This is a genomic window from Noviherbaspirillum phoenicis, assembly GCF_047237965.1.
Taxonomy (GTDB): domain Bacteria; phylum Pseudomonadota; class Gammaproteobacteria; order Burkholderiales; family Burkholderiaceae_D; genus Noviherbaspirillum_A.
In genome coordinates this window covers 690,347-748,017 of sequence record NZ_JBDFLX010000003.1, presented here as the reverse complement: position 1 = coordinate 748,017, position 57,671 = coordinate 690,347, and the positions used below count along the sequence as shown (strand labels likewise).

Annotated in this window: 43 protein-coding genes and 2 pseudogenes (2 of these 45 running past the window's edge); 15 read left to right on the top strand and 30 right to left on the bottom strand. The window is 56.0% G+C overall.

From position 1 onward, the window contains the following. On the top strand, positions 1–67 hold the final stretch of the coding sequence (locus ABC383_RS25550) for a VOC family protein (RefSeq protein WP_413018450.1). The gene continues 386 nt to the left of window position 1, outside the view; the window shows 67 of its 453 coding nt (coding positions 387–453); its start codon lies beyond the left edge, outside the window; the stop codon is at positions 65–67. Between the two features lie 280 nt (positions 68–347). Here ABC383_RS25550 and ABC383_RS25545 read toward each other — a convergent pair whose 3' ends face one another. The 6 genes from ABC383_RS25545 to ABC383_RS25520 form a co-directional block, all read right to left on the bottom strand. Further along, complete coding sequence (locus ABC383_RS25545; RefSeq protein WP_413018448.1) at positions 348–563, bottom strand: hypothetical protein; 216 nt, start codon at positions 561–563, stop codon at positions 348–350. Positions 564–721: 158 nt separating this feature from the next. Next, a complete protein-coding gene (locus ABC383_RS25540) occupies positions 722–1,606 on the bottom strand; it encodes a LysR family transcriptional regulator (RefSeq protein ID WP_413018447.1) in 885 nt (294 codons plus the stop codon). Between the two features lie 6 nt (positions 1,607–1,612). Further along, positions 1,613–2,416, bottom strand: coding sequence for an enoyl-CoA hydratase/isomerase family protein (locus tag ABC383_RS25535; protein WP_413018445.1), 804 nt, complete (start codon positions 2,414–2,416; stop codon positions 1,613–1,615). 15 nt (positions 2,417–2,431) lie between these two features. Further along, positions 2,432–3,595 carry an acyl-CoA dehydrogenase family protein gene (locus ABC383_RS25530; protein WP_413018443.1) on the bottom strand — a complete coding sequence of 388 codons (1,164 nt, stop codon included), beginning with the start codon at positions 3,593–3,595 and terminating at the stop codon, positions 2,432–2,434. A 93-nt stretch (positions 3,596–3,688) separates the two neighbouring features. Then, the gene (locus ABC383_RS25525; protein WP_413018441.1) at positions 3,689–4,909 is read right to left on the bottom strand and encodes a CaiB/BaiF CoA transferase family protein; all 1,221 of its coding nucleotides are present in this window, start codon (positions 4,907–4,909) and stop codon (positions 3,689–3,691) included. A gap of 4 nt (positions 4,910–4,913) precedes the next feature. Next, positions 4,914–5,873, bottom strand: coding sequence for a Bug family tripartite tricarboxylate transporter substrate binding protein (locus tag ABC383_RS25520; protein WP_413018439.1), 960 nt, complete (start codon positions 5,871–5,873; stop codon positions 4,914–4,916). Between the two features lie 263 nt (positions 5,874–6,136). On the opposite strand from ABC383_RS25520, the gene ABC383_RS25515 reads away from it, so the two are divergent. Next, entirely contained in the window at positions 6,137–6,490 is a 354-nt protein-coding gene (locus tag ABC383_RS25515; RefSeq protein ID WP_413018507.1) for a cupin domain-containing protein, read from the top strand. A gap of 489 nt (positions 6,491–6,979) precedes the next feature. Here ABC383_RS25515 and ABC383_RS25510 read toward each other — a convergent pair whose 3' ends face one another. The 15 genes from ABC383_RS25510 to ABC383_RS25440 all read right to left on the bottom strand — a co-directional run bounded on the left by ABC383_RS25510 (position 6,980) and on the right by ABC383_RS25440 (position 26,975). Further along, positions 6,980–8,011 (bottom strand): IS110 family RNA-guided transposase, encoded by a 1,032-nt coding sequence (locus ABC383_RS25510; RefSeq protein WP_413018437.1) that lies wholly within the window; start codon positions 8,009–8,011, stop codon positions 6,980–6,982. A 203-nt stretch (positions 8,012–8,214) separates the two neighbouring features. After that, positions 8,215–8,664, bottom strand: a complete 450-nt coding sequence (locus tag ABC383_RS25505; protein ID WP_413018505.1) for a carboxymuconolactone decarboxylase family protein — start codon at positions 8,662–8,664, stop codon at positions 8,215–8,217. Between the two features lie 209 nt (positions 8,665–8,873). Next, positions 8,874–9,767, bottom strand: a complete 894-nt coding sequence (sigJ, locus tag ABC383_RS25500; RefSeq protein ID WP_413018435.1) for an RNA polymerase sigma factor SigJ — start codon at positions 9,765–9,767, stop codon at positions 8,874–8,876. A gap of 36 nt (positions 9,768–9,803) precedes the next feature. Then, entirely contained in the window at positions 9,804–10,268 is a 465-nt protein-coding gene (locus tag ABC383_RS25495) for a carboxymuconolactone decarboxylase family protein (RefSeq protein WP_413018433.1), read from the bottom strand. Between the two features lie 682 nt (positions 10,269–10,950). Continuing rightward, positions 10,951–11,808 (bottom strand): GGDEF domain-containing protein, encoded by an 858-nt coding sequence (locus ABC383_RS25490; RefSeq protein ID WP_413018503.1) that lies wholly within the window; start codon positions 11,806–11,808, stop codon positions 10,951–10,953. Positions 11,809–12,975: 1,167 nt separating this feature from the next. Beyond that, a complete protein-coding gene (locus ABC383_RS25485; protein ID WP_413018431.1) occupies positions 12,976–13,413 on the bottom strand; it encodes a universal stress protein in 438 nt (145 codons plus the stop codon). Positions 13,414–13,539: 126 nt separating this feature from the next. After that, entirely contained in the window at positions 13,540–13,851 is a 312-nt protein-coding gene (locus ABC383_RS25480; RefSeq protein ID WP_413018429.1) for a hypothetical protein, read from the bottom strand. Positions 13,852–14,344: 493 nt separating this feature from the next. Further along, positions 14,345–16,534: a catalase/peroxidase HPI gene (gene katG / locus ABC383_RS25475; RefSeq protein WP_413018427.1), complete on the bottom strand. Its 2,190-nt coding sequence runs from the start codon at positions 16,532–16,534 to the stop codon at positions 14,345–14,347. 794 nt (positions 16,535–17,328) lie between these two features. After that, positions 17,329–18,168, bottom strand: coding sequence for an EamA family transporter (locus ABC383_RS25470; RefSeq protein ID WP_413018425.1), 840 nt, complete (start codon positions 18,166–18,168; stop codon positions 17,329–17,331). 362 nt (positions 18,169–18,530) lie between these two features. Beyond that, entirely contained in the window at positions 18,531–19,421 is an 891-nt protein-coding gene (locus ABC383_RS25465; protein ID WP_413018424.1) for a class I SAM-dependent methyltransferase, read from the bottom strand. 374 nt (positions 19,422–19,795) lie between these two features. Next, on the bottom strand, positions 19,796–21,031 hold the full coding sequence (locus tag ABC383_RS25460; protein ID WP_413018422.1) for a glutamate carboxypeptidase: 1,236 nt from the start codon (positions 21,029–21,031) through the stop codon (positions 19,796–19,798). Between the two features lie 845 nt (positions 21,032–21,876). Then, the gene (locus ABC383_RS25455) at positions 21,877–23,064 is read right to left on the bottom strand and encodes an acyl-CoA dehydrogenase (protein ID WP_413018420.1); all 1,188 of its coding nucleotides are present in this window, start codon (positions 23,062–23,064) and stop codon (positions 21,877–21,879) included. A 44-nt stretch (positions 23,065–23,108) separates the two neighbouring features. Further along, positions 23,109–24,215 carry a CaiB/BaiF CoA transferase family protein gene (locus ABC383_RS25450; protein WP_413018418.1) on the bottom strand — a complete coding sequence of 369 codons (1,107 nt, stop codon included), beginning with the start codon at positions 24,213–24,215 and terminating at the stop codon, positions 23,109–23,111. Positions 24,216–24,237: 22 nt separating this feature from the next. Further along, a complete protein-coding gene (locus ABC383_RS25445; protein ID WP_413018416.1) occupies positions 24,238–25,215 on the bottom strand; it encodes a Bug family tripartite tricarboxylate transporter substrate binding protein in 978 nt (325 codons plus the stop codon). Between the two features lie 32 nt (positions 25,216–25,247). Beyond that, the gene (locus tag ABC383_RS25440) at positions 25,248–26,975 is read right to left on the bottom strand and encodes an acyl-CoA dehydrogenase family protein (protein WP_413018414.1); all 1,728 of its coding nucleotides are present in this window, start codon (positions 26,973–26,975) and stop codon (positions 25,248–25,250) included. A gap of 101 nt (positions 26,976–27,076) precedes the next feature. Here ABC383_RS25440 and ABC383_RS25435 point away from each other — a divergent pair, with 101 nt between their 5' ends. The 6 genes from ABC383_RS25435 to ABC383_RS25410 all read left to right on the top strand — a co-directional run bounded on the left by ABC383_RS25435 (position 27,077) and on the right by ABC383_RS25410 (position 36,075). Further along, complete coding sequence (locus ABC383_RS25435) at positions 27,077–27,949, top strand: LysR family transcriptional regulator (protein ID WP_413018412.1); 873 nt, start codon at positions 27,077–27,079, stop codon at positions 27,947–27,949. Between the two features lie 858 nt (positions 27,950–28,807). Then, positions 28,808–29,554, top strand: coding sequence for a class II aldolase/adducin family protein (locus ABC383_RS25430; RefSeq protein WP_413018410.1), 747 nt, complete (start codon positions 28,808–28,810; stop codon positions 29,552–29,554). A 1,275-nt stretch (positions 29,555–30,829) separates the two neighbouring features. After that, positions 30,830–31,477, top strand: coding sequence for an aldehyde dehydrogenase iron-sulfur subunit PaoA (paoA, locus tag ABC383_RS25425; RefSeq protein ID WP_413018409.1), 648 nt, complete (start codon positions 30,830–30,832; stop codon positions 31,475–31,477). Then, a complete protein-coding gene (locus tag ABC383_RS25420) occupies positions 31,474–32,427 on the top strand; it encodes an FAD binding domain-containing protein (RefSeq protein WP_413018407.1) in 954 nt (317 codons plus the stop codon). Before paoA ends, ABC383_RS25420 begins: the two co-directional genes overlap by 4 nt. Positions 32,428–32,431: 4 nt before the next feature. Next, positions 32,432–34,636, top strand: coding sequence for an aldehyde oxidoreductase molybdenum-binding subunit PaoC (gene paoC / locus ABC383_RS25415; RefSeq protein WP_413018405.1), 2,205 nt, complete (start codon positions 32,432–32,434; stop codon positions 34,634–34,636). 941 nt (positions 34,637–35,577) lie between these two features. Continuing rightward, entirely contained in the window at positions 35,578–36,075 is a 498-nt protein-coding gene (locus tag ABC383_RS25410; protein ID WP_413018403.1) for a hypothetical protein, read from the top strand. A gap of 494 nt (positions 36,076–36,569) precedes the next feature. Here ABC383_RS25410 and ABC383_RS25405 read toward each other — a convergent pair. From ABC383_RS25405 to ABC383_RS25385, 5 genes and pseudogenes are all read right to left on the bottom strand, one after another. Next, a pseudogene (locus ABC383_RS25405) lies at positions 36,570–37,453 on the bottom strand (IS5 family transposase); the annotation flags it as partial. Positions 37,454–37,763: 310 nt separating this feature from the next. After that, positions 37,764–38,300, bottom strand: coding sequence for a hypothetical protein (locus ABC383_RS25400; RefSeq protein ID WP_413018401.1), 537 nt, complete (start codon positions 38,298–38,300; stop codon positions 37,764–37,766). A 450-nt stretch (positions 38,301–38,750) separates the two neighbouring features. Beyond that, a pseudogene (locus ABC383_RS25395) lies at positions 38,751–39,424 on the bottom strand (IS6 family transposase). Between the two features lie 166 nt (positions 39,425–39,590). Beyond that, the gene (locus tag ABC383_RS25390; protein WP_413018399.1) at positions 39,591–40,901 is read right to left on the bottom strand and encodes an ABC transporter substrate-binding protein; all 1,311 of its coding nucleotides are present in this window, start codon (positions 40,899–40,901) and stop codon (positions 39,591–39,593) included. Positions 40,902–40,949: 48 nt separating this feature from the next. After that, the gene (locus ABC383_RS25385) at positions 40,950–43,106 is read right to left on the bottom strand and encodes an alpha/beta hydrolase fold domain-containing protein (protein WP_413018398.1); all 2,157 of its coding nucleotides are present in this window, start codon (positions 43,104–43,106) and stop codon (positions 40,950–40,952) included. Between the two features lie 117 nt (positions 43,107–43,223). Here ABC383_RS25385 and ABC383_RS25380 point away from each other — a divergent pair, with 117 nt between their 5' ends. Beyond that, positions 43,224–43,943, top strand: coding sequence for a TetR/AcrR family transcriptional regulator (locus tag ABC383_RS25380; RefSeq protein ID WP_413018396.1), 720 nt, complete (start codon positions 43,224–43,226; stop codon positions 43,941–43,943). Between the two features lie 251 nt (positions 43,944–44,194). Here ABC383_RS25380 and ABC383_RS25375 read toward each other — a convergent pair whose 3' ends face one another. After that, a complete protein-coding gene (locus tag ABC383_RS25375; RefSeq protein WP_413018394.1) occupies positions 44,195–44,980 on the bottom strand; it encodes an IclR family transcriptional regulator domain-containing protein in 786 nt (261 codons plus the stop codon). A 161-nt stretch (positions 44,981–45,141) separates the two neighbouring features. Between ABC383_RS25375 and ABC383_RS25370 the strand changes: the two genes are divergently transcribed. Beyond that, a complete protein-coding gene (locus tag ABC383_RS25370; protein ID WP_413018392.1) occupies positions 45,142–46,197 on the top strand; it encodes a Bug family tripartite tricarboxylate transporter substrate binding protein in 1,056 nt (351 codons plus the stop codon). 103 nt (positions 46,198–46,300) lie between these two features. Continuing rightward, positions 46,301–47,974 (top strand): long-chain-fatty-acid--CoA ligase, encoded by a 1,674-nt coding sequence (locus ABC383_RS25365; RefSeq protein ID WP_413018390.1) that lies wholly within the window; start codon positions 46,301–46,303, stop codon positions 47,972–47,974. Positions 47,975–48,292: 318 nt separating this feature from the next. Here the strand turns inward: ABC383_RS25365 and ABC383_RS25360 are convergent, their stop codons facing one another. From ABC383_RS25360 to ABC383_RS25350, 3 genes are all read right to left on the bottom strand, one after another. After that, positions 48,293–49,843, bottom strand: a complete 1,551-nt coding sequence (locus ABC383_RS25360; RefSeq protein WP_413018389.1) for a tripartite tricarboxylate transporter permease — start codon at positions 49,841–49,843, stop codon at positions 48,293–48,295. Positions 49,844–49,852: 9 nt separating this feature from the next. Beyond that, the gene (locus tag ABC383_RS25355) at positions 49,853–50,314 is read right to left on the bottom strand and encodes a tripartite tricarboxylate transporter TctB family protein (RefSeq protein ID WP_413018387.1); all 462 of its coding nucleotides are present in this window, start codon (positions 50,312–50,314) and stop codon (positions 49,853–49,855) included. Between the two features lie 343 nt (positions 50,315–50,657). Next, entirely contained in the window at positions 50,658–51,524 is an 867-nt protein-coding gene (locus ABC383_RS25350; RefSeq protein ID WP_413018385.1) for an IclR family transcriptional regulator, read from the bottom strand. Positions 51,525–52,273: 749 nt separating this feature from the next. Between ABC383_RS25350 and ABC383_RS25345 the strand changes: the two genes are divergently transcribed. The 4 genes from ABC383_RS25345 to ABC383_RS25330 all read left to right on the top strand — a co-directional run. Further along, positions 52,274–53,074, top strand: a complete 801-nt coding sequence (locus tag ABC383_RS25345; RefSeq protein ID WP_413018383.1) for an enoyl-CoA hydratase/isomerase family protein — start codon at positions 52,274–52,276, stop codon at positions 53,072–53,074. Positions 53,075–53,111: 37 nt separating this feature from the next. Continuing rightward, complete coding sequence (locus ABC383_RS25340) at positions 53,112–55,199, top strand: acetate--CoA ligase family protein (RefSeq protein ID WP_413018382.1); 2,088 nt, start codon at positions 53,112–53,114, stop codon at positions 55,197–55,199. 229 nt (positions 55,200–55,428) lie between these two features. Next, entirely contained in the window at positions 55,429–56,712 is a 1,284-nt protein-coding gene (locus ABC383_RS25335; protein ID WP_413018380.1) for a 3-hydroxyacyl-CoA dehydrogenase, read from the top strand. A gap of 1 nt (position 56,713) precedes the next feature. Further along, positions 56,714–57,671 carry the 5' portion of an MmgE/PrpD family protein gene (locus tag ABC383_RS25330; protein ID WP_413018378.1) on the top strand. It continues 371 nt past the right edge of the window, so 958 of the gene's 1,329 nt are visible here — the first part of the coding sequence; it begins with the start codon at positions 56,714–56,716; the stop codon falls past the right edge of the window.

The window sequence follows — 57,671 nt, the reverse complement described above, 5'->3', positions numbered from 1 at the left end:
AACAATCATGGTCTACACCCGAGGACCTGACGGCCACACTATTGAACTTATGCAACATCCGGAGTGAACTGCCTGTCGGTGAATACCTTATCTTGGTTGCCACCTGCCGTCTCAATTCGGAACCCGTAGCAAGACAACGGTGGAGAGTATGCCCCGATCGCGTGCGTCACAGCTGCGCGGCTTAACCAAAATCTGTTCCAAAATTGATTGCCCCGAAATAGCCGACTGCTGCCGATCTGAACGACCAAGTCCGCTGCCTCCAAGCCCTTTTGGTTCGGCGTCAAGGCCCTATAGTGAACGCCCGGAACTCGCGGTACGCGTTGCATAGCTTCGGCTCTGCCTGCCATCTACGGCGCCCACTTCAGCGATACAAACGATGTTGCCTCAATCTTGCGCACACCGGCGGCCACAAGCTTTTCAATGAAACTGATCCTGGTGTTAACATCAATGACCTGCTTCTCGTTTTGCAACCCGTCACGCGGGCTCACTTCAACTTTTTTGACAGCTGCAGCCTTTATCTCAATTGCTCTTAAAAGGAGGGCGCCGGACACGTCGTCAGGCACTGCCACTGTTACTAGGCGATTACTTTGACAAGAGCCGGTACGATAATCACTTTGGTTTAGTCGCCGATAAACTACGCACGAATATTGAATCTAATCGTGAGGGAAACGTCCGGACCAGAAAGGGCGAAATTGCATTGCATTTATAGGGTTCAGCCCTATCATGGCTGTAGGGCGCTAGCGGCCACATCAAGGAAGTTCTGCAGGGCTGGCGTTTTGTTTTCCGGTTGCCACAGCAGGTACGCGCTTGAAAACGCCTCCGTACCTCCTATGGGGACGAAGCTAGTGCCAGCTATTTTAGACCGCGCAATGGATCGCGGCACGAGAGATACTCCTAACCCGTTGGCTACAAGGGCAACGATCGTGAGCCACTGGCGGGCAGCAAACCGGGTTTGGGGTTCAAAACCCGCTTGCCGGCACACACTAATCACATTATCATAATTTGCTGGAGAAATCTCCCGCATAAACATGATAAAGGGATCTCCGGCTAGTTCAAGCAGATTGACCTTAGTCTTTTCTGCTAATGGATGGCTCTCAGGCAGGCAACAAACAAACGCATCCTTTAAGAGGGCGAGTCCCTGCAGACCGTCTGGAACAAAGGGCAAGTTGACGAATGCTGCGTGCAGTTGACGATGTAACAGTGCGTCGACCTGTTCAGCAGAGGCCATCTCTCGTAATGTGACCTCAATTCTTGGGTGCTGCTCGAAGAAACGAGAAACGATCTGGGGTACCTCACGGTAAACCATGGATCCGGTAAAGCCGATATCGATTCGCCCTAATTTGCCTGATGCAATCGACCGTGCTGTCGCATTCGCATGCTCCATCCGGTCCAAAATGGCCCGAGATTCCACGAGGTATGCGCGACCGGCCTCAGTCAAGCTAACACGCTTGTTGTCGCGAACAAATAACTGAGCATTGAGTTCTTGTTCCAAGGCTTGAATCGCAAAGCTCAGTGGCGGTTGGGTGATGGACAGCCGAAGAGCGGCACGACCAAAATGGAGTTCCTCAGCGAGGGCAACGAAATAACGAAGATGCCTCAGTTCCATGTTGGTTCAACTTGCTTTCACGCAATCGCTCAACCAATTTGGCGCACGCTTTTCCAGAAAAGCGCCGACCCCCTCTTTTCCTTCTTGCGAAGCTCGAACGTTGGCAATACGCAATGCGGTTTCATTTATGACGTTCGCAGTAATTGGTTTCCTTTCAACCCAATCAAGCAACCCTTTTGTTGTAGAAATGGCGACTGGTCCAGCGGAGAAAAAGGCGGTAGAGATCTTCTGAATTGCATCATCTATACTGCCACGTTCACTGAGTGCATGGACAAAGCCCAGCCGATATCCTTCGGCCGCGGGCATGCGTTCACCAGAAAGCATATACCGACGGGACTGGTGGGAGCCCAAAGCCCGAATGACATATGGCGAAATGGTCGACGGGATCAGACCAATCTTCACTTCTGACAAACAAAACTCTGCATCCGGCTCAGCAACAATGACGTCGCAGGTACATGCCAGCCCCATCCCGCCCGCGTAGGCTGGTCCGTGCACGCGGGCGATGGTGGGCTTTTTCAGGTGGTAAAATGTGTAGAGCATATCCGCCAGCGCCTGTGCGTCACGAATATTTTCTGCGTCACTGTACCCCGCCATTTTTTTCATCCAACTGAGATCCGCGCCCGCACAAAATGCTGTACCTCGACCGGCCAGCACGACAACGCGCACACGATCGTCCTGTTCACATGCCCTAGCAGCTTGGGCGAGTTCGGAGATGACGATCTCATTCATTGCATTACGAACTTCAGGCCTATTTAACCAGACCGTGCCAATACCGTTCGTAACTTCCAACTCAATCGTCTGGTAGTTCATTTTCTTCCTTATAGACTAATATGACTTTGGCAAGCCAAGCACTTTCTCGGCAATGAAGCAAAGGATGAGTTGAGGACTCACAGGCGCCAAACGGGGAATCCATGATTCTCTTAAATACCGCTCGACGTGATATTCCTTGGCATACCCCATCCCCCCATGTGTGAAAATAGCGTTCTCGCAGACGTGAAAACACGCTTCGGCCGCGAGAAACTTGGCTGAATTGGCTTCGGCTGCGCACGGCTTGCCGGCATCATAAAATGAGGCAGCCTTGAAGACCATTAAATTGGCTGCTTCAAGCTCCATATAAGACTTCGCGAGAGGGTGCTGAATACCCTGATTTTGTCCGATTGGCCGATCAAACACAACACGCTCCTTGGCGTACCGTGCTGCCCGAGCAAGCGCGACTCGACCAAGACCAATAGCTTCAGAGGCGATCAAGATTCGCTCAGGGTTTAGTCCATGCAAAATGTAGCTGAACCCCTTGCCTTCGTCCCCGATACGGTCCTCGACTGGAATGCGCAAACCGTCAATGAAGACCTGATTGGAATCGACCGCCTTGCGACCCATTTTTTCGATGTTCCGCACTTCAACGAAGCGGCGGTCGAGATCCGTGTAGAACAAGGACAAGCCTTCCGTGCCTTTGGCCTCCTCTACCGGCGTCGTGCGCGCGAGAAGAAGCATCTTATTAGCAACCTGTGCAGTCGAAATCCAGACCTTCTGCCCCGTCACTATATAATGGTCACCTTCACGCACGGCACGGGTCTTAAGCTTAAGGGTATTTAATCCACTGTTTGGCTCAGTAACAGCGAAGCAAGCCTTATCGATTCCTTGGATCAATGGCGGCAGCCAGCGTTTTTTTTGTTCGTCATTGCCGAACACAACGACGGGGTGCAAGCCAAATATATTCATATGGATGGCGGATGCTCCAGACAATCCAGCGCCTGTGGCCGAGATCGTCTGCATCATGAGCGCAGCTTCGGTAATGCCTAGCCCAGCCCCACCATATTCTTCCGGCATGGCAATGCCCAGCCATCCTGCGTCACCTAGGGCCTTGTGAAAATCGTGCGGAAAGGTGCCTTCACTGTCCTTGCGATGCCAGTAATCATCATCAAACGGCTCGCAGAGCCGCTCTATGGCGTTCTTAATGTGCTCTTGTTCTTCAGTAAATGTAAAATCCATGACTTACCTTTGCTTTCGTATGCGGATTTTCAAAAGGCGGTCGGGACGCGAAGCGCCAGCAATGTATCCTTGGTTAATCAAACTTGCTCAGAATTAAACTGCGGCACTGCCCGCTGTCACGCGCTCGGCTATCATGCGTTCAATTTCCGCTGGCGCGTATCCAGCTTCAAGCAACACCTCAATGGAGTGCTGGCCGAGACGCGGCGCAGGATCTGCCTCAGGGTCCAGCGGCGTGTTGGACCATGAGGTGGGATTGCCAATCGTGTGGAGTTCGCCTTCCGTCGGATGCTTGGTGTCCCGAATCAGCCCCACTGTCTGCAGATGTATATCATTAAGCAAATCTTGCGGCGAATTCATTGGCATGTTTGGAATATCTGCAGCATCTAGCAACGCTTCCCATTCTGAAACAGTACGTTCGAGCATGATTCGTCCGACTTCGGCATAGACCTCATCGATATTTGCAGCCCGGGCGCCGTGAGAGGAAAATCGTGGATCGAGCATAAAGCGATCAGCTTCGCCGATCGCTTCGAAGAAGTTGCGCCAGTGCTTGTCGTTATAAATCAAAACGCATAAGTAGCCGTCTTTGGTTTTGTAGGGACGCCGGTGTGAGGTTAGTAGTCTTGCATAGCCTGCATCACCAGCAGGTGGATCGAATGAGAGTCCCGCCATGTGGTCGCCCAACACGAACTGCGCCATGACTTCGAACATGGGAACGACGACTGCCTGGCCTTCGCCACTTTTTTCGCGAGCAAAGAGCGCACCGGTCACTGCATACACTGCATGCAGTCCGGTGACGCGGTCAGCCAAGGTGACTGGCGCATAGCATGGGTCTTTTGCGCCGTAGCGTTGCATGAGCCACGGCACACCAGTCGCTCCTTGAATTAGGTCATCATAGGCTGCCTTTGCAGCATAGGGGCCGTCCTGTCCGAAGCCGCAGCAGCTGACATGAATAATTTTCCCATTGCGCGCCTTGACGGAATCGTAGTCCAGATTGAGACGTGCCAAAGCCTGGGGGCGGACGTTTGTGATCAGTACGTCGGCTTGCTCCACCAGGCGCAAAACAACCTCCTGCGCTTCCGGACGTTTCAGATCCAAAACAATACTTCGCTTACCCTGATTGGCGTGGAGGAAGATATGGCCCATGCCCGGGTTTTGCATCGGGCCGACATGGCGCATGTTGTCGCCATCCAGAGTTTCAATCTTAGTTACCTCAGCGCCCATGGAAGCCAAGATCTGGGTTGCATACGGTCCCATGATCACTGAAGTCATGTCGAGGATCTTGATGCCCGCGAGCGGGCCTGAGCGTTGTTTCATGGTCTTATTCCGGTTGAATGCCTGCCTGCTTAATGAGAGTGCGCCAGTGACCTAGCTGTCGTTCCACATATTCCGCGAACTCACGCGTGCTAGCTGACGGTCCGACCTGAAAGCCTTGTTCAGTCAGCTGATCCTGAACATTCTTATCCGCTAATACGGCAAGGATTTCTGTGTTAAGTTGCTCAACGATAGGCTTAGGAAGATTAGCAGGCCCAAAAATGCCGTTCCATGATGTCAGATCGAAGCCAGTAATTGTCTGGGCGACTGGGGGCACGACTGGCAACAGCTTGGATGGGGCTTTCGTTGTGACGGCGAGAGTTTTGACCTTGTCGGCCTTAATCATCGACATGCCGGAGCCAAAATCTACGACATAGAAGTCAATTTGCCCGCCGATCAGGTCCGTCATGGCTTGCGGACTGGATTTATAGGGTACCTGCAGCAAATCGATGCCGGCCAGACGTTTGATGGTCTCAGTGGCAACCAACGATGTGCTATTGGGGGTGCCATACGTTAATTTTCCGGGATTTGCTTTGGCGTAGTCGACGAATTCCTTCATGGTCTTCACAGGAAGTTTGTTATTCACGACAACGGCGAAAGGAAGTTCACCAACCAGGGTGATCGGCGTAAATCCTTTGATCGGGTCATAGCTCAGCTGTTTGAAAAGGCTGGGATTTGCCGAGTGGCCGGTGTTTGTGGTCATGAGAAGCGTATAACCATCCGGCTTCGCATTGGCCACAAAATTGGTCGCAATCTGTGCACTGGCGCCCGGTTTGTTATCGACGATGATAGTCTGATTCAGCCGCTCCCCTAATTTCTTCGCAAGTACTCGTGCAACGGCATCGGTGCCACTACCGGCCGCGAATGGAACAACTAATGAGATGGGACGGGACGGATATGACTGTGCGCTTGCGAGTGCGCTTGTGATACCAAGGACGGCAGCCAGCATGAAGGTAATGGACTTCATATGTATCTCCAATAGTTTTAATTCGACTCTATAGCGCGAGACGATTACCTCATCTTTCACCACTGAACGATACATGTCCAATCGTAAAAACATCTCGTACGATACAAAAAAAAGATCATAAGCTCGTTTATTGGCGCTAGTACAATCCGCGAGTTGACGAGTCAACCCTCTGGACCGCCATCTCAGGTGCCATTGAGGATGCGCAAGTGAGACATAAACCCTAAGAGCGAAGGCCTGTTGTGAGCAAAAGCTATTTCATCCGTATGGAAGACGTGAAGCCCTACCATCCTGCCAATCATCATGGAACGAGCAATTACCGCTTGATCTCAGCTGAGACAGTTGGAGCAAAGCATGTTGAAGTGCTGATTGGGGTGATCGAGAAAAACCACGGCGCACTGCCGCACGCCCATCCTGGCATTGAACAGGTTTGTTATCTGTTGGAAGGCACTGCAGTGGCTGAAGTCGGTGGAGAGCGCAAGGAAATGGTGCCAGGAGACTGCTGCTTCTTCCCTGCCGATATCCCGCATGTATTTACGGCGACAAGTGACACCCCAGTCAAGCTGATGGTTATTTACTCACCGCCTTATGGCGAGGACCCGACCAAAGTTATTCGGTAGCAGCATAGTCAGACCGCCGAAATTTGGAAAAAAGTGCCCAGAATAGGTTTTGCCAAGTATTGGCTAGATCCCATTTGGACTGTCGTTCCTGATGTTTTTGCGGCTGTCCTTAGCCGGGACAGAACGGCGGCTTATAGTATACAAGCGATTAGTTGTAGTCGCTGTTAGAAGGGCAGCTGTTGGCCATTTTTGACCGTTCAAAAAACCTTGTCGAAGGTTTGTATATGGACTCCTCCTCTTTTGCAAACAATCCGTTTTTTGGCGTTAGGTACGACTGCCCACGTATATCCGGTGTCTAACTGCTGCACCTGTAGTGGTGCTCGACCATAATGGGCTATTCGCGCGCCAGTTCCCTGTCGCTTTTTCGGGCTTTTCTGCCACAGACCTTTTCGGGTTCTACCAGCGCCGGTTCGACCTGTCGGCCATCAACGGCTTGTCTTGCAATCGTGGTTGGACACTACTCCTCGTTAAACACTTCGATTCTGCTGCTTAAGCTGTCACCCTGCCAGGCTGGTAGTCCGAACCTTTCATAATCATGGGCCAGGCAATGCGTGTAGTCTTGTTTGCCAGTGCAACCGCCGCGACAACCGTGCGCCGTGTATTGGCAAGGCGCAAGACCCATTGGCTAAGCCGGTCTGTCTTTGACCCGGCAGTTCGGATTATCGACCGTGCGCCGGGAATCAAGAGCATGCGTAGGTAAGCATCGCCCCGCTTGCTGATACCAAGCAGGCGCTCCTTGCCACCGGAACTGTTCTGCCGCGGTGTCAGGGCCAGTGCGGCTGCCATTTGCCTGCCATTGGCGAATTGTGTCGCGCTGCCGACCGTGGCCACCATTGCCGTGGCAATGATTGGGCCGACTTCCCGAAGTTGCTGCAGCCGACTGGCGACTGGATCCGTTTCTGCAATCAGCGCGATTTCGGCATCCGGTTCCTTGAGCCGTTTATCAAACCCTAGAAGATCCTCCCAAAGGCCTGTGAGCAATCGGCGAAACCGGCTGCTCAAGCCATTTGCCTGGTCTTCTAACCAATACGGGATAGCCGCACGCAACTGCATTAATTCTCGCGGAGCGGCTAGTCCATATTCCAAGCATAAGCCTCGAACTTGATTGCCTTTGGCAGGGCGCTGCCTGATCAGTTCAGCCCGGATACGGTGCACAGCCTGAATATCTTGCTGCTCGACCGTCTTAACTGCTATGAAGTGCATGCTAGGCCGACCCATCGCTTCAGAAATGGCTTCAGCATCGTTGGCGTCGTTCTTGTTGCTCTTGACGTAAGGTTTGACGAACTGTGGCGCAACCAGCTTGACGGTATAGCCATGGGCCTGCAACTGGCGCGCCCAGTGTTGGGCGCCACCACAGGCTTCCATGCCGATATCACAGCCCGGTTCAATTCGCTCCAACACCGCCTCTAACCAGTCAATACGGCTCAGCTTCTTGCGCCAGACAGGCTTCTCGGTGCGATCAACACCGTGGACCTCGAAGACATTCTTTGCCAAATCGACCCCAACGCGAATAAGCTTCATGGTGGACCCCTCTTTCACGGCTGGTTGTGTGGAAACTCCAGTGTGGCACCACGGTGCCCTTTCGGGGAGGAGGAGTCCATTCCATTGCTTTCAGTCTCAGTGCTCGTTTTAGTGAGCGGACATTCACGGCGGCGCTTCGAACGGCGATAGTCGACTGTGGATTCAACCCATAGCCTACATTGGTACGACTTTCAAAAGGGCCGTCAACTCCTTGCGCGAGGCTTTAGGCGGAAGCTGACGCCAAGCCGGTTGATCGCGTTCATGGCCGAAATGGTCAAGGTCAACTCGACTAAGTCCTTCTCGCCGAATACAGCCAGAGCAGATGCGTAGGCCTCGTCAGATACATGCGTTTCGCTTACACGTGTGACTTCCTCAGACCACGCTAGAGCAGCACGCTCGTGCTCGGTGAAAAGATACGCAGCTTCGTGCCAGACCGGGACCAGTACAGCCTTGTCGATCGAAACACCCTCTCTAATTAGGTCGCGTGTGTGAATATCGATGCAGTGAGCGCACCCGTTGATCTGTGATACACGCAGGAAGACAAGATGGATAAGAGTACTGGGCAGGTTCGTGTCTTTAACAACATAGTGATGCAAGGCACCGATTACCTTTGCGCCCTCAGGAGAGACGGCGAACCAATTCGCGCGATTCATGATGTTCAACCTTTCAAGATGGAGGTCTTCGACGGCCAAGAAATTGACCTATCTCACCGAAGACGGATGACTTCCGCGCTTTGTGACAGATCCCAATCAGAATTTCATTGAACTTCTTGTTTTGGGCTAAGTGGCAGGCGTAGCGGTCGGGTGGATAGCCAACAGTCAGACCTTCAGCTGTGAAAACGCTCTAACGCATAACGTCGGGGTCATGGTGAAAAGTGCTGAGGTGCACTCGAGAGCTTGTCTGGATTGCGTACGATGAAAACAGCTACTATTCGACCGTCCTCGATGCAGAAGGACTGCGCTGACTCAATTGTGCCATTGACATAGCGTAGCAAGCCCGGTTCACCATTGATCCGGGCCATTCGATACTGCACGCACCCGGGATACAAGTTTTCAATCGACCAGAACACGCCGGCAATACGCCCTGCACCGCGTAGAATGCGATGAAAGGACGGCGTTTTTCCACCGCCGTCGCTGATGAAAGCAACATTCGCCGAAAGCAGCGCCTTCATCGCCTGTCGATCACCGCGGCCCGCAGCCTGCATGAAGGCGCCGAGGAGCTCTCGATGTGCTTCAGGAGTCGCCTGGAAACGTGGCCGCTCGTCACGCAGTTTTTCCTGTGCGCGATGTACAAGCTGCCGGCAACTTGCTTGGCTCTTGCTTAGCAACGCGGCGATGTCAGCATAATCCTGGTCGAAGGCCTGTCGCAGAAGGAAGGCAGCACGCTCTTCGGCGCTCAGCCGTTCGAGCGCCCAGAGCAAAGCAAGTGATACGTCGCTTGCCAACTCCGCTGCTGTCTCCGGCGTATTCTCGTCCACTTCCACCAACGGTTCGGGCAGCCACCATCCCGGATAACTTTGCCTTTCTGCCTTGCGTTCGCGCAGCCGGTCAAGCGCCAGCCGCGTAGTGACCGTCACTAGCCATGCCTCTGCCGATTGTAAGTTTGCATGGTCAGCGCTTTGCCAGCGCAGCCAAGCATCCTGCACTATGTCCTCAGCATCGGCGCGCGATCCCAGCATCCGGTAAGCTGTTGTAAACAGACGCTTGCGCAGTCCGGCAAACACGCCATCGGGACTGATACTGTTTTGTGCTTCCATCTTGATTGGCTTTCTGATGCTTCCTCAATCAAATTTTTAGAATCCCGGAGCCGGTACGTCTGGAATAGGATTGCGGAGGCTCAGATTAAGAGTATTCCACGCCCTGATTGTAGCCACTGCGTAGCCAAGCTCAACAATTTCGGTATCGGAAAATTGCGCTCTCACGAGAGCGAATTCTTCATCACTGGCGTTGGAATGGGGCTGACCGTTGAGAATTTCTACCCAGCGCAGGGCAGCTCGCTCACGCTCAGTGAAAAAAGGCGCCTCGCGCCAAACGGCAACGGCGTTGACATGGCGGGGCTCTACTCCCTGGCGGATCAGGTCGCGCCAGTGCATATCGACGCACAAACCACAGCCGTTAACTTGGGAGACACGCAGGTTAATCAGCTCGACCAGCCGCTCTCCCAGTGAACTTTGTTTTACCGAGGTGGACAGATTGAACAGTGCTTTGAAGTTGGCCGATGCGTGCTTGGCAAGGGAAATGCGGGCAGCGAGTGACATGGAGAGCCTTTCTATTTACGGGGCAGCGCCCAACGCGCCGCCCTTGATCAATAGACGTATGGCCATGTAGTTTTGTGACATATAGAGATAGGCATACCGATAGCGGCGCGTGCAGGGGCATCAAATCAGTTTTCAAGCTCTGGAGAGCAACCGCAATTTCGGGCTTGGACAGCTTGCCTTCACTGCAAGACATGGCGACGCGAAACTAGAGGAGGCAATCCGCCCGAGATCGACAGGCCAATGGAAGCGAACAAGCTGTAATGCTGCGTCAATGCCAAAAGCCGATCTGCGCAAGATTTTATTCTGTGCGCAAAAACTCGCCGGACCAGCAAGCCAATTGGTTCCCGCAACTTACTGGTAGGCTTGCTAGCTCCGGCAAATCTATGGGGCATCCTACCGTCAGGCATGCCCGCAATCTTAGAAACTCGACGTGATTCATGAGCTGCACTTGGCTCCCAATGCTGTTTTTCGCCAATGTAGGCAGTTCATTGACATAGAGAAAATGTCCGCTATCAGTCTTAATTGTGAGTTTTTTGTGAGAAGTTTCTATATTGCCCGGTTCTTGTCAAAGGGCGTCCTTGGCCTTCAGCAGGTTGATAAGTAGAATCTCCTATTCCTGCTTAACTTGTAGATGGCCTGGTCCAGGAGCACTAGCCTGATCGTCCTACTAACGCCAAATGGCTTACTGGCTGAAGGTAGAGGAGCGGTTGTAAACTACAAAGGAAATGCCGTCGCCGCCGCGTTGCTTGACCTCATACATGCATGTATCTGCAAAACTGATGGCCTCTGTAACGCTAGATGGCATGGATACGAATGTAGCGACCCCGATGCTACAGGTAATTTCGCGAAAAGGAATTTGACCGGTACTGAATTGCTTGTTTAGACCGTCCAGGAGCATTCTCGCCGCATGATGGTCTGTGTCGGGCAAAGCCACCGCAAATTCATCTCCCCCTAGTCGGCCAACAAGATCTGTGCGCCGGCGATGTTTAAGAAGGCAGCTTGCAACTGCGTTCAACACTGCATCGCCAGCCTTGTGCCCCGCGCTGTCGTTTATCTGCTTAAACTTGTCGACGTCAAGGTACACTAGCGTGATAGGTGAGCGTTGCCGCCGCGCCAAATTAAAAATCAGTTCTAACTGTTCAAATAACGCGCGCCGGTTCAAAACACCGGTGAGGTGGTCCGTGCGGCCCAGAATTATTTCGTGTTCTAGAACCGCTTTAAGACGAACGAGAAGGCTCGAAACCACGCAGAAAAACACTACATGGGCAATTCCACCCCATATCATGACAGCCGTCGTTTGCCACCCTTGCTGGGCGACCAAGATCGTCAAAGTGCTGCACAAGACAGAAAGTAAAAATGCAGGAAGAAGCCTTCCGTACCAAGCCGTGATCGAGATAGGGGCTAGGTAAAAGATTCCAAGCGAGATTTCTGCGCCGACGAAATAGTCAGATAAGACCGTAAGTACAGTCAAGCCCAAAACCAGTAGAGCTAAGAGTGACGGCGACAGTTGGGATAAGACCCCGTTTAATATCTTCCCCACATTCAATCCTTTAATCCATTGAGACCCTACACTAAGTTATTGTCGAGCAAGGTCCATCTCATTAAAGCACCAGACTTAGATATCCTTGACGTTGCGTAATGTCTAGTCCAGCGTGATGCCTCATGGCAGCAATTCGGTGTGTTTGACTTTACCGGCAGGATCAAAAGCATTTACCGAAGCTCATTGGCGGGACGAAAAAGGTTCTTTGTCGATTTTCAAGGTGATTAACAAATATAGGGCGGCCTTCTGCCACTGTAAAAGAACCTTTAAAGTACCTCCATATGCTGCTTAATTGACGTCGAGAAAGGTCCGTTATCAATCTATATGCAGAGATTCCTGATGGCTGGCGGATGGCAAAAATCGACCCAAATCCGTCGCTTCACCGAAGTTCATAAATGGCTGAAGTACAGGGGAAAGCGGTTACCGCTTGTAATGGAAGATGTCGAAACGCTAGAGGTATCATCATCATCACGACAGGCAGTCACTTTATAGCCTTCTGCACTCTCGCAGTCTGCGTAAAGAATCCTTTCCGGCTCTGTTGCCCCTTTCCGTAACCGCGCCAACAATATGCGTCTCGTCTGCGTATAATTCCACGTAGAAACACGGAGGCAATGCGTAATGAAGAAATATCTTAGAACTTTGAAGCCACCCTCAAAGGGCTTAAGCAGATACTGAGGCCCCGAAAATTCACATCCAGAATCTGGAACATAAACACGAACGCGACTTGCTCGCTGAACACTATTGCGCGGCGATAGCAAAATGCGATGACCTGGAAGCCGGCATGAGAGGCTTGCCAGCGCATAATCGATCACGACAGTTAAATCAGCATCCATGCGCCGCTATATCCTTTTGCAATACATGCTTGGTCAAAAGGCTGATGATCCATCAAGCATCGCCGGTACATCCGACGATCTCCGGGAAGCACAGCTGTAGTTGGAAAAGATTGCACGACGCCATTAAGATCATCGACACCGACGACTGGACTTCGCGCTTCAATAAGCACCATCCGATTAAACCGTCATGCGCCGCTAATCCCGGCATTGTTCCGTCAAGATGACATGTTTTGAACTTCCTAAGGCTGGCAGCTTTATAACCGCCGATGGGTTCGAGTAGAAGCACCCCGCACGATCTTGAATGCAAGGTGCTTCTCATAAAGGGGTTATAGAATTATGGCAAGATTAATAGTGGAACCGCCGACTTCTGGAGCACTTGCTGGGTCGTGCTTTCGCCGAATACGGTATCAATCACGCCCATCTTCCCGCGTGTAGCCATGACAATCAAGTCGCAGTGCATCTTCTGTGCTGTATCCACTATTTGAATGCTAGGGTCTGCCGACAGCAATACAATGGTTTCGCAATTAATACCTGCTTCTTTGATCGCAACTCTTAATTCATTCATTATATGGCTGGCAGCGTCGAGATGCATGGTTTCTGCAGTATCGCCCGATTCGATGGAATCAGAGTCAGAAGCTCTAAAAAGGCGCGGCTCGGCGACCGACAACACCACGACTTTTGCCCGCGTCAACCTTGCCAAGTTCGTTACCGCATCCAGTGGTTTGAGCGACAAGGGTGATCCATCGACGGGCCATAGTATCGAGTTAAACATGGGTTTTTTCCTATTTTCTTCGAACATGAACAAGCCGTGCGGACATGGGGCGCTGCGCGCCTCAATCGCGTAGGCAAGGGACGTGGCAAGATCAGTTCCTGCCATGCATGCGGAGAGTTCGAATGTTCAACCGCAGGGAGGCGGTTTGAGCGTAGGAAGAATAATTGACAGAAAAGGGACGCTGGCCATCCGCTGAGCAGTAACAGAATGAAGCGCCTGTGCAATAGATGAATCAAAAACAATGTAATCAGACAATTCTTCAATCGTAGAAGAAACTTTCAAGCCATCAGTATCGTTATCAACGTCTACAAATTTCATAACAGTAGAAGCCTGCTGATTTTCCAGCTGTAAAGCAACTGCCACTTCCTTCCCGATAGCCACCGTAGCACCTTGGAATGAAAAAATGAGCAGCAAAAAGACGATGAGCAGGTTTTTCATGAATCTAGGATAGCACTGAATGCTTGAAACTGATATTCGGACTTCAGCTCTGTCGCGAGTACTGTTTTGATGAATTTCATTGCTTGCACAGGCTTCATTTTCTTCGTGACGCGCTGCTTAAAGTGCGAATTTCTAAGGATGCTTCAGGCCGGCTTTTGCCATATCTACGGTGCAATCAGCCCGTGGCGCGCAATCCTTAGCGAAGAAAGCAAGCTCAAAAACTTTCCTGCAACGGGTGCCGGTTCCTTATCGATTATTGATACGCTATACCGATGAATCGAGATAACCTGATTTCAATGCATCAAATCGCTGGGCACTCCTTGCAGCCCCTCTCGCGAAGACACGGCAACGCTTTGAAAAGATTCCTGGGCGACTGGGAATACTTGCTCGTAGCAGGCGCTCTCAGTCAGGTTTGTCGCGCCCGTTATAGCAGAGAGAATGAAAAACGGGTTATCCACCTGTGCGGACAACCCCCGTTCATCATGCTGTCGGCTCAAGCGGCCTTGCCATATTCCAGATCAAAACGATCCAGGTTCATTACCTTCGTCCAGGCCTTGACGAAGTCCTGCATAAAGTGTGATTCCCCGTCGGCTGCCGCATATACCTCGCAGAGGGCGCGCAACTGCGCATTGGAGCCGAAGATGAGGTCAGCCAGGGTTGCGGTCCAGCGCCGCTCTCCGGTTGTCCTGTCGGCGCCTTCGAACACGCCTGCGGCGCCTTCGACCTTCTTCCACGCCGTGCGCATGTCAAGCAGGTTTACGAAGAAATCCGGCGTCAGGGTCCCAGGGCGCGTGGTCAGGATGCCATGCTGCACACTGTTGGCGTTGGCCCCCAGCGCCCGCATGCCGCCAACGAGCACGGTCATCTCGGGCGCGGTCAAGGTCAGCAGGCTGGCTTTGTCGATCAAGCCTTTCGCCACATGATCTTCGCCTCCCTTGCGGACGTAGTTGCGAAATCCGTCGATGGCTGGCTCCAATACCTCGAAGGAATTGACGTCAGTCTGTTCCAGCGACGCATCCGTACGCCCGGGAGCGAATGGCACGCTGATCTGGTGTCCGGCTTTCCACGCAGCCGCTTCCACTGCGGCGCACCCCGCCAGAACGATCAGATCGGCCAGTGAAATTTTCTTGCCGACCGAAGCGGAGCCATTAAAAGCTATCTGGATCTCTTCCAGCTTGGTAAGCACTTTCGCCAGTTCTGCCGGCTCGTTCGCTTCCCAGTCTTTCTGGGGTGTTAGCCTGACGCGTGCGCCATTAGCGCCGCCACGCAGGTCGCTGCCGCGAAAGGAAGAAGCGGAAGCCCATGCCGTCTTGACTAATTGCGGCACCGTCAGGCCCGAGTCCAGTACTTTTCTTTTCAGCGCCGCGATGTCCGCCTCGTCTACCAAGGGATGATCGACTGCCGGCACCACATCCTGCCAGAGCAAATCCTCCTGCGGTACCAGGGGGCCGAGGTAGCGGACCTTGGGGCCCATGTCGCGGTGCGTCAGCTTGAACCAGGCGCGGGCGAAAGCATCGGCGAACTCCTGCGGGTTGGCCATGAAGTGACGCGATATCTTCTCGTAAGCCGGATCGATCTTGAGCGCCATATCGGCCGTGCTCATCATGGGCTGATGCAGCTTGCCAGGGATGTGCGCGTCGGGCACATTGCGACCCGTATCCCCCTTGGGCTTCCACTGGTGGGCGCCCGCCGGGCTCTTGGTCAACTCCCATTCATGGCCGAACAGCGTCTCGAAATAGCTCATGTCCCACTGGGTCGGGGTCGGCGTCCAGGCGCCTTCCAACCCGCTTGTAATGGCGTGTGCGCCGACGCCGGTGTCATAAGCGTTCTTCCAGCCGAAACCCAGCTCTTCGATGTTCGCACCTTCCGGTTCATGGCTGACATGATGGGCCGGACCGGCGCCATGGCACTTGCCGAAGGTATGTCCGCCGGCGATTAATGCCACCGTCTCGTAATCGTCCATGGCCATGCGACCGAAGGTGTCGCGGATGTCATGTGCGGACCTGGCCGGATCAGGATTGCCGTTCGGGCCTTCCGGATTCACGTAAATCAAGCCCATCTGCACTGCGGCCAATGGCTTGGCCAGTTCGCGTTCGCCGCTGTACCGCTCGTCCCCCAACCAGGTCGATTCCGGACCCCAATCGACGGGTGTCGGTTCCCACACGTCTTCGCGACCGCCACCAAAGCCAAAGGTCCTGAAGCCCATGGATTCTAGCGCGACGTTGCCGGCCAGAATCATCAGATCGGCCCAGGACACCTGTTTGCCGTACTTCTGCTTGATTGGCCACAGCAGGCGGCGAGCCTTATCGAGGTTCCCGTTGTCCGGCCAGCTGTTCAATGGCGCGAAACGCTGCTCGCCCGATCGGGCGCCGCCACGGCCGTCGAAGATGCGGTAGGTGCCGGCGGAGTGCCAGGCCATGCGGATGAAGAAGGGGCCGTAATGGCCATAGTCGGCAGGCCACCAGTCTTGCGAATCGGTCATCAGTGCGTGCAGGTCTGCAATGACGGCCTTCAGATCGAGATTCTGAAATTCTTTCTTGTAGTCGAAATCCTCAAGCATGGGATCGCCCAGCTTTCCGTGCTGATGCAGAATGCCGAGGTTTAACTGATCAGGCCACCAGTGCGCATTCGTACGAATCTGCTTTTTCTCATGTGCGACCGGGCATTTTGCTTCTTCAGACATAACGCGCTCCTCTAAGGTGTGAAGTTCATTTACAACTTCGTGAAGTTTAAGTCGACGACCTGCATACTCAAAACAAATTAAAACAAACCATCCGATAGAGATTTTCTATAATCTACGTTCGACTGTGAGCGCAGGCGATAACACGGTTAAAAAGCATGGTCATGGTGCTGGTCGTCACTTCGCTGGACGCTTCCGCAAGCCTTCGGGGAACGAATGCGCTGCAGCCTGTGACCTTGCCCGCGATGGTGATTCGGATTGCGTCTTCCCGCTGCGGCCCGGGAATGCCGGCGCATCTCCTACTTGCTTTCGTTGCCGTAGGGAGCAAAAGATTTCCAGTGATGCTCGTATCAATTGTCCTTAACTTCAAACGCACCCAAGCAACTACGATTCCTTTCCATGGCGCCCCCATTAACCATCCAGCAAGTCTTTTCATCCACTAGATTGGGTGTCCACATCTTGCGTTATTCCGAACGAATTGGCTTGCTCAGGCCAATTCCGCGTACGGGCAATAAACTTCGGCCGTATTGGCACAAAGACTTTGACTAAAATATCGCACGTTGCGGCGCGAAAGGCTACGCTGGAGCAGCATACATCGGGCGTCGCTTGGCGGCTGCCGTCGGTGGCTGAAACGCTGGACTATTTTCCTACCACACCCTGCTCGGCCTTGTGACGTCGACTAGCTTCTGAAAGTCGAGCTGGTCGAATAGTGTGATGGGTCGAACGAGCAGGTTCGACCCGAAACGGTCCTTTCGATCCATCAGGGTATGGTGTCACACGACGTTGCTATTTAAGGTTTAAGCGCCGATTGCCAACGCGCCGAGCACAATTACTAGGCAGGCGAGTATTTTCCCAGCGTTCAGATGCTCGTTGAGGAAAGCGCGTCCTAGCAAGGCCGCGAAGAACACGCTGGTTTCTCGCAGCGCTGACAGCGCTCCCATTGCGCCGTTTTGCATTGCCCAAATGACGATGCCGTATGCCAGAGCCGAGATCAGCCCTCCGGTTGCAAAGGTCGCCACGTCCTTTACAGGTGCGAGCAATGCCACCATGCCGTGCCTGAACACGTATATTGCCGGTGTCAAAAAGAAGAGTAAAAACAACCACGCGGTATAAGCTGCTGCTGCTGCGGTTGTGCCGCCCGCTTGTCGCACTCCCATTCCGTCCACAACGGTATATACGGCGATGGTCGCCCCGGTCAAAAATGCGGTGACTGATCCGCGTCGTGTTACTCTGCCGCGCTGCAATGCCAATACGACGATGCCTGCAGACACAAGCAGGATTCCAAGCGTGTGACGCAGAGTCAAGTCTTCATTTGCAAACAGAAAGGCGCCGGATGCCACTAGTAACGGTGAAGAGCCGCGTGCAATCGGATAGGCCGTGCTTAGGTCGCCGTTTTCGTACGCCCTAATCAGAAAAAGGTTGTACAACACGTGCACGACGCCGGAAATCGCTATGTATGGCCAGGAAGAGATTGTGAGCAGCGGCAGAAAAAAGATTGCAAGGGCCGCACTGAAACTCATTGTTAGACACATCCACGACATTGAAAGATAGCGGTCTTTGCTTCCATGCAGCATGGCGTTCCACCCTGCATGCATTAAAGCTGCCAAAAGGATGAGGGCACCGACTTCTGAATACATCGTGAGGGCAGATATTTGATGGACTAAAGGCGTGGGGAACAAATCATCGCAGGCGAGACATGCGGAAAATTTTTGAGCTCCTCGGTGAACGAGTATGGTTACAGCGAGTGAGGGCTTCTAAACGTTTTTGCCCTTTACAAAAAATCAACGATGGTCTGCTATCAATCTGAACTACCGATTGCGCAAGCAGACGGTCGCGGTGGTTTGGCGAACGGTGAATTTCGACCAATTGCTGCCATCCTGCCCAATAGATTGCCGCGGGCAGCGTCGCATTGAGTGTGCGATACCCCGGGCTCTGTCCCGGATTGCAAAGCAAAAAGCCCTAGATCTTCGCTGCTATAGCAGCCCACAGCTCGCCTTTCTTACTTTCCGCTCGGCTTGATGAATTTGAGGATGAACGCATCCTTGGGCTGCGGCGGTTCCGGCATATTTTTGTCACGCAGGTCAGAGGGATTGTGCAGGAAATTTCCCTCTGCCGCCAGCACGAATCCCGCAGCTTCGACTTCTTGCCGCAAAAAGGTTTCCTCGATCCGATGCACCGTTCCCGACTCCGAGATCCCGGTTCCAGGACGACCCGAGTGATCGGCAATGACATACACGCCTCCCGGCTTGAGCGCGGCAAACACTGCTCTATTCAACCGCGCACGGTCTACCTGAAGGTGCCCCATGTCATGATAATTGAACATGAATGTCACCAGGTCCAGTCCATTGGACGCGACTTCGGGCGGAAACGGGTTGTCGAACGGCCTGACGATCGGAACGATATGACTTAGCGCAGAATTCTTGGCACGTTCGGCTAATGTAACGGGGGATGGGACTGAAGCCGGGCGCGGTGGGGCCGTCTGAGCAAGATTGGTTGCAACACCCACCTCGGGAGACGCCGGCGGCGCAGCGTTTGGATTGCGCGGCGCGCTTTGCCCGTACACCTTGCCGCTAGGACCCACTGCGCGTGCGAGGAGTTCCGTGGTATATCCTCCTCCGGCGCCGAGGTCCATCGCGGTAATGCCTGTCCGTAGGCCAATGAATTCCAGGACTTGTTCGGGCTTGCGACGTTGGTCGTTAGCGCGATCGGCGGGACGCCGATCCGGGCTAGCCACGATGGCAGCTATTCTCTCCTTCGAGATTGCAGCGCTTTCCGGGGCAGCATGCATGTCACCGATTTGCGCGCAAGCGCCGAGCATGGACGTGACAGCGAGCAAGATGACGGTCAGACGGGAGATGCTTCTGGTGCAGACTTTTTCCTTGTGTTGCATGTAGCCTCCTATTAAGAACAAGCGATCATCGCCGCGAGAGGGGTGAGCTTTCCCCTTCACTACGATGGCTTCCGCCTGGATGCAGACACGTCATGGCAACGCCGTGTCGGGCCTACCGATTACAGCCGCCTCAGCGTGAAATGCATTTGATCGCCCCGCCACTGCAATTGCATGGTAGGCGCAAAAGAACTCTTCTGCTCACACCATTTAGCTAACCAAAGTGGCATTCGTTCATTTTGCGAGTGACGGCTCCTGGCGGTTTGCTACCGTAGCTGGAACTGGAGAAGTGACTGATTACAGCGGCTTTCCGGGTCAGCGTAGGGCCGTTGATGAATCGCCCCATGCCGCGCGCAACTACCTCGTCGGCACACAGGCTACTTTCCCATCATTTCCAACATGCGAACGGTCAAGTACAGCCTGGGCGCCACGCTGTCCAGGTCGGCCCATTCATCCGACGAATGGATACGGTCGCCGACGATGCCCATGCCATCCAGCACGACCGGCTTGGTGGACTTCGGATTGTAGGCGAAACCGGCGTCGGTGCCGTAGCGCATGGCCAATGGTTTGATCGACTTGCCTAACTCCTTATAGATGCCATCGGCCATGGCGGCTAGGCGGTCGCTGTCCGGGTTGCGGCTGAATGGCGGACGGCGGTTTTCTACCCTTACGCTTACCTCAGTTTCAGGTATCAGCTTTTTCTGAATGATCGCGTCTGCATCGGACTGCACGCGCCCAATCTCGCCGAGGTCGGACATGCGCATGTCAGCTGTAGCACTGGCTTTTTCCGGAATGATGTTCACGCGGTCGCCAGACTTTACCACTGTCCAATTAACAGTCGTCCCCTTGGCGCTGCTACCCAAGTCTTTGAGTTGGATGATCTGGTTCGAAAGTTCGACAGCGGCATTGCGCCCGGCTTCCGGCGCGGAGCCGGCATGAGACGCCTTGCCCTTCACATCGAGGTGAACGTAGGCAATGCCGTTGGTCGCAACGGTGACCACGTCCGATTCAGGCGGCTCATAGACCAGCACGTAGTCCTGTTCAGCAGCCAGTTTGGCGATCATGTCACGCGAACCGAGCGAGCTTTTTTCTTCATCCGGATTAAAGAGCACGGTCAGCGTCTTGTAATCTCGAAAACCCCGTTCGCGAGCGATATCCAGCGCGTGGACGATTAGCAGCGCCCCGCCCTTGGCATCGGCCACACCAGGACCGTAAGCCCTGTTGCCCTCGACCCTGAACGGACGTTTCGCAGCTTCACCCGTGCCGAAGACCGTGTCGTAATGAATCATCAGCATGATGTTCCTGGCGCCAATGCCCTGCATTTTTCCAATCACCATATTGCCCGCGGCCGGCGGCGCCGCGACGATTTCGACATTCGCGCCGACTTCCTTCAGCCGCAGCGCTAGCATGGTCTCCACCTGCTTCAGACCCTTCGCGTCGTCTGTGCCGGAATCGAAATTGACCAACGTGGCAAGGTCCTTCATCAAATCATCCTTATGGCTTTGCGCAAGTTGCAGCAGTGCATTATCCGGATTAGCCGTCTGGGCCACGCAAACCGAGGAAGCGGCGCACATCATCACGGTAATGACGGAGACCAACCATTTTTTCTTCATGTTTTTCCGATCAATGATTTTTGAAAGACCGCCTGCAAGCACACATCAAACCGAGGGTGCAAAGGGGGAAGATCGCGTGCCACCGTTTCGTTCTCACATCCCGCAAGTAAATAGGATGTTACTTGATTTCAGACCACCCAAGAGTTACAAAAAGACCCACCTAATTTTCATTTAATAGCTTGACGCGTTCATCGGTATTTTCAAAAGTGCAGTTCTTCCTCTATCGGCCAAGACAAGACCTTATCTGCTAGGCTGGTTTTGGTCCACTACTGTCTTTTAATCGTTATCGTCGACCTCTGCTTTCAGTCTTGAATAAACGCAGTGGTGGCGTATGCAACGGCAATGGGAGGGCAACGACACGAAGAGGCTCCCGCACGGTGGCACGCGCTGGTATTTCAGCGACTTGCTATCAGCGTCGGGCCACGATCTGTTCTCCAGGCTGCTTGAGGCAGCCCATTTAGCGCTCCACCAAGCTACGCCAGCGGTAACGTCACCGTTCCATTTTTCTATCGTCCACCCAAGGCAGGCGCGTAAATGGACGGAACCTCACGCGCCCGAACTTCGCGGGATACATTTCCGGTTGCTGCCGCGGATTCGCTGGTGGAGTGACGAGCCAGGTTTAAGTCGCCGTTCTCAGATGCGGCCTGTCACAGCACCTCAGCAATTGGCAAATCAGACATCTTTCAGACATTGAGCACGGTCGAGCAGACGTCCGCTCGACTACCTTTACACGACCGTATTGCATAGACACGCATAACTACGCCGTTGCTTATCGTCAAAACCGCTTAGTCAACGTCGAGATTTAAGTTTATGGGCGCAATGACTAACTTGGAACGCTCAAACATTTAGAACGCGGCGATGCCGGTTTGTTCGCGGCCCAGGATCAGCGCATGGATGTCGTGGGTGCCTTCATAGGTGTTGACCACTTCCAGGTTCACCATGTGGCGGATCACGCCGAACTCGTCCGAGATGCCGTTGCCGCCCAGCATGTCGCGCGCGATGCGGGCCACGTCCAGCGCCTTGCCGCAGGAATTGCGCTTCATGATCGAGGTGATCGAGGTCGCCGCCGTGCCTTCGTCCTTCATCCGGCCCAGCCGCAGGCAGCCCTGCAGGCCCAGCGTGATCTCGGTCTGCATGTCGGCCAGCTTCTTCTGGATCAGCTGGTTGGCCGCCAGCGGCTTGCCGAACTGCTTGCGGTCCAGCACATACTGGCGCGCGGTGTGCCAGCAGGCTTCGGCCGCGCCCAGCGCGCCCCAGGCGATGCCGTAGCGGGCCGAGTTCAGGCAGGTGAACGGGCCCTTCAGGCCGCGCACGTCCGGGAAGGCATTCTCTTCCGGGCAGAACACGCCATCCATCACGATCTCGCCGGTGATCGAGGCGCGCAGGCCGAACTTGCCGTGGATGGCGGGGGCCGACAGGCCCTGCATGCCTTTTTCCAGAATGAAGCCGCGGATCGCGCCTTCGTCGTCCTTGGCCCAGACCACGAACACGTCGGCGATCGGGGAGTTGGAAATCCACATCTTCGCGCCGGACAGCTCATAGCCGCCGTCGACCTTCCTGGCGCGGGTGACCATGGAGCCGGGGTCGGAGCCGTGGTTGGGTTCGGTCAGGCCGAAGCAGCCTATCCATTCGCCGCGGGCCAGCTTGGGCAGGAACTTCTGCTTCTGCTCTTCGGTGCCGAATTCATAGATCGGCACCATCACCAGCGAGGACTGCACGCTCATCATCGAGCGGTAGCCGGAATCGACGCGCTCGACTTCGCGAGCGATCAGGCCGTAGCTGACATAGTTCAGTCCGGGGCCGCCGTACTGTTCGGGAATGGTTGGGCCGAGCAGGCCGAGTTCGCCCATTTCACGGAAGATGGCCGGATCGGTGGTTTCATTGCGGAAGGCGTCCAGCACGCGCGGCTGCAGCTTGTCCTGGCAGTAGGCAGCCGCGGCATCGCGCACCATGCGCTCTTCGTCAGTAAGCTGCTGGTCCAGCAGCAGCGGATCGTCCCAGTGGAATTGTGCTTTTTGGCTTAAAGTTGGCATAGTTGGTCTCATCATATTGGCAGGGTGTGCGACATAACGCCGTTTCAGTCCGCATCCGGTGGGGCAAGACGGTAAGTTGCGGGCGTGCGGCTCAGCTTGATTGGCGATCCAATGCCGGTATAGCCGTCCGGCATGCGTACCACCATCTGTCGATGCTCGGTATGCGGATGCTCGAGCGCGCTTTTTACGTCGAGAATAGGCGCGCTCGGCACGCCTTCCTGCATTAGGTGCTCTGACAGCGCCTTGCCATCCACCTCCTGCAGCAGCGAGACAAGCCTTTCGCGCAGCGCAGCGCGGTTGGTGGAGCGCGCCTTCGCATCCATGAATTCCGGCTTGTGCGCCAGCGCAGGCTCGCCCAGCACCATGCATAAGCTGGCAAACTGCCTGTCGTTGCCTACGGCTAGGTAAATGGGTTCGGTCTTTGTGGGAAATGCGTCGTATGGATAAATGTTGGGATGCGCATTGCCACTGCGTTCGGGCGTTTTTCCACTCAGGAACCAGTTTGCCGCGTGGGGATGCAATAGGGACAGGCCGCTATCGTACAACGCTGCCTCTACGAATTGTCCCTTGCCGCTGTGCTGGCGTTCCTGTAGAGCCAGCAGCACGCCGATGACCGCATTCAGTCCGGTGACCATGTCGACAACTGGCAGACCGACACGCAATGGATCGCCAGTTGCTTCGCCATTGACGCTCATAATCCCGCTCATTGCTTGAATTGCCGCATCGTAGCCGGGAAGCCCGCCAAGCGGCCCATCTGCGCCGAAGCCGCTGACACGGCAATGAATCAGGCGCGGAAAACGCTCGGATAACGTGTTAAAGCCCAGTCCCCACTTTTCCAGCGTACCAGTTTTGAAATTTTCGACCAGCACATCCGCCTCAGCTAAGAGTTCCAGTAGCGTCTCACGGCCGGATGGCTGAGTCAGGTCGAGCCGCATACCGCGCTTGTTGCGGTTCAATCCCAGGTAATACGAGGCCACGCCGTTGCGGAACGGCGGCCCCCATGCGCGGGTATCGTCGCCCTGCGGAGGTTCAATTTTTAGCACGTCGGCGCCATGGTCGCCCAGTACCTGCCCACAATAGGGGCCGCCAAGGACACGGGAAAGGTCGATCACGCGTATGCCGTTCAGGGCACCTGCAGTCAATGTTGTCATGGTGGTTATCCTGTTGAGGTGGTTAATCGAGCTGGGCGCCCGAGTACTTGACTACCGTCTGCCACTTCGTGATTTCGTTTCTCATAAATGCGCGCAGATTTTCCGGATCGGTGCTGGTCGCCATTTCCAGACCCTGTTCGGCAAGCATTTTTGCCAATTCGGGTTTCTGCAACGCCACCGCGAATGCGTGGTTCAATTTCGCTACGACCTTGGGCGGCGTGTCCGCCGGCGCTACGATGCCGAAGAACACGCTCACATCGAATCCTTTCACGCCCTGTTCCGCAATGGTCGGCACGCCCGGCAATGCCCGCGATGGCGTGGCGGTGGTTACCCCCAGTACCCGCAGCTTGCCGGTTTTGATGAAGGGCAGCGCAGTAAGCACGTCGGTAAAAGCCATGGAAACATGGCCACCGAGCAAATCGTTCAGCGCCGGGCCGGTGCCCTTATAGGGAACATGCTGAAAACTGGTACCTGCCACGCCGTTGAACATCACCCCAGCCAGATGGGAAGAAGCGCCGTTGCCCGATGACGCATAAGTCAGCTTGGTGGCATTCGCCTTGTCATAGGCAATCAGTTCACGCACGTCTTTCGCCGGCACGCTCGAATTGACGATCAGCACATTCGGCAGGTAACCGATGTTGATGACGGGCGTAAAACTGCGCAGCGGATCATAATTCAGCTTCTTGTAAAGGCTGACATTGATGGCCAGCGGCCCGGAGGTGCCGAACATAAGCGTATAGCCGTCGGCCGGCGCCCGCGCCACGAAGTCGGCGCCCAGATTGCCGCCCGCCCCCGGCCGGTTTTCGATGATGACGGGCTGATCCAGCGTTGCCTTCGCCTCGTTGGCGATGGCGCGCGCCATCGCATCAGTCGGCCCGCCTGGCGGGAACGGGACCACCATCGTAATCGGTTTCGCGGGGAAGTCGTTTTGCGCATGGGCGGGCGGTGCGGCAGCCACCAGTCCCAGAAGCAGTGCAGAAAGGAAAAAAGTTGGTTTCATTGTCGTCTCCTGTTATGTGTTACCTATGAAAATCATGGGTGCAGCAGGTTTACTTGGGCCGGGTTAATCCCTGCCGAGTCTTCGTTGAACAAGAGATCCAACCCATCGCCTGAGTCCGCCTGCAGCGGATCACGCGGCATGAGCCGGTGTCTTGCCACAAGTTGCGCCATTGCCATGCGACGCGCCGACCTGGTTGCCGATGCTTCCCATGCCATCGCAATTGCGCTGCTTGCGTGATAAAGGCCGGACGCGGCTTGGCGGGCCAGACCATCGCTGCCTGCCTGGGTTGCCATCTCGGCGAGGCGACAAGAGCGGTCAAGCAGCTCCGACAGCTTTGCTTTCACCGACACATCAATTTCACTGCGATCCAGTAGGCCACTCAAATGTTCACGCAGCACGACGAGGGAGGACTCACGTACGATGGCACGGATCACATCCTGGGCGACGATATTGCTGGTGCCTTCCCATATCGATCCGAGGTGCGCATCACGCACCAGCCGAGGGTCACTCCACTCTTCAATGTAGCCGCAGCCGCCACGCACTTCCATCGCATCGCCAGTAACCCGGCGCGCATCGCGGCACGCACGAAACTTGAGCATAGGCGTAAGGATACGCACCAGTGCATAGGCAGTCGCATCGCCGCTGTCCGAGCGGCGTAACGCTTCCGCGGCCTGGAACATCATGGTGCGGGCCTGCTCGCCCGGCAAAATGATCTTGGCAAGCTGGCGCTGCATCAGCGGCATGTCGATCAGCCGGCGGCCGAAGGCCTTCCGATGGCGCGCAATGTAGAGCGCCTCCGCGGCGGCACGGCGCATCATGCCGGCGGCGCGCACGCCATTCGACAAGCGAGAATTATTCACCATGTCAGCCATCTGGACGAAGCCGCGCCCAAGTTCGCCCACCAGGTAGGCGGTGGCACCCTCCAGCCGGATCTCGCCACTGGCCATCGAGCGCGTGCCGAGCTTGTCCTTCAGCCGGATGATGTGGTAAGCGTTCGGCTTGCCATCCTCCAGCATGCGCGGCAGCAGGAACAGCGACACGCCCTTCATGCCCTCTGGCGCACCCTCTACCCGCGCCAGCACCATCGCCAGCGCCGCATCCGGATTTGAGCAAAACCATTTGTCCCCGGTCAGTTTCCAGGCCGCGCCATCGGGACGCGCCAGGGTCGAGGTGGCGGCAATGTCAGAGCCGGCGCCCTGTTCCGTCATAAACATCGCCCCCTGGGCCAAGCTGTCGAGGTCTTGCGCCAGCAAGGCCGGCAGGTAACGCTCGACCAGTTCGGGCGAGCCGAACTTGCGCAGGGTTCGGGTCAGCGAATCTGTCATCGACAACGGGCAGCAAAGACCGAATTCGGCCTGGACAAAAAGATAGGTCATTGCATATTTCGCGGCGGCCGGCATGGTTGCCGGCCAACCCAGCACGCCTGCGCGATGCGACATGGCTGCCAAGCCAAACTCGGCGAATGCCAAGCGCTCCATTTCCACATAAGCAGGATGCTTCAGGATGCGCTGCTGGTCGACGCCGGTTCGCGTGCGATGCTCCAGTGTCGGCGGATGATGGTCCGCGGTATTGGCCAGCGTATCCAGCGTCCCGCCTGCCAGCTCTCCTAGGCGATGCAGGTGCGGGCGCAGATGCTGCAACAACTCCTCGGGCAGATAGTGGCGTAGCAGCGCTTCGAATTCTCCGTCTTCTTCGAATGCGTTGACCCCGAAACGATCGGGGATTGGCAAATCGACGGCGGCATTTGATCCAATATCCATGGCGGTCTCCTGAAATAGTGATGCCATGTTAGATGTTCATGCATAGCAGTCAAATATTGATTTAAAATAGACCGATACTTAATTTTAATGGTTGCCGGCCTATGGAATTCCGACACCTGCGCTATTTCGTGGTGCTGGCCGACGAATTGCATTTCGGCCGCGCGGCCCAGCGCCTGTCTATCTCGCAGCCACCATTGAGCATCAATATCCAGCAACTGGAAGGATCGCTGGGCGTTACCCTATTTGAACGCAACAGCAAGGGCGTGAAGCTGACGCCAGCTGGGGTAGCGTTTCGGGAAGCGGCCCTGCGTTTGCTCGCAGAGACCGAGCAGGCCCAGGATATCGTGCGCCAAGTGGCGAAAGGAGTGCTTAGCCGGGTGCGTATCGGTTTTGTCGGCTCCATGCTGTATCGCGACATGCCTGAGCGGCTGACCACATTTCAAAAAGCCCAGCCGCGGGTGGAAATCGTGCTCACGGAACTGAACTCGGCGGAACAAATCGATGCATTGTTGCGTGGCCAAATCGACCTTGGTTTTGTACATACCGAGCGGGTGCCGCGGGAACTAGAGAAAATGCTGTATCGGTCAGAGCCGTTTGTCTGTTGCGTGCCAAAAGGACATCCCGCAGTAGGAGAAAAAATGGTGATGTTACATGCCCTGTCCGAAGAACCATTCGTGCTGTTTGCCCGCGATGCTTCGCCCGATTACTACGAACGCATCCTTGCGTTGTGCGCCGAGCAGGGCCTTCAACCGCGTGTCAGACACGAAGTCCGACACTGGCTCAGCGTGGTGTCGCTGGTCTCGAAAGGCATGGGCATTGCGCTGGTGCCTCGCGCTTTGGCTGATTCAGGCATTGCCGGTGTGCATTTTTTGCCAATTCCACAATCAAAATATGTTTCGGATGTCTATTGCGTATGGAATGAACGGGAGATGCCCTCGGTGCTACCTGCACTGCTGGACACCTTCCGTACGTAGGGCATTGACGCTGCTTCCTTATCAATCCAGATTGGTGTCCGATTGGGCTTATTGCAGTATTTGGAAGGCTAGAGGCGTAACCGTTCTTGATCCGGCAACTGTCCTTTAAAAAGCTATCATCAACGTCTGCTTTCACAGGTCAAAGATGTCATCAACACCTTCCGCAACGACGATAGTTCGCGCTGCACGTTCATCATGGATGGCGGGTCAGTAGGCACCCTGGGTCTCATGCAGAACAACGTTGTCTTTGGTGCCGGCAGTGTAATCACCCAAGCCAGCGCCTTCAACAAGACCGACTAACGTGCTGTGGCCGTGGCTTTCGTACCAGAGCGCTTAGCAAAGCATTGATTTATGCTAGTGCACAGCGCTGGACACCTTTTGCCGAATCGCCCCTCATGTTCGCAAAGAATTCAGTTTCCGACGGAAATGAACAGATAATCTTCTGTTGCATCTGAGATCAGCACAGAAGAATTAATAGTTACTCCAAAATACGTTCATTTTTGGAACGAAGGAAAACGGCTGTCAACTTTGAAGCCAAACCAGCTGTACGCTAACACGATTTAAGCACTGGGCAGAGGTGATAATCCAATAGCTTTTCTCTCAGGGAAATTTCACTATCGATTCAAAGCAGTTGTCCAACCGGAATATTTGAATTACGCTAGTTTTCCCAGACTTTTCCAGGCTTTTTGAAATTTCTTTTTACCATACGGTGATAGATTGGGACCTTTTACTCAGGAAGCTCATCGGCTAACAATTTATTCATCAGACCGATCAGCTTCAATCGGTGTTGCCCAATGATTGAATGGGCTCGACGACGTATATACTCACTTCGACATTTCATGAGCAAGGGTTGTTAGAATGAATTACGGAAACGATGAGGTTTGGAGCGTCCGCGTTCTTTTGGCTGCCGCGAACCGGCTGGCTGTGTATGACGACCTGGAAGAAGGTATAGATAACCATTTCACAGCGCGCGTTCCGGGTAAGGAAGATCATTACCTAGTACTCCCGTTTGGCCGACACTGGTCCGAAGCGAGGGCGAGCGACTTGATTGTATTCAACGAAGCTGGCGACGTTCTTGAAGGAAATGGAACCTTGGAACTCAGCGCGCTGAGTATTCACGCTCCTCTTCATCGAATCACCGGTGCGAATGTGGTCCTGCACACTCATCAGACTTGGGCTTTAGCGCTGAACATGATGGAAGACAACCGTCTGCTTCCCGGGAGTCAGACCGCAGCGTTCCTCACGCCACAAGTTGCTTATGACGACGGCTACGAGGGCTTGGCTGCCTCGCTGAGCGAGGGGGAGCGACTTGCTGCCATTCTAGGTACCAAGCAAATTCTTTTTATGAAAAACCACGGCGTTCTCGTGATCGGCGAAACGATCGCGCAGGCTTATCGACGGTTGTATAAGCTAGAGCGCGTTTGCCGCGCGCAGATACTGGCGATGTCTACCGGGCGGCCGTTGGCGCTACTTGACGAGACCACTGTGGAGAAGGTGAGCCGACCAAATCCTCGTAATAGTCATTCGCAGGAAGAGCGTGAGGCGCTCTATTTTGCGGCTATGATGCGGGTGTTGGATCGCGAGATGCCCGGCTATGCGGATTGATGACAAAGGCCAGGCGATTGGTTCTGGCTAGTCTAGTTGCCCTTACTTACGACGTCGACTCCGGCGATGAAGCTTCAGGCCTCGTGCAAGGGCGTCTCATCCGCAAATGGAACGCTGATAGGAAATTTGATCGACGAGGATTGCTACTCAAGAGAGATGCGGCCCTGGCTTCGTCGTAGCTACCGGATTCGGCATTCAGCTACCACTTTCATTTGTGGTCAACAGTGATGCGCGCTCTACACCACAAGAATCTACCTGCACGCCACTGACGAAGCTCGACATTGGGATACGGTCAAGCAACCCCGCACGGGTTGGGCAAGAGTAGCTTCCGCTATCGAATAAAGGCAACCGTCCGCTTTTGACCAGCTGTTGCCGTAGCCTGAACGAAAGAAATCGACCCCCAGCCGCCAGTCGATTCCTCAATCAATGTATGCCAGCTTCCTACATAAAATTGCCGGCTGTAATACTTGCGCCGCGGCCCCGTTCAGTGGGGTCGTCGAGCCTTACAATCACCGGTCCGTCGACAACGGCTTCGATCAAGGTTAGCCGTGAACGCTGGCTTGCTTCGAGGGCGACCGTTTTGCACGGTTGAGCACACGATGAAATCGCTGGAACTGGGAGCATCCGGCCAAGTTCATGACGCGCAGGCAGGAAGCAACGGTGCATGTACCAACACCCAGGATGGCGCTAGCCAGCAATGTCTGCGCTGACTGCCATGCGCGCTTGAAAAACAAGGATTCGGTGATCAAACCCGGTGAAGCTAGCTTGAGGAAGGATTCGCCGTGATCAGCCTCTGATGCCTGAGCTGTCATATGATGATAGAACCTTTCAGGCTTGCCGTCTCGCTCGCATATAGAGGGAAGTCCAATCTTTGGCGAAGCAAATAAGCGTGTTGGTTGCCGGGACGAACTCCGGGCTACTCACCACAGCAGTGAGCGAAGCAACGCTTTATCCGCCAAGCAACAGCAGCAATGGCGCTCTGCCTTAACGGTACCCACGCCGAAGCCCCTTCTCCACCATCGCAAAGCTACTCACGCACCCGACAATTTACTTGCCCCATCGCTACTCACTGGCAAACCATCAAGCTTTCGCTAGATGCCGCCACAACCTCGCTTGCACCGCGGAACTTACCGATGAGTTAATCATTCTGTGAGAGATGTACCAAACAACAGGAACTGCGCTTAGCCCCACCTCCAGCCGGTCGGCGGTCAGTTCCACGCCCCCATGGTCACTCACCGCTCAGCCGTTTCACTAGATCACAGGAAGCAACTCTCCATGGACCACTTCGCCAACATTAAAATTTCAAGGCGCAATATGCTTATCACTAGCGCGATATCGGCAACGGCCTTGGGCGCACCCGTAGTGCCTGGCGCACAGGCCGCGACGCCGCCCGGCAACGACTTGGCGCCGCAGACAGTAGAGGTCTCGCTCGAGGTCAACGGCGAAACCCATCAGCTGGATCTCGACACTCGCACCACGTTGCTCGATGCACTGCGCGAGCACCTGCACCTGACCGGCACTAAGAAGGGCTGCGATCATGGCCAATGCGGCGCCTGCACCGTGATCGTCGACGGCCAGCGCATCAATTCCTGCCTGAGCCTGGCGGTCATGCACCAGACGTCCAAGGTTACGACCATCGAAGGCCTCGGCACCGCCGGCGAGCTGCATCCGATGCAGGCCGCATTCATCAAGCATGATGGCTACCAGTGCGGCTACTGCACGCCGGGTCAGATCTGTTCGGCCGTGGCGACGCTGGACGAAATCAAGCAGGGCATTCCCAGCCACGTGACCGACGACCTCAACGCGCGCCCCTTGCTGAGCGCCGCTGAACTGCGTGAACGCATGAGTGGCAATATTTGTCGATGCGGCGCGTATTCCAACATCGTCGACGCCATGACCGAAGTTGCCGGAGGTGCCGCATGAAAGCCTTTACCTATCTACGAGCAGGCACGGCAGCTCAGGCCGCTGCGGCTGCGCAACAAAATCCACGCGCCCGCTTCATTGCTGGCGGCACCAACCTGCTGGACCTGATGAAGCTGGAAATCGAAACGCCCACCCAGCTGATCGACGTCAACGGCCTGTCGCTCGATAAGATGGAAGCGACGCCAACAGGCGGCTTGCGCATCGGCGCGCTGGTGCGTAACACCGAGCTTGCGGCCAATGAGAACGTGCGTCGTCATTACGCGGTGTTGTCGCGTGCGCTGCTGTCAGGCGCATCCGGGCAACTGAGAAACAAGGCCACCACTGCCGGCAACCTGCTGCAACGCACGCGCTGCCCGTATTTTTATGACACCAACCAGCCCTGCAACAAGCGCAGCCCCGGCAGCGGCTGTTCAGCCATCAATGGCTACAGTCGCCAGCACGCCATCGTCGGTGTCAGCGATGCCTGCATCGCGACCCATCCGAGCGACATGGCCATTGCCATGCGCATCCTCGATGCGGAAGTCGAGACAATACGGCCTGACGGCACGACCCGCGTCATACCGATAGCGGATTTCCACAAGCTGCCAGGTACGACGCCGCATATCGAGAATGCCTTGGCGCCCGGCGAGCTGATCACCGCGGTGACCCTACCGCGGCCAGTCGGCGGCACCCACATCTATCGCAAGGTGCGCGACCGCTCTTCGTATGCGTTCGCGCTAATCTCGGTTGCTGCCATCGTGCAGCCGGACGGCAGCGGCAGGGTTGCCGTCGGCGGCGTGGCGCACAAGCCATGGCGGGTGGAATCGGCGGAACAGAAAATGCCTGACGGCGCCAAAGCGGTTGCCGAAGGCTTGCTGGCCGATGCCAGGACCACCCCTGAAAACGCATTCAAGATTCCCCTGCTCCAGCGCACGTTGCAGTCGGTGCTGACAGAAGCGAAGAGAGGCTGAACCAATGAAATTTACGACCCCCGCAGGCACTAATCCGATCGACCAGCTCAAGGTCATCGGCAAGCCTATCGACCGTATCGACGGCGCAATGAAAACCACCGGGATGGCCCTCTATGCTTATGAGCAGAACAAGGTCGCGCCGAATGCGGTTTATGGCCACGTGGTCGGCTCAGCCATCGCCAAGGGCCGTATCGTATCCATGGACACCAGCGACGCCAAGCGCGCGCCGGGCGTGCTCGCCGTCATCACGGCCGAGAACGTCGGCAAACTGGGCAAGGGCAGCAAGAACACCGCTAAGCTGCTTGGCGGGCCGAACATCCAGCACTATCACCAGGCGATTGCGCTGGTGGTGGCAGAGACCTTTGAGCAGGCGCGTACCGCTGCACAGCTGGTGCACGTGAAATACGCAGCCGAAAAGGGTACCTACAGCCTGGCAGATGCAAAGGGCAAGGCGACCAAGCCGAAAGGCGGAGACAGTCCGCCCGACAGCAAGGCTGGCGATTTCGCAGGCGCGTTCGCCGGCGCGCCGGTCAGGCTTGATGCGACTTACACCACACCCGACCAGTCGCACGCCATGATGGAGCCGCATGCATCGATTGCGTCCTGGGACGGCGACAAGCTCACTGTGTGGACATCAAACCAAATGGTGGGCTGGGGCCACGATGACCTGGCCAAGACGCTTGGCGTCGCCAAGGACAGGGTGCGCCTAGTGTCGCCGTTCGTCGGCGGCGGCTTTGGCGGAAAGCTGTTCCTGCGCACCGAGGCGCTGCTGGCCGCGCTCGGCGCATGGACGGTAAAGCGCCCGGTCAAGGTGGCGCTGTCCCGCCCGATGATGTTCAACAACACCACGCACCGCCCCGCAACCATCCAGCGCATCCGCATCGGCGCCGACCGCAGCGGCAAGATCAGCGCGATCGGCCATGAAAGTTGGTCCGGCGACTTGCCGGATGGACAACCCGAGACTGCGGTCATGCAGACCCGCCTGCTGTATGCCGGCGCGAATCGCATGACCAGCATGCGGCTTGCCGTGCTCGATCTGCCCGAAGGCAATGCAATGCGTGCACCAGGCGAGGCGCCGGGACTGATGGCGCTGGAAATCGCCATCGATGAGATGGCGGAGAAGCTCAAGATGGACCCGGTCGCCTTCCGCATTCTGAACGACACTCAGGTCGACCCTGAAAAGCCAAGCCGTCCGTTTTCCCAGCGCAAGCTGGTGCAATGCCTACGCACCGGTGCCGAAAAATTCGGCTGGAACGCGCGCAACCTGCATCCGGGCCAGACCCGTGACGGCCGCTGGCTGATCGGCCATGGCGTTGCAGCGGCATTCCGCAACAATCTCGTGATGAAGTCCGCTGCACGCATCCGCCTGGACCGTAACGGCACGGTCACGGTGGAAACCGACATGACCGACATTGGCACAGGCAGCTACACCATCATTGCCCAGACCGCTGCCGAAATGATGGGCGTGGGGATGGACAAGGTAGTCGTCAAGCTGGGCGACTCGTCTTTTCCCGTATCTGCCGGATCCGGCGGCCAATGGGGCGCTAACAGCTCGACCGCCGGCGTCTATGCCGCGTGTATGAAGATGCGCGAGGCAGTGTCGAAGCAACTCGGCGTGGATGCCGCCACGGCCGAGTTCGTGGGTGGCATGGTGCGCGCGGGCGGACACTCGATGCCGCTGGCGCAGGCGGCAGAGGGCGGCGAACTCATCGCCGAAGACCAGATGGAATATGGCGACCTGGACAAGAAGTACCAGCAATCGACATTCGGCGCGCATTTTATCGAAGTCGGTGTCGATGCCGCCACCGGTGAGACTCGTGTCCGGCGCATGCTGGCAGTGTGCGCCGCCGGGCGCATCCTGAACCCGAAGTCGGCGCGCAGCCAAGTGATCGGAGCGATGACTATGGGTGTGGGTGCAGCGCTGATGGAAGACCTGGTGGTGGACAAGCGCTACGGCTATTTCGTCAATCATGACCTGGCCGGCTATGAGGTGCCGGTGCATGCCGACATCCCGCATCAGGATGTGATCTTCCTTGACGAGACGGATCCGATTTCATCGCCGATGAAGGCCAAGGGTGTAGGTGAGTTGGGCCTTTGCGGCGTGGCGGCGGCGATTGCGAACGCGGTGTATAACGCCACTGGCGTGCGGGTGCGGGACTATCCTGTCACGCTAGACAAGCTTTTGGCGAAGATGCCGGCGCAGCTGTAAGGGACTGGGCGCTGTCGCGGCGGAATGCATGTGCCGTTGCCCGCGCAGCGACACTTGCAACTAGCTCCGCGCAGCGACAGCTGCAGTTGCGTTTGACGTAAATTTTCGTTAGATGGCGACGCGTCGCCAGGGACTCAAATGGATAAAGCAGCGTCGTCTGTCTGAGCGCAACGAGTTTCCGACGCTTCCCGTTTCAGTTCCTAGCGACGCGGGCAGTCCGCGTAGCGGACCGCCATCGCAGGCCACCTTTTTCGCCCCATTTTTTTCTGGATTTTCTCCATTTATGCCGCGTAGCCCAAGGTATCGATAAGGTAGTCGAACAAGGGACGTGGGATTTGCACCATATCGGGTGGTTTATCCGATATCCATAAATCTTCGCTGCTCCATAGATGCCGGGCACCAACGCAATGGTGTTGGAGAAGGTTGCGCTGTCCTTGCGATACAAGGCAGTTTGTCCGATGGCCGCATTGCTTCTGCTCAAGCAACTCTTTGCCTAACAAAGTCACCATCGAGTACAGCGCCAGAATGACCGGCGTGCTGCGCTCAGTGGCATTGTCGGACCAATGGCGCTGCGTCTCCAGGCCAAGATGGGCACGCGCTTCTTAAAACGTCACCTCGATTTGCCAGTGCTTGGAAACCAGCTCAGTATTTGGACTGGCGTGGTGTTCTGGTCAGGACACAGGAATGCTTGGGTTTCAAGCTCCTACAGAGGATCACGCGCCATTGACCAGCGCAACTGCACCACTGGCTTATCACCGTGGTACCACAAAGCAGTGCCGGTAGCGACTTCTAATCTTCATTTCCCTGCACATCAGCCTTTAGTATGACTGGTCAACGGCACTAGCGAACGGCATGAATTAGCCGAAGGCAGGCGTACATTGTATTTACGCTCACATGAGAAGCGGTATGGTTACGCTAAGTTTCGAAGAAGGAACGGCAAGATGGCAACGGTTGAACTAGAAACATATCGTGTTGCAGCCCCTTTTCGGTGGGGGCTGCAAGGCGCTCTTATCATTGGCACAGCGATAAAAATATGGCCGCTCCTTTTCGCTTTGCACTCGCCTAGCAAGACTATTTTCTTGGTGACCCTTACGATTTTTGTTTTATGGTTCTTACCTTGGTTAGTTCTGCGCAAAACGACGACCACCGCATTACTTGACGGCGACAATCGAAACCTGTGTAAAGAAACACGTTTATTGGGTTACGTTATACGGCAGCATGTCGTCGATCTTTCCCGCTATTCGTGGGTTCGAGCGCGGCTTAGCGGCGAAGAAAAAACGTTTATTATTATTGAGGCCGGCAATTCTGGATTTGAGACTTATCCATTCGTCCTTGTTCCTTACGGCGATGGGGATGGCGTAGAAAAATCCACTGCTCTTTCTGCTAGGGCAGCAGCCATTTTAAAAATGGACGATAAAGGATATTGTGGGCTGGCATGACGGCGCTCTATGGCGTCATGCTTTCTGGCTTTCTATGATCAGGCAGCAATTTAACGCGGACAATGCGCTCACACCTTTTCGTGCGCCAATTTTAACGAATAGAATGCGCCTTCGTTAGCAGAGGCACTTTTCAGCAAAACTTGGCATACCATTCCTGAAAAGTACAGCCGATTGGCGCCGGCTATAAAGATCGCTCCCGGCCTTCTCCATGCTCTCCCCTTGCATGCGTGTAGTTACCTTTAAGTACGAGTAGCCACTGCATTGTCGTTTTCAACGATAGCCGTCAGGCCAGTAACAGCTTGACCAATTTCGCGTGAAAGCCTTCCGTATCGGCTCCTAGATCTATTCTCTCCACAAAAGCAGACTACCTCAGACGACATTTGCCTTCCAGAGGATCGCCACCTCAAGTTCACAATTTGCTCGGCCTTGTTGCAGAAATAAAATAAGGACGAGTTAGCCCTGCTATAGATGGATTTATGGCATAGCCACCGTAAGGGACATCCCAGGCGCGTGAAGCGATTCGGCACAGCATTGTGGACCTGCAATTCAGCGACCTGACGATTAAAGTTACGTGCCATGAAGCGTTCCCCAAGCAGCCTGAAGCAGCGCATTTTGGTCTCGACCAAACGTCGCCGGTGGTAGCCACTCCATTTCTTCCAGATCGTTCGCCCGAGTCGGCGTGTATCTCGTAGAATTTCATTTCGCGCCGCGGCACCAGTGCGATTCGTCTCCCCTGGCCTGACGTTCTTCCGGATGGAGATGATGGCCTCAGCTTGACGTAGGGAGATGGCTTGATGGCAGCCTTTCGTATCCTAAGCGCCATCGCCAGTGATACTGGCGAGCTGCTCCTCCAGAGGAGTCCGACCCAGTAGATTGGACAGCATAGGCACATCGCCGATGCTGTTGTCGATTACTTCTATCGCGCGAATCTCGAGAGTGGCCGCACCAATGCCGAGATGGACCTTGCGCCATTGGCGCCGGTAATCTGCGCCATGCTTCTTGGTCTTCCATTCGCCTTCACCCAGCATCTTGCTACTAATGCTATCGACCAGCAGGTGCAGGCCGGTTGTGGTCGGCATGACTTCGATGGCGACGCGCAATGTCTTTTGCCGGCGGCTCACCATGCTGCAGTCAGGCACGGGCCGATCGAGGCCTGCAGCAAGCTTTGTGTCATGTCCCTGGCTTAACGTAGCGGCAAGCGGAACAGGCATTTGATGCTCAGGCAGAACTGAATAGCTCGGTCACTGAAGATAGGACTGCGTCCCCGTTTACCGTTGGTCGTGCCATGCCAATTCTTGGCGGGATCGAGCCAGATGAGCAGCAAGCCACGCGCCTTTAACGCAGCGTTGTACCCTTTCCAGTTCGTCGTTTTGGTCCTTCTGAGGCGCGGGTGTCATATGCCCAGCCTATCCGACCTGCTGCCAATGTGCTTGGACTGCCAGTTTTATGCAACAAAGCCGTTACGACGACAACGTTGACCCCGGCTGCGACGCTTGGAACAAGTTCACGCAAATCCCCGACCCCATTTGGTCAGCGTGCACGCGTAGATCGACCCGCTTGACGGCCAAGCTCGGGAGTGGATGACATGAGATTGGTATTAGCGAAGCCATTCTTGTTTACCGCCTTCAGATGACGAGCACGGAGTCAAATATTGCCATTTCCAAAAAAGGTGTCGCTGATTGTCACGCTCATTCGGAAAAAGCAATTGACTCTGCGTCGAGCGTTGTGCCGTACCGCGTCTTTACCACATCCCCCCATGCATGAACGAAAGTGCCTGGAGTTAAGTAATCGACTAATTCGCTTGCTGCATGTGGTGCCATACGTAAAGAAATGCCATTTTCCAGTAAGGCGCCCCGTAACTCGCCCTTGGGACCGAAAAGCGACAGCATCACCCGTCCCGTAGCCTCTCCTGGCTTTCGTCTACCCTCGATTGGATGCATTCCGTGCGACGTTTCACCCGGCCCGTTATCAATAATTACCGCATTATCTTCGGCGGTCAGCGAAACTGCCGCTAGCACATCAGCGCCTCGTGGTTTTACGCCCCGTACGCGTACCGTTGAGCCCACGCTGACATGACGGGCAACTTGCCGGCCTAAATGCGGAGGAAAGTGTACGAGAAGCGAGCGACCAAGTATCAGACCGTCGAGTTCACCATGTGGGTTGACAAGAAACTGGCTCACTTTGCCTTTTTTCTCTGGCAGAGAAGCGGGGTCTATCCAATGCATCACAGCCCTTTCCGAAGCACACTGACTACAAGAGGCACATACAGCCACGCAATATGATTTATCAGGCAAGGGAGGATGTGAATAGTTCAGCAAAACGTCCCTCTCTCTTGAAAAGACTTGCAAGTTTTTAACTTGCAGAGACAGGGTGAATGAATCAACAGCCGTTTACCAGAGGCTAGCAAACGCTCTGCGGCACCGTTTATGAAGTGAAGGCGCTGTTGGCTATCGACATGACGCACTGGCAAGCTGATGGCGGTGAGCGCCACTTGGAGGCTTAGTGCCTGTTTATGAAGGGCAGCCATACGCCAGTGAATTTTCGCAGCGCGCATCAAATGGGGTGTAATAGCAACGATCAGCGATTGATCTTTCTCAACCAAACCTTGCGGGCCTTGGGGCCTTGGCGCATTAGCGCGTTAAAGACAGACCGGTGTCGGCTGCGACATGGCCCCTTTACGCAGGGCGGATTTTCCCGGTCAGCGTGTAAAGTTGATCGGCAAACGACATGCCATCGCAGCCTGCCATGATGAACTGACCTTTGCGAATCATGTGCATGAGTTCGATGCCGGCCAAGATCGCGCGCGACTTTCGAAACGATTTGAAACCGAGCATTGGCCGCGTGAGGCGGTTAATCGCGCGGTGATCCTGCTCGACAGTGTTGTTGAGGTATTTTACCTGCCGAATCGTGATCGGCACTTTGCGTTCCTTGTTCAGCTGCTCCAGCGCTGCTTGATTGGCGCCGCTCTTGTCCTTCGTTACCTTGTTCGGCACAGCATTGCGGCGCATGGCCTTCTCAAAGAAACGCCTGCCGGCGGCTGCATCATGCTTGGAAGTTGCCAGAAAGTCGACTGTCTGGCCCTGCTTGTCCACAGCTCTGTCCAGCTACTTCTAGGCGCCGTTGACCTGGATGTACGTCTCATCCATCCTCCAGCTGGCCTGACGACGTGCTTATGCTTTCGAATTGCTTTTTCTAGCATTCGCAGAAACTGAATTGCCCAGCGGTTGATTTAGGAATGGTCGACCAGTACGCCGCGCTCCTGCATCCTCTCTTCCAAGTATCGGCAGTTCACCGGATAGGCCGCGCACCAGCGAATGCCAACCAGAATCACGTCGACCGGAAATCGCACCCCTTTGGCATTTAGCGTGGCCGCCTGCTCATCATTCGAAAATAGTAGTCTACCGGATGACGGAGGCGGCCTTGCTCAATGCGACATAATCCAAATTGTTCCCTCATTGAACAGAGTCGATGTTTCGATCTTAGTAGACTTCTGAAGTGTTCCAAACAAGACCGCTTTATGCCGGTTGCTTCACCATAGAACACTTGGATGCGGACAGCGGTTGCGACGCTTCGCTGCCAGGTAAAGTGCGCCGGACATGATAGTAATCCCAAGGTACCTTGGATTCTCCAGGTTTTTTAACCTCCATCACGTACACGTCGTGCACCATTTTATTGTCTGCGCGGATTTTGCCGTTGCTGGTGAAGACATCGTTGATCGTCACTTTCTTCATTTGCTTGACCACATCGGCTGGCGCATCGGTCCCTGCAACCTGCACGGCCTTGAGATAGGTTAAGACTGACGAATAGGTCGCGGCATGGACGAAATTCGGCATCTTCTTCTGGCTCGAAAAGAAGCGCCGGCTCCAGGCACGGGTACGATCATCCAGATTCCAGTAAAAGTCTTCAACAATGACCATGCCCTGCGTAACATTAAGCCCCATTGCATGGACGTCGATGATTGAGGCCACCAAGGCAGACAACTGCTGTTGTTTTGTTATTCCATATTCGTTGCCTGCTTTCACCGCATTGACAAGATCAGAACCCGCATTGGCCAAGCCTATGACTTGCGCCCCCGAACTTTGGGCCTGCAACATGAATGAGGAAAAGTCTGATGCACTGATTGGATGTTTGACTGTTCCCACGACCGTTCCGCCATTGGCTTTGATTGCTTCAGTTGCATCCTGCTCTAGTGAACGTCCCAACGCGTAATCGACTGCAACAAGATACCAACTCCTCCTTCCTTGCTCCGCCTGGGCCCGCACATGACCATTGGCAAATGTTCGGGTATCCCATCCGTAATGAATCGTATTACGGTTGCAATCTTCGTTGTGCAGCCGCGTCGTGCCAGCACCGGTCACCATAACCAGCTTGTTTTTATCTTGCGCGACTTTCGCCACAGCCAGCGCGACGCCTGAGTTGATCACATCTGTGATCATGTCAACGTGCTGCACGTCATACCATTCCCTTGCCCGACTCGCACCGATATCCGCTTTGTTCAAGTGATCGGTCGATATAAGCTCAATCTTGAATGTTGGTTTGGACTGCTCCTTAAAATCGTCGATAGCCATCTGCGCAGCAGCTACCGATCCGGAGCCGGCCAAGTCAGCAAAAATCCCCGACATGTCGGTCAGTATCCCAATTTTTACCGTATTCTGGGAAAAGCTCTCATTGTTCTGCGCAGACGCATTGCTGCTTGCAAACAGTGCGACAGCGCCCACAGCCATAACCGCGCAATGGTACGTTTTCGACATCCTTTTCATTTTGTCTCCTCTTGGCCCAGTTAATGGCAGCAATGCCATGCCAGTTTTATGCAGCGGCAGAATCATGGCGTCCCTTACGCTTTATAGAGTCCGTCTGATTCTGTTCTTGTGTGGTTATGCCGCTACCGATTGCCTTATCGCTCCACGTTGGCGTAGACGGGCCCAAGCAGCGAACTCGTCCACGAACTCGCGCGCCTCGGGCAGGAACGAAAACACGGGAAAGACGTGGACTGAGTCGTCCACCGTCTTCACGGTGACATCGACACCAGCCGCTTTGGCATGCGCCGCGAGCCGGGTAGTGTCATTGAACAGCACCTCATTGGTCGCCACACCCAAGAACATGGGTGCCAGGCCGTGCAGGTCGCCAAACACTGGCGACACGAGCGGGTCAGTCGGTTCATGTCCCTGGAAATACGATGACGCCAAATATGACAGCATGTCCCGGTTGGCCGCTGGGTCATCTCCGTGAAATTGGGTCAGGCTGTCTGACGACAGTGTCAGATCGGCGAACGGACAAGCCGCTACAATGCCCGCCGGTTGCGGCAATCCCGCATGCCGCAAAGAGATGGCCAGTGCCACTGCCAAGCCGCCACCAGACGATTCTCCGCTCAAAAAGATATCCGACGCGGCTATTCCACTGTCGAGCAGGCCGCGATAGGCGTTGATGGCGTCGTCGATGGCTGCGGGGTAGGGGTGCTCTGGGGCCAGCCGATAGGCGACTGTGATGCATTCACCATCAACTGCCTCCGCCAATCGGCCTGCATACTCGACAGATCCCTGCGCGGAGCCGATCACGTAAGCACCGCCGTGGAAATGTAATACCGTCGAGCCAGGCCGTCGATGCTTGGCCCCTACTCTCAGGCACGCCACACCGCCCATTTCAATAGGCGTTACCTGCATAGTCGGCGGTGCCGGGAAGTTCGTTAGCAGCAAACGGTCATAGGCTTCCCGCATGCCGTCGTAGCCACGCGCAACGTCTTCTTGAGAAAACGCGTTCTTCCACAAATCAAATGCGCGCTGGCTCTCAGGGCGCTGCATTTTCGCGCCCTCGCGCGTGGCGGCCAATCCGAGCACATTGCCAGACGGTTCGTCCGCGGCCTGGATCACGTCGTAACCCCAGCAGAAACTCCAGGTGGTTTGACCCAACGGGTCGATCCGAGCCATACCTTTCCAACGACCGTTACGGGCATTAATGCGGCCCTGATCTGCTTCATGCACAAGCTTAACCATGCTGCGAGCGGCAGCCTGAACACGCGTGGTGCGGGGGCGGCGACGGTCTTCGTATTCGAGCAGACCACCGTTGATAGCATTAGCACCGTGGCGAGCAAGGCAGCGTGCCAGCACCCACGCGTCTTCGATTGCCTGACATGCACCTTGGGCGAGGTAAGGCACCATTGCATGCGCGGAATCCCCCATCAGCGTGATCCGGCCTTCAGTCCATCGGGTTAATGGATCACGGTAATACATTCCGGTAATAAATGCGCTGTCGATAGATTCGAGCATGCGCTGGACCCGTGGCTCGGCGCCGTGGAACGAACGCAGGAGATCGTTGACGTCGCCACTGTCGGCCCATGATTCGCGATGGACCTCAGTTGCCGGAACAGATGCCAGAAAACTATACAGTTTTTTCGGACGTACCCAATAGGAAACAATACTACGTCCAGGACCAACCCAATAGTTGCCGCGCTCTTCCAGATTGCAATCCTTTATCCGCTCAGCCGGAATTAGCGCGCGCCACACGAGCAGGTTGGCAAAGCTTGCTTCGGCTGGGCCGTACAGCGTTTCCCGAACGACTGAATGAATCCCATCTGCACCAACAATCGCATCCCCGTGAATTATTTCTCCCGACTCTAGCTTCACCCAGGCGCCATCTTCACTCTGGCCGATTGTGGCGCAACGCGCATTGAACTTGATGCATTCCTGCGGCAATGCGCTCGCCAGCATCTCAATCAGATCAGCACGGTGCACGTTATATAGGGGCGCTCCATAAAGTTCTGTCGACTTCTGACCGGTTGGCCACGATACCATCGGCTTGCCAGATTCCATGTCGCGGTATTCCAATGAAACTGGCTTTACCGACATGGCATCAAGGCCCTTTTCCAGTCCAAGGCGGCGTAAAACGAGCGCGCCGTTCGCAGCGATCTGCACGCCGGCACCCACCTCCTTCAATGCTTTCGCCTGCTCAAGCACAATTGAATCGATACCATGTTCTCGCAATGCAAGTGCCGCGCAAATTCCACCTATACCGCCGCCCACGATTATGATGCGCATTCGCCTGTCTCCTATTTAGTTATGGAAAGGGCTAACCCCGGTCCTCAAAGCAGACTTTCTTCGAAAACCGCTTAGTTAGGTACAATGCCTTAATTAAGTCTACACACTTACCTAACCATGTCAACAACGAAAATCAGGCGATCAGACGGCATCGAAACTCGTGACAAACTAAAGTCGGTGGCCCGACGGTTATTTGCGCTGCACGGCGTGGACAGCATCTCGGTGAAAGATATTGTTTTAGGGGCGGGTCAGCGAAACAATGCTTCAGTGCAATATCATTTCGGTTCGAAAGAGGCTCTCGTTGGCGAACTTTTGATCGATGGCGCACGCCAGGTAGACCAGCTACGTCAGGTAATGATCGACCGTATGGTGCAGGATGGCGGCCCCCGTGACGTACGCGAGGTTCTTGAAGCTCTGGTCCGGCCCGTCAACCAAATCACTGAAGGCGAGGAACAGGGCGGCACTTACATCCGCTTTCTTTCAGACGTGCAGATGAATCATCGCGAACTTGTCCGGCAATACCTTGGTGACCGATGGAATAAAGGCTATCGCCAGTGCTTGGACCACTTGCGCGGCTTGCTCTCTCATATACCGTCGCCGCTGCTTGAACAAAGGATGTCCATGATCGGAATCTATGCAAATGCTATTTTCGCGGCGAAAGAGGCTGCAAGGGATGCATCACCGACACCAAACCGTTTTTGGGCGCCACCCTATACGATTGAAAACATTATCGACAGTTTGCAGGCAGTGCTGGAGTGGACGCCTTCTGCAGCCACACTGGCCTTGAATGGGGACAGGCAGAGTTCTGAGCCACTGCCGTGGAATAGTCGACTTTGAGGCTTTGAGGTAGCCTGCCTTTTGTCGCCACTCCCGTCTGATGAGCGCAATCAATGGAAGGAGGCATGACAAGAACCGATGTGAGGACTACCCCGGTTTCAAAGCGAAGCGGGCAAGGTGGTGCTAGAACAGGGACTATGCCTAAAAGCAGCGGCGCAGCGGCTTTTGGTCCCCCAAAGGAACGCTGGCAAACTGGGTCAAAGCCTCAAGACGCAGGTCGACGACGCCGACCTGCGGAAGGTGTCTTGTACTTACTTACCCATTGCATGCAGCAGCGCTTCGACCTTACCGGCTGTTTCCCGAAGCGCCGGCAAGCATTGCCTGATAATCTGTTTCTCAGTACGGCTTCCCAGCACCATGCTGACACCGAGCGATGCAATCACGTGTCCGTCACGCTCCCGCAAGGGCACGGACAGTCCGGCTAGCCCGTCCACCATCTCGCTGATCAACAGACTATAGTCCTCTGCGCGTACCTGAGCCAATTTGCGTTCCAATCCGCCGCGCGTGCATGTCGTGAATTGGGTCAGCTTTTTCAACTCGGTGTTGGCCAAATACGCTTCCCATCGGTCGGCGTCCAGAAACGCCAGCAACGCCCGGCCAAGCGAGTGGGCATAAGCCGGCATGCGCCTTCCGACCGTCATATCCAGCCTGACCATCTGCTGCGGCTCTTCTCTCGCGATCAACACGATTGACGAACCGTCGAGTACTGCGAGCGAGCAGGTTTCGTTAAGCTGCTCGGCCAGCAGGCGCATGGGCTTGCGCGCAAGCGTGGGCAGGTCCATGGCGGCAAAGTAGGCGTAGCCAAGCTCAATCACCTTGGGAGTCACCCAAAACGCTTTCCCCTCCTGCATCACATACCCGTGATGCAGCAGCGTATGCAACAAACGGCGTGCTGCGGCCCGGGTCACGTCAAGCTTTTCCGCAACTTCTTGTATCGTCAGACTAGTTCCTTCCGATGCAAACAGCTGCAGCAGGAACAGACCTTTGGACAGGGAATCGAGCAGCTCTTCCCTCTTGTCTTTTGCTTCCTTCTCCATACCCTCTCCCAAGCCCATCCTCACTTTATTTGCATGCGAAGCGCAGTTGCCACTCCGCATAGCTTATCTCGTTTGCGAACAATTGTTCGCTAATTTCTGCTAGCATCACATCCGATCCAAAAGGCGACCCTTAGATACTGCCCTTCATAGAGACCGAGACAATGACACATTTTGATAGCATCAAGAACGCATCTGCAGTACCCGCACCAGCCACCGCGTCACGACGAATTTCTTGCAGGCGAGCCGACCGTATTCACAAGCGCCTTGTAGTAGCGGCCCTGCTTTGCGTCGCCGCCGGCGGCGCAGCGGCGCAAGGTTATCCCGACCGGATGATCAAACTGATCGTGCCCTTCCCACCTGGCGGCCCGACTGACGTGGCCTCGCGCATCATCGGCCAGAAAATGAGCGAGGGCCTGAAGCAGCAGATCGTGGTGGAAAACCGCGCGGGAGCGTCTGGCATGATTGGCGCAGAGGCAGTAGCCAAGAGCCCCCCCGATGGCTACACCTTGATGATGCTGGCCACGCCCACGCTGCTATTTCCGCATCTGAGCAACTATAAGGGCACCGATCTATTCAAGGACTTTACCCCAATCGGCAGCGCGTACGACCTGCCCATCGTCATGGTAGTCAATCCTTCCAAGATGCCTGACGTAAATAATCTGCAGGACTTGATCGCCAAAGCGAAGGAGCAACCGGGCGCAATGAATTACACCAGCGCCGGCAATGGCAGTTTCGGCCATCTCTCCACCGAACTGCTGAAAAGCCTTGGTCAGTTTGATATACGACATGTGCCTTACAAGGGTAGCGCACCAGCTATCCAGGATCTGTTAGGTGGAACAGTGCCGATGATGTTTTCGGACATGATCGCGGCGCTTCCGCATATTAAAGCAGGCAAGCTCAAGCCGATCGCCGTTGGGTCTGCGAAGCGCGTTACATTTACGCCTGAGGTCAAAACGGTTGCGGAACAAGGCTTTGCCGGTTTCGACGCCGTGGCATGGGGTGGCCTGCTGGCCCCTGCAGGCACGCCGAAAAATGTCGTCGATCGCCTTAACAAGGAACTTCAAGCCGCTTTGAGCGATAAGGATGTGCAAGCCAAGCTGCTCGGTGCAGGCACCATTGCCACCTATGAACCTCCCGAGAAGATGAAAGGCCGCATGCAAGCCGATTTCGACCGTTGGGGCAAGGTGATACGGGACAACGGGATAAAGAGCGACTGACCTTCCCGAGCTTCAAGCCGGCAGGCCGGTACGGAAATGCCCTGCCTCATTGCCCATTCCGGCCGGCTCATGCGAGCCGGCCTCCTCATTTGTACTGAAGATCATGGCACGCCCTCTACACGACCGTTCCTGGCCCAAAGGTTATCCTGCGCAACTCGACACGCCGGCCACGACCTTATACGACAACCTGGCTGTCTCGGCCGCTCGCTACCCCGCCAAGGCGGCCATCGTGTTCTATGACAGCATCGTCACCTATGGTCGGCTTAAAAATGAGGTCGATGCAATGGCCGGCTATCTGCAGCAGCGATGCGGTATCAAACATGGCGACCGCGTTATCCTTTTTTCGCAAAACTGCCCGCAGTTTGTCATCGCCTATTATGCGATCCTGCGCGCGGGCGCCGTCGTCGTGCCGGCCAATGCGATGAGCCTGACGCCCGAACTCGAGCATTACATCAATGACAGCGGTGCTCGGGTGGCATTCGCAGCACAAGAGCTGTTCGGGCGCCTGGCGCCGTGCCTGCACTCGGGCGCGATTGAACATGTCATCGTGCACTCCTACGCCGACTACCTGACAGCGCCAACCACCTTGCCGCTGCCAGAGGCGCTGCAAGAGACTTGCGGTGCCGTCGTTAGGCCTGGAACAACGGAGTGGAATGAGGCATTGGCCAGCCGGCATGCGCCGGAAAGGAACGACTTAAGGAGTGACGACCTATGCGTCCTGCCTTACACCTCAGGCACTACCGGCAAGGCCAAAGGGTGCATGCACACGCACCGCACGGTCATGCACGCGTTAATCGCTGCACAGCTATGGCGGCAGCTGCAGCCGTCGTACGTGTTCCTGTCGGTAGCGCCGCTGTTTCATGTGCTGGGAATGCAGAACGGCATGAATGTCCCCATCCAATTGGGCGCGACCATCGTCATGCTGTCACGCTGGGATCGCGCGGCAGCGCTGACCCTGATTGAGCGCTACCGCGTCAACTTCTGGGCCGCGCCGCCCGCCATGGTGCTCGACTGCTTTTCCGCTCCTGAATTGACCAGCCATGATCTATCCAGCCTGGCCCTGCTTTGCGGCGGCGGCGCGGCGATGCCGGAGGCGGTGGCCACGATGCTGCAGGATGACTTCAAGGTGATCTATAGCGAAGCCTATGGCCTGTCGGAGACGGCGTCTTTCCTCCATAGCAATCCTCTGCACCGGCCCAAGCGGCAATGTATTGGCGTGCCAACGTTCAATGTCGATTCCCGCATCATCGATCCGGAGACCCTGGAGGAACTGCCGGTTGGTGAAGTCGGCGAAATTATCACGCATGCACCTCAGGTGATGCTGGGTTACTGGCGTAATCCCACCGCCGATGCTGAGAGCTTCATCGCGCTGGACGGGAAGCGTTTCCTGCGGACTGGCGATCTCGGTCATGTTGATGAGGAAGGCTACTTCTTTATCCGCGACAGGCTTAAACGCATGATTAATGTTTCCGGCTACAAGGTCTGGCCAGCGGAAATAGAAAGCCTGATGTATCAGCATGATGCAGTGCATGAGGCCTGCGTGATTCCATTCAAGGATAGGCAAGGCAACGAGAGAGTGAAAGCGCTGCTGGTCCTCAAGCCGGGACGGGAAGGATTAGTCACGGCTGAGCATATGATCCTATGGTGCCGCGAGCGAATGTCTGCCTATAAGGTTCCGAGCCTGGTCGAGTTTCTGGGGAGCCTGCCGAAATCGAGCAGTGGAAAGATCTTGTGGCGCAGCCTGCAGGAATCGGGACCCAGCCGGTTAAGTTCATAACGACAGCCATGACACTGACTGGTGGATGCAGCTTGGCTGCTTGGCCTGTCAAGCGTAGCCCAAGACAGAGCGATCGCTTGGGCATGCCGGCACCGCTGCCGCCTGAAGGCTGTCCTGTTTGCCGACAATAAAGTCTTGAACGAAAGAATAAAGTGTTGAACTCGGGGGCCGATACTTCCGTACGCGACCCTTTGCAGGCATTCGCTTTGAACGTATGGCTGACTCCTATTGAGAACAAAGAAGCCAGTCGGCATGACGAATTGAAGAAGACAGGGCTGTGGCTAGGGGATCTCACAAGAAAAATATTAATCGGCTTTCTCATGCGGCCTCTTCCTGGAACGCCTCCTCGCGCTTGGACTTGATCGACGGCAGCGCCACGATCACCACCAGCGCAGCCGCCGCCAGCAGCAGGCCCAGCGAGATCGGCCGCGTGAAGAACACGCTGAAATCACCGCGCGACAGCAGTAGCGAACGGCGGAAGTTCTCTTCCATCATCGGCCCCAGCACGAAGCCCAAGAGCAGCGGCGCGCCTTCGCAGCCCAGCTTGATGAACACATAGCCCAGCACACCGAAGCCCGCCGTCATGAACACGTCGAACACGCTGTTGTTGACCGTGTAGACGCCAATGCAGCAGAACACCAGGATCGCCGGGTACAGGTAGCGGTACGGCACGGTCAGCAGCTTGATCCAGATGCCGATCAGCGGCAGGTTCAAGATCACCAGCATCGCATTGCCCAGCCACATCGACACGATCAGGCCCCAGAACAGGGTCGGGTTGCTGGTCATGACCTGCGGACCCGGCTGAATGTTGTGGATCGTCATGGCGCCCACCATCAGCGCCATCACCGCGTTGGGCGGAATGCCCAGCGTCAAGAGCGGAATGAACGAGGTCTGCGCCGCGGCGTTGTTGGCCGACTCGGGACCGGCCAGGCCTTCGATAGCGCCCTTGCCGAACTCGGCGCTGTTCTTGCTGACCTTCTTTTCCATCGTGTAGGCGCCAAACGAGGCCAGCGCCGCGCCGCCGCCGGGCAGGATGCCCAGCATCGAGCCCAGCGCGGTGCCGCGCAGGATGGGCGCGGCCATGCGCTTGAAGTCGTCCTTGGACGGGAACAGCGTGGTGATCTTGTTGGTGAAGACTTCGCGGTGCTCTTTCTGCTCGAGGTTGGTCATCACCTCGGCAAAGCCGAACACGCCCATGGCCACCGCGGCAAAGCTCACGCCGTCGGACAGTTCGGGAATGTCAAAGGCATAGCGCGACACGCCGGTATTGACGTCGGTGCCGATCACGCCGCCCAAGAGGCCCAGCACGATCATGGCGATGGCCTTGATCAGCGAGCCCGAAGCCAGGACGACGGCGCCGATCATGCCCAGCACCATCAGCGAGAAGTACTCGGCCGGGCCGAACTTGAAGGCCACTTCGGCCAGCGGCACCGCGAAGGCGGCCAGCAGCAGCGTACCGACGCAGCCGGCAAAGAACGAGCCGATGGCGGCGGTCGACAGCGCCACGCCGGCGCGGCCGCGACGGGCCATCTGGTAGCCGTCGATACAGGTCACAACAGACGAGGTTTCACCCGGCAGGTTGACGAGAATGGCGGTGGTGGAGCCGCCGTACTGGGCGCCATAGTAAATGCCGGCCAGCATGATCAGGCCGCCCAGCGGGGGCAGCGCATAGGTTGCCGGCAGCAGCATGGCGATGGTGGCGATCGGGCCCAGGCCCGGCAGCACGCCGATCAGGGTGCCGATGAGGGCGCCGATGAAGCAGTAGGCCAGGTTCATCGGCAGGCTCATGGTCAGGCCGAAGACCGAGAACGGCTCCAGGGCCAGCACCGCGCCGAAGCCGGTGGAGAGGTTGGCAATCAGGGTTTCCATGTGTGCTCCTTAGGCGCCGAGGAAAGTGGGCCAGAGCGGAAACTGCAGACTCAGGGCATAGACGAAGACGAACAGGCACAGCAGGACCAGCACGACGGTGTTGATCAGTGCGGCGCGCCAGCCGAACTCATGGCTGGCATAGCTCGATACCAGCACCACGGTGACGAGGGAAATGATCAGTCCCAGGCGCGGCAGGAACAGGCCGAAGAGCACGACCGAGCCGAGGATGAGAATGATGGTGGACCAGGAAAAGCGGTCGACCTTGTGCGCTTCAGCCTTGGGCGAAAGCGCCATTAAAGCGATCACGACACCCATGATGATGAGGATGACGCCGAGTACGGTGGGAAAGTAGCCGGGGCCCATGCGGGCGGCCGAGCCGAAGGTGTAGCGGGTACCAAACCCGGCGAAGAAAAGGCCGAAGGCGGCGAACATCACCCCCGACCAGAAGTCCTTCTGGTTCCTGATAAGCATTAAGGTCGTCTCCATCCATTTTTTGATAGCGGCGCGTAGACCAGGCACCGTCCAGGCGTCCAGGCAGACTGCACCCGGACAAGCCACTACCTTTTGCTCATTCCAAATAGCGCTCTTACAGGCCCTACAACCTGATTTTGGATATCGGCCACGCTGGAGGAGGACACCGTCGAGGTAAGCGCCAACGATGAACTGGAATGATTTTGACTAATGGCTTGGAGCGAAGAATAAATTATGAATCCTTGCTTAACACCTGGACGATTCCACTGGCTGGAATTTAGCTTTTTACAACATGCAGTGACGGTGCCGGTATCGTGCTTCACGTCAGCATCTCTGCTCAGGGCTAGTATTCCTGAAGTTGCATGAGCACGGTGTCCCGGATTTTGGCCCGCAACTCCAACAGCGGTGAACTCAGTTCGTTGACGACCGACTCCGGAGTGTCCTTGCCGGTGACACTCATGTTGACGACATAGATAGGATAGCCGGGGATTTGCACAGGCGAGGCCAGAGCGAAGACTTCCGGCTGCCATGATGCCGTGCAAAACCCTTGTGTGCTCACCTGCGCTATCGCTTCCCTGATTTCCTTGTCCAGGGCCTCAGAAGCCGTACTAGATCGAGTAGCGTTTCTCGCTCTTAATGTCGTCAGGAATTCGTTACGATTCTCTTCCGGCACCACTGCCAAATAGGCGCGTCCAAGTGACGTCAACTCGATCGGAACCCGCTGGCCTGAGACTACCGTGCGCAACACCCCTCTCCGGTTGTAGCGGAATGACTCCAGGTACACCATTTCGCTACGGTCTACCGTGGCCAGGCCGACATTGGCGCGACATTTTTCAGACGCCGCCCGCATCAAAGGGGAAGCAACCTGTAGCACAGGGTTGCTTGAGCGCATCGCAAGGGCCAGGCTCAGGACCTCTACACCAAGACGGTAGCCACGCGCCTTACGGTCGTAGTCCAGCATGCCGGACATTACAAGGGTCTGTGTGAGACGGCTCACTGTCGCCCGGGCAATGCCTGTTCTGTCTGCGATCTCGCCATTGCCAAGCAAGTCCGAGCCCGGCCGGAAAGCTCTCAGAATTTCAATACCACGCTCCAGGGACCTATTCTGTGCACCCTCTGCCTGCCGACTGACATTTAGCGATGGGTTCGCAAGTGATTTCACCACACGCTCCTTGAAGGCTTTCAATTCCATCAGGTGAAATTGTGACATGTATCGTGAGCATCTTACTGTATACGATCGATTCATGTTCTTACGCCAGTACACAAGACTCGCAGGAAAGAAGCAAAACACGCACGGTCAAATCGCACCGGCCGGAGCAACACCCCTTGGAGCTAATTTGAAGCAGCCAGAAAGCGTCAAGAATTGCGGCGGGCACTAACTCGAAGCGTTGACGGCACCAAGGCCCAGATGAATTCGCTGGTCCGACCCAAAGGCTGACACAAACTTCGGCGTTCTGAACCCTTTCGATACGTTGTGGCAATGCGTCTTGACGCCCTGGCGGTGCATCCCTGACAGGGATTCCGAAGTTTGAATGCAGCAGGAAAGATATGTTTAGTTTCTACCTCAGATTGACCAATCTGGCCGACGTCAGCTAGAAGTGCCAATTCCATCACATGGAATTAAGAGGGTGCGCTTCAACAGCTTGCAGCATAAGCTGTCTACATGCTTAGCGGCACGGCAGCAAGAAGACGTGAAATGCCTGAACACAGGACGGCCATAACATTAAAGGAGACAGAAGGTATGGACAGCAATAGTCGCCAAGCGCAAAAGCCCAAACGGGCCTTCACCCTCCCTGATCGGAAAAGCCTGGCGTACCGCCAGCGCAGAGCGTCCACCAGACTGCACGCATCCAAAATCAAGCTTTTTTGAAGCCATTCCAGAAGCGGGCGACAGAAGCCCAATGTAGAGCGACATCCTGTCGCTTACCAACACGCTTACTTATTTCAAGGAATTCCAAGATGACTACCAATTCGCTGATCGATCTGCAGGTCGAGTCCGGGATAGCAACGCTTTATTTCAACCGCCCTGAAAAGCGCAATGCCATGAGCGATGACATGCGCACAGAATTTATCGCGGCACTCGAACGTGTCGCAGGCGACAAGGCAATCAAGGCACTCGTCATCACCGGGAACGGCAAGGGATTCTGCGCTGGTGGCGACATATCAGGCATGGAGAAACGCATGCAAGCCCCGCAAGGCGAGATTGCCTTCAATGGCTGGCATCGGCAGCAGCGCGTACACCATACCCAAACGCTGCTGCATACCATGCCCAAGCCCACGATTGCGGCAGTCAATGGCGCTGCGTCGGGTCTGGGCGCAGACACGGCCCTCGCCTGCGATTTCATTATGGCCAGCGAGAGCGCCAGCTTTACATGGTCTTACATCAACCGCGGCATCATTCCTGATGGTGGCGGGATGTACTTTCTGCCCCGACGCGTGGGTTTGCCCAAGGCAAAGGAATTGATTTTTTCCGGCCGAAAGGTCGACGCCAATGAAGCGCTGCAAATCGGGATTGCCGATCGCATCGAGTCCGCTGACGGCCTGGTTGCCGCTGCTCAAGCATGGGCCGCCGAATTAAGCAAGGGCTCCAGCACCGCGCTGGCGCTCGGCAAAACCATCCTCAACCAGACTTTCGAACTACCGGCAAATCAGGTGTTTGCCATGGGCAGCCAAGCTCAGGGCATTTGCTACACAAGCACTGAACATCGTGAGTCGGTCATGGCATTTCTTGCGAAGAGCGCTGCGAAGGCGGAACGATAGAACCGCAAACAAGCACAATTTCCAGGAGAACTTGACCATGCATTCCCTTTCCAGCCTCTTCCACCCGCGCAGCGTCGCCGTCATCGGTGCCTCCGCAGATGCCAGCAAAACCGCCGGACGGCCTGTCGCCTATCTGCGCAAACATGGGTTTTCCGGCGCTATCTATCCGGTCAATCCGCGCGTAGCGAGCATAGATGGCTTGCCGTGTTATTTAGATATTGCGTCGCTGCCTACTGTCCCCGACGTCGCCATCGTGGCGCTCGGGGCAGACCGTGCCAATGTCGCGGTTCGCGAGCTTGCCGCCCGAGGGACGGGCACTGCCATCGTGCTGGCCAGCGGTTACGGCGAAACGGGTGAATCCGGCGTCAGGCGCCAGAAAGAACTTGTCGAGGCGGCCGGCAACATGCGGCTGCTCGGCCCCAACACGATCGGTCTGGTCAACGTCACTGACAACATTCCTTTGTCAGCAAGCGGCGCTCTGGAAATGGACGAGTTTCCCTCTGGCTCCATCGGCGTCGTCTCGCAAAGCGGCGGCATTCTTGGGGCGCTTCTGTCGCGCGCCGCGGCGAGAGGGATCGGCATGTCGAAGCTCATCTCCACCAGCAATGAAGTGGACCTGGAACTGGCTGATTTCATCGACTACCTGGCCGAAGATGACGCCACGAGGGTCATTGCGCTTTACATTGAAACCGTCCGCAATCCTGAACGGTTTCGGGCCGCCTGCCTGAAAGCCGCAGGCGCGGGAAAACCCGTGGTCGCGTTCAAGATCGGGCGCTCCGAAGCGGGCGCCAGAGCCGCTGTGTCCCATACCGGCGCGATGGCGGGAGCAGACCGCATGTACGACGCACTATTCAAGCAGGTGGGAGTCATCCGCGCGCAGACATTCAGCGATCTGCTGGATATTCCTGCAGCACTGGCCAGCAGCCGTGTACTACGCGGCAATCGCGTTGCCATTCTCACTTCTACCGGCGGCGCGGGCACCTTGGTGTCGGACGCCCTTGGTGTGAATGGCTTCGATGCCCCGGCGCCTGATGCCGAGACCGCCGCTCGACTTCGCGCATTGCAAACAGGAGATCATGCAGCATTGGACCGTAACCCGATCGACGTTACCTTGGCTGGCTTGCAGCCCGATCTACTGCGTGGCGCGATCAACGCCTTGCTGGACAGTCCCAGCTATGATGCACTGATCATCATTGCCGGGTCGTCCAGTCTTGCGATGCCGGAACTGATGGCGGGTGCCATCAAGGACTGCATGCCCAATAGCGATAAGCCGATCCTGGCCTATATCAGTCCTCATGCGCCCGAATTAGCGGAGCACTTCAATTTGAAGGGTGTTCCGGCCTACGTTGCGCCGGAGAGCTGCGCGGCGGCACTTGGTGCCATGCTGCAGGTATCCCGCTGGAAGGCGCCGGTTGCAGCGTCGCGCGCACCGGACAACGTCTCCATTGCCGACTTTGCAGCCGGCTCTCTCGACGAAGCGCAGGCCAAGGCGCTGTTTTCCCGGTTCGGCATACCGTGTGTCCAGGAAGCGATCGTATCGACGCCGCAGGAAGCCGAGGCGGCAGCAAAGCAGTTCGGGCCCCGGGTGGCCCTGAAGATTCTCTCGGCTGAAATCACGCACAAAAGCGATGTTGGCGGCGTTGCGGTCGGAGTGCCTGCCGATCAGGTTGCGCAACGCTTGACCGCCATGACTTCAGAGGTCGAAGCGAGAGCCGGCGTCGTTCCTGAACGCTTCCTGGTACAGGAAATGGTCAATGGCGGCACCGAGCTCATTCTTGGCATAAACCGTGATCCACTGGGAACTGCCGTTCTCCTGGGAATGGGCGGCGTCACCGCCGAGCTATTCAAGGATACGGCGATGCGTCTGCTTCCGCCGAAAGGCGGGCTGTGCCGGGAGGAAGCGATGGAGCTCCTTCGCGAACTGAAGACGTGGCCCTTGCTCGATGGATTTCGCGGGCGTCCCAAGGCAGATGTGGATGCGCTGCTGTCAGCCATTGTTGCTTTTACAGGGATGGCATCCCAACTGGGCGACCGTCTTGTAGAAGCTGAAATCAACCCGGTTTTTGTCCTCCCCGAGGGACAAGGCGTGCGGGCGGCAGATGGCGTAGTCGTGCTTGCGGACTGACGACAGCTCAGCGACGCACCGGGCCACGGTCTAATGTCGGCAAGACCGGTTCGTCAGTGCACGGCACAGGACTGCCTTGAGCCCTGTGCGCCCACAGGCGTTCTTCAGGCAAGCAAGCTGCAACCGCCATGAGGGCGTTTCCAAAACAGAAACACGAATACTGCACAGATTGCCGGGCAAGCGGACGCGCTCGCCGGGCAAACGCTTTGCACGCTTCTGGAGGACAGAAATGACAGAACAGATCCAAGTTGAAAAAGATGGCTTTGCCGAACGAGGGCCCGCGCAACATCCCGATGTCGAAGGCGTTGTTATACGCCGTGTTCAAAGTATCGCGATCATTGGTGCCGGCACGATGGGCACAGGCATTGCCATTGCAGCGCTGGATGCCGGATTCCACGTCCTGTTGCTGGAACGGGAAAAAGAAGCATTGGAACAGGGCGAGCGCCGAATTGGCGACCATTACGCGACTCGCGTCAGTAAAGGAAAAATTTCTGCTTCGCTTTCTCAGGAACAGCTGGCACGCTTGCAAGGCAGTATCGATTGGCAGCTGCTTGCAAGGATAGATCTGGTGATCGAAGCTGTCTTCGAGGACCTGGCAGTCAAACAGGATGTATTCCGCCGGCTGGATGGCTTGCTGCGGCCTGGATCCATACTGGCCTCAAACACTTCCTATCTCGATCTCGACAAAATCGCCAGCGCGACCTTCCGTCCTTCCGACGTGGTTGGCTTGCACTTCTTCAGTCCGGCAAACGTCATGCGCCTGGTCGAGGTGGTGGGCGGTGCCGCCACCGCTCCGGAGGTACTGGCAACGGCTGTCCACTTTGCCAAGCGGATGGGCAAGCTGCCTGTCATTGCGGGCAATGCATTTGGCTTTATCGGCAACCGGGTCTATTCGGCCTACCGGCGACAATGCGAGTTCCTGCTCGAAGAAGGTGCCTATCCTGAACAGGTCGACGCCGCACTCGAGGCCTTTGGTTTTGCCATGGGTCCATTTGCGGTAGCCGACATGTCCGGCCTCGATATTGCCTGGCGAATGCGCAAGAGCCAGGCAGCCACGCGTGATCCTGACGCCCGCTACGTCGACATCCCGGATCGGCTATGCGAACTGGGGCGTTTGGGCAAAAAGACGCTGGCCGGGTATTACCTTTACGAAGCCGGCAGCAGAGAGCGAAAAGTTGACCTGCTGGTGACGGAACTGATCGATCGCGCACGCAGCGAAAGCGCTCGCCCATCCCGGCCCCTTGCCGATGAAGAAATTCAACGCAGGGCTTTGCTGGCGATGGCGAATGAAGCCGCCTTGCTGCTAGCAGAAGGCGTGGCGCAACGACCCGATGATGTAGACGTCGTTCTGGTCAATGGATTTGGCTTTCCCAAGCGGGAAGGCGGTCCCGTGTGCTGGGCCCGCAAACGCGGCCAGGAGGCGCTTGAAAACGATATCGGCTGGCTCGCTTCGCGCTCGGGTCCTGGCTTTGTGCGGGGCAATCTGACTTACCTTTGGAAAGGTGAGGACTGACATGTTTGCTACTCAGGTTCTAGCCGAGTTCGGCGCGGCATTCCGGCTGCAGTCCTTGCCTGACGATGTCGCCCACCACGCAAAACGGGCCGTAATTGATTGGTATGCGTCCGTGTTTCCCGGGTTGGATGCCGCTCCGGTGCAGATGCTGGAGCAGGCGCTGTCCGAGGACCTGGACCATGGGTCAGCCCGACTTATTCTCGGCCGGCGCGCTACCGCGCGTACCGCAGCCCTCATCAATGGCGCCGCGGCGCACGCGGCCGAAGTTGACGACAGCTTTCGCGACGCCATGTACCATCCTGGTGCTGCAACGATCGCGGCTGCCTTGGCGGCAAGCCAAGACATCAGCGCAAGTGGGCTGGATTTCCTGCGCGCGATCGTAGCGGGCTATGAAATTTCAACGCGTATTGGCGTCGTGCTGGGACGCCCGCACTATCAGTATTGGCATAACACCGGCACTGTCGGGGCATTCGGGGCGGCTGCTGCAGTCGCCTGCCTGTATCGCCTGGACGGCGCCGCGTTTGCTCATGCATTGGCCACCGCTGCCACCTTCGCGGCAGGGCTGCAACAAGCTTTCCGCATGGATTCGATGTCCAAGCCACTCCATCCTGGACGCGCAGCGGAAGCTGGCATTCTCGCGGCCATGCTCGCAAAGCGGGGCCTGACCGGATCACTTGACGTGCTCGACGGCGACGCTGGTTTTGGCAAGGCCATGAGCAAGGACGCGGACTGGTCATGCATTGGCGCGACGTTAGGCCAGGCATTCCACATCAAGTCGTTGACCTTCAAAAATCATATCGGCTGCGGGCATACCTTTGCCGCAATCGATGGCGCGCTGGCGCTGCAGCGACGACACGCACTCAAGCCGGAAAACATTGCACGGGTGCGAGTCGGCACGTACAAGCCGGCACTCGATATCGCCTGCTATCAAGATCCGCGAACTGCAAACGAAGCACGCT

Bases quoted from the DNA above. Each gene is read 5' to 3' on its own strand.
- ABC383_RS25420 (WP_413018407.1), top strand. From the start codon at position 31,474: ATGAAAGCCTTTACCTATCTACGAGCAGGCACGGCAGCTCAGGCCGCT.
- ABC383_RS25440 (WP_413018414.1), bottom strand. From the start codon at position 26,975: ATGGATATTGGATCAAATGCCGCCGTCGATTTGCCAATCCCCGATCGT.
- ABC383_RS25410 (WP_413018403.1), top strand. From the start codon at position 35,578: ATGGCAACGGTTGAACTAGAAACATATCGTGTTGCAGCCCCTTTTCGG.
- ABC383_RS25390 (WP_413018399.1), bottom strand. From the start codon at position 40,901: ATGATTCTGCCGCTGCATAAAACTGGCATGGCATTGCTGCCATTAACT.
- ABC383_RS25385 (WP_413018398.1), bottom strand. From the start codon at position 43,106: ATGCGCATCATAATCGTGGGCGGCGGTATAGGTGGAATTTGCGCGGCA.
- ABC383_RS25470 (WP_413018425.1), bottom strand. From the start codon at position 18,168: ATGTATTCAGAAGTCGGTGCCCTCATCCTTTTGGCAGCTTTAATGCAT.
- ABC383_RS25365 (WP_413018390.1), top strand. From the start codon at position 46,301: ATGGCACGCCCTCTACACGACCGTTCCTGGCCCAAAGGTTATCCTGCG.
- ABC383_RS25400 (WP_413018401.1), bottom strand. From the start codon at position 38,300: ATGCATTGGATAGACCCCGCTTCTCTGCCAGAGAAAAAAGGCAAAGTG.
- ABC383_RS25480 (WP_413018429.1), bottom strand. From the start codon at position 13,851: ATGAAAAACCTGCTCATCGTCTTTTTGCTGCTCATTTTTTCATTCCAA.
- ABC383_RS25345 (WP_413018383.1), top strand. From the start codon at position 52,274: ATGACTACCAATTCGCTGATCGATCTGCAGGTCGAGTCCGGGATAGCA.
- ABC383_RS25360 (WP_413018389.1), bottom strand. From the start codon at position 49,843: ATGGAAACCCTGATTGCCAACCTCTCCACCGGCTTCGGCGCGGTGCTG.
- ABC383_RS25485 (WP_413018431.1), bottom strand. From the start codon at position 13,413: ATGTTTAACTCGATACTATGGCCCGTCGATGGATCACCCTTGTCGCTC.
- paoA (WP_413018409.1), top strand. From the start codon at position 30,830: ATGGACCACTTCGCCAACATTAAAATTTCAAGGCGCAATATGCTTATC.
- ABC383_RS25445 (WP_413018416.1), bottom strand. From the start codon at position 25,215: ATGAAACCAACTTTTTTCCTTTCTGCACTGCTTCTGGGACTGGTGGCT.
- ABC383_RS25350 (WP_413018385.1), bottom strand. From the start codon at position 51,524: ATGTCACAATTTCACCTGATGGAATTGAAAGCCTTCAAGGAGCGTGTG.
- ABC383_RS25460 (WP_413018422.1), bottom strand. From the start codon at position 21,031: ATGAAGAAAAAATGGTTGGTCTCCGTCATTACCGTGATGATGTGCGCC.
- katG (WP_413018427.1), bottom strand. From the start codon at position 16,534: ATGTCTGAAGAAGCAAAATGCCCGGTCGCACATGAGAAAAAGCAGATT.
- ABC383_RS25505 (WP_413018505.1), bottom strand. From the start codon at position 8,664: ATGAATCGCGCGAATTGGTTCGCCGTCTCTCCTGAGGGCGCAAAGGTA.
- ABC383_RS25335 (WP_413018380.1), top strand. From the start codon at position 55,429: ATGACAGAACAGATCCAAGTTGAAAAAGATGGCTTTGCCGAACGAGGG.
- paoC (WP_413018405.1), top strand. From the start codon at position 32,432: ATGAAATTTACGACCCCCGCAGGCACTAATCCGATCGACCAGCTCAAG.
- ABC383_RS25450 (WP_413018418.1), bottom strand. From the start codon at position 24,215: ATGACAACATTGACTGCAGGTGCCCTGAACGGCATACGCGTGATCGAC.
- ABC383_RS25520 (WP_413018439.1), bottom strand. From the start codon at position 5,873: ATGAAGTCCATTACCTTCATGCTGGCTGCCGTCCTTGGTATCACAAGC.
- ABC383_RS25465 (WP_413018424.1), bottom strand. From the start codon at position 19,421: ATGCAACACAAGGAAAAAGTCTGCACCAGAAGCATCTCCCGTCTGACC.
- ABC383_RS25355 (WP_413018387.1), bottom strand. From the start codon at position 50,314: ATGCTTATCAGGAACCAGAAGGACTTCTGGTCGGGGGTGATGTTCGCC.
- sigJ (WP_413018435.1), bottom strand. From the start codon at position 9,767: ATGGAAGCACAAAACAGTATCAGTCCCGATGGCGTGTTTGCCGGACTG.
- ABC383_RS25435 (WP_413018412.1), top strand. From the start codon at position 27,077: ATGGAATTCCGACACCTGCGCTATTTCGTGGTGCTGGCCGACGAATTG.
- ABC383_RS25530 (WP_413018443.1), bottom strand. From the start codon at position 3,595: ATGGATTTTACATTTACTGAAGAACAAGAGCACATTAAGAACGCCATA.
- ABC383_RS25340 (WP_413018382.1), top strand. From the start codon at position 53,112: ATGCATTCCCTTTCCAGCCTCTTCCACCCGCGCAGCGTCGCCGTCATC.
- ABC383_RS25430 (WP_413018410.1), top strand. From the start codon at position 28,808: ATGAATTACGGAAACGATGAGGTTTGGAGCGTCCGCGTTCTTTTGGCT.
- ABC383_RS25370 (WP_413018392.1), top strand. From the start codon at position 45,142: ATGACACATTTTGATAGCATCAAGAACGCATCTGCAGTACCCGCACCA.
- ABC383_RS25535 (WP_413018445.1), bottom strand. From the start codon at position 2,416: ATGAACTACCAGACGATTGAGTTGGAAGTTACGAACGGTATTGGCACG.
- ABC383_RS25375 (WP_413018394.1), bottom strand. From the start codon at position 44,980: ATGGAGAAGGAAGCAAAAGACAAGAGGGAAGAGCTGCTCGATTCCCTG.
- ABC383_RS25380 (WP_413018396.1), top strand. From the start codon at position 43,224: ATGTCAACAACGAAAATCAGGCGATCAGACGGCATCGAAACTCGTGAC.
- ABC383_RS25515 (WP_413018507.1), top strand. From the start codon at position 6,137: ATGGAAGACGTGAAGCCCTACCATCCTGCCAATCATCATGGAACGAGC.
- ABC383_RS25540 (WP_413018447.1), bottom strand. From the start codon at position 1,606: ATGGAACTGAGGCATCTTCGTTATTTCGTTGCCCTCGCTGAGGAACTC.
- ABC383_RS25525 (WP_413018441.1), bottom strand. From the start codon at position 4,909: ATGAAACAACGCTCAGGCCCGCTCGCGGGCATCAAGATCCTCGACATG.
- ABC383_RS25455 (WP_413018420.1), bottom strand. From the start codon at position 23,064: ATGCCAACTTTAAGCCAAAAAGCACAATTCCACTGGGACGATCCGCTG.
- ABC383_RS25495 (WP_413018433.1), bottom strand. From the start codon at position 10,268: ATGTCACTCGCTGCCCGCATTTCCCTTGCCAAGCACGCATCGGCCAAC.
- ABC383_RS25510 (WP_413018437.1), bottom strand. From the start codon at position 8,011: ATGAAGCTTATTCGCGTTGGGGTCGATTTGGCAAAGAATGTCTTCGAG.